Origin of the sequence: Acinetobacter sp. TY2, assembly GCF_046269225.1 — a bacterium.
GTDB lineage: Bacteria > Pseudomonadota > Gammaproteobacteria > Pseudomonadales > Moraxellaceae > Acinetobacter.
The window spans coordinates 57672-115342 of the sequence record NZ_JBJZOR010000010.1 but is presented as its reverse complement, the minus strand read 5'-3'; the positions used below and the strand labels follow the sequence as shown (position 1 = coordinate 115342).

52 protein-coding genes (2 of these 52 cut by a window edge) are annotated in these 57671 nt (G+C 37.2%); 25 read left to right on the top strand and 27 right to left on the bottom strand.

What is annotated here, in order from left to right; all coding sequences use genetic code 11:
* From ACK1JC_RS08550 to ACK1JC_RS08540, 3 genes are all read left to right on the top strand, one after another.
* Positions 1 to 652, top strand: the 3' portion of a protein-coding gene (locus ACK1JC_RS08550; protein WP_409511439.1) for a transglutaminase domain-containing protein. 128 nt of this gene lie to the left of the window's left edge; the window shows 652 of its 780 coding nt (coding positions 129–780); its start codon lies off the left edge, out of view; the stop codon is at positions 650 to 652.
* Between the two features lie 68 nt (positions 653 to 720).
* On the top strand, positions 721 to 1455 hold the full coding sequence (locus tag ACK1JC_RS08545; RefSeq protein WP_409511438.1) for a peptidase: 735 nt from the start codon (positions 721 to 723) through the stop codon (positions 1453 to 1455).
* 143 nt (positions 1456 to 1598) lie between these two features.
* The gene (locus tag ACK1JC_RS08540) at positions 1599 to 2021 is read left to right on the top strand and encodes a BLUF domain-containing protein (RefSeq protein ID WP_409511437.1); all 423 of its coding nucleotides are present in this window, start codon (positions 1599 to 1601) and stop codon (positions 2019 to 2021) included.
* A gap of 92 nt (positions 2022 to 2113) precedes the next feature.
* On the opposite strand, the gene alr is transcribed toward ACK1JC_RS08540, so the two are convergent.
* The 15 genes from alr to ppsA all read right to left on the bottom strand — a co-directional run bounded on the left by alr (position 2114) and on the right by ppsA (position 19322).
* The gene (alr, locus tag ACK1JC_RS08535) at positions 2114 to 3187 is read right to left on the bottom strand and encodes an alanine racemase (RefSeq protein ID WP_409511436.1); all 1074 of its coding nucleotides are present in this window, start codon (positions 3185 to 3187) and stop codon (positions 2114 to 2116) included.
* A gap of 842 nt (positions 3188 to 4029) precedes the next feature.
* Positions 4030 to 5475, bottom strand: a complete 1446-nt coding sequence (dnaB, locus tag ACK1JC_RS08530; RefSeq protein WP_409511435.1) for a replicative DNA helicase — start codon at positions 5473 to 5475, stop codon at positions 4030 to 4032.
* 187 nt (positions 5476 to 5662) lie between these two features.
* The gene (gene rplI, locus ACK1JC_RS08525; protein WP_409511434.1) at positions 5663 to 6109 is read right to left on the bottom strand and encodes a 50S ribosomal protein L9; all 447 of its coding nucleotides are present in this window, start codon (positions 6107 to 6109) and stop codon (positions 5663 to 5665) included.
* A gap of 9 nt (positions 6110 to 6118) precedes the next feature.
* Positions 6119 to 6346, bottom strand: coding sequence for a 30S ribosomal protein S18 (gene rpsR, locus ACK1JC_RS08520; RefSeq protein ID WP_086191057.1), 228 nt, complete (start codon positions 6344 to 6346; stop codon positions 6119 to 6121).
* Positions 6347 to 6358: 12 nt separating this feature from the next.
* Complete coding sequence (gene rpsF / locus ACK1JC_RS08515; RefSeq protein WP_409511433.1) at positions 6359 to 6745, bottom strand: 30S ribosomal protein S6; 387 nt, start codon at positions 6743 to 6745, stop codon at positions 6359 to 6361.
* A 169-nt stretch (positions 6746 to 6914) separates the two neighbouring features.
* The gene (locus ACK1JC_RS08510; RefSeq protein WP_409511432.1) at positions 6915 to 7646 is read right to left on the bottom strand and encodes a hypothetical protein; all 732 of its coding nucleotides are present in this window, start codon (positions 7644 to 7646) and stop codon (positions 6915 to 6917) included.
* A gap of 212 nt (positions 7647 to 7858) precedes the next feature.
* Positions 7859 to 8605, bottom strand: coding sequence for a DUF3142 domain-containing protein (locus tag ACK1JC_RS08505; RefSeq protein WP_409511431.1), 747 nt, complete (start codon positions 8603 to 8605; stop codon positions 7859 to 7861).
* 7 nt (positions 8606 to 8612) lie between these two features.
* On the bottom strand, positions 8613 to 10718 hold the full coding sequence (locus ACK1JC_RS08500; protein WP_409511430.1) for a hypothetical protein: 2106 nt from the start codon (positions 10716 to 10718) through the stop codon (positions 8613 to 8615).
* A gap of 167 nt (positions 10719 to 10885) precedes the next feature.
* Positions 10886 to 11764, bottom strand: coding sequence for a heme o synthase (gene cyoE / locus ACK1JC_RS08495; protein ID WP_409511429.1), 879 nt, complete (start codon positions 11762 to 11764; stop codon positions 10886 to 10888).
* A gap of 10 nt (positions 11765 to 11774) precedes the next feature.
* A complete protein-coding gene (cyoD, locus tag ACK1JC_RS08490) occupies positions 11775 to 12101 on the bottom strand; it encodes a cytochrome o ubiquinol oxidase subunit IV (RefSeq protein ID WP_409511469.1) in 327 nt (108 codons plus the stop codon).
* Positions 12098 to 12718: a cytochrome o ubiquinol oxidase subunit III gene (cyoC, locus tag ACK1JC_RS08485; RefSeq protein ID WP_409511428.1), complete on the bottom strand. Its 621-nt coding sequence runs from the start codon at positions 12716 to 12718 to the stop codon at positions 12098 to 12100. Before cyoC ends, cyoD begins: the two co-directional genes overlap by 4 nt.
* A 4-nt stretch (positions 12719 to 12722) precedes the next feature.
* The gene (gene cyoB, locus ACK1JC_RS08480; RefSeq protein ID WP_409511468.1) at positions 12723 to 14714 is read right to left on the bottom strand and encodes a cytochrome o ubiquinol oxidase subunit I; all 1992 of its coding nucleotides are present in this window, start codon (positions 14712 to 14714) and stop codon (positions 12723 to 12725) included.
* 9 nt (positions 14715 to 14723) lie between these two features.
* A complete protein-coding gene (gene cyoA, locus ACK1JC_RS08475) occupies positions 14724 to 15776 on the bottom strand; it encodes a ubiquinol oxidase subunit II (RefSeq protein WP_409511427.1) in 1053 nt (350 codons plus the stop codon).
* Positions 15777 to 16080: 304 nt separating this feature from the next.
* Positions 16081 to 16860 carry an RDD family protein gene (locus ACK1JC_RS08470; protein ID WP_409511426.1) on the bottom strand — a complete coding sequence of 260 codons (780 nt, stop codon included), beginning with the start codon at positions 16858 to 16860 and terminating at the stop codon, positions 16081 to 16083.
* A gap of 83 nt (positions 16861 to 16943) precedes the next feature.
* Positions 16944 to 19322, bottom strand: a complete 2379-nt coding sequence (ppsA, locus tag ACK1JC_RS08465) for a phosphoenolpyruvate synthase (protein WP_409511425.1) — start codon at positions 19320 to 19322, stop codon at positions 16944 to 16946.
* A gap of 151 nt (positions 19323 to 19473) precedes the next feature.
* On the opposite strand from ppsA, the gene ACK1JC_RS08460 reads away from it, so the two are divergent.
* On the top strand, positions 19474 to 20310 hold the full coding sequence (locus tag ACK1JC_RS08460) for a pyruvate, water dikinase regulatory protein (RefSeq protein WP_409511424.1): 837 nt from the start codon (positions 19474 to 19476) through the stop codon (positions 20308 to 20310).
* 612 nt (positions 20311 to 20922) lie between these two features.
* Here the strand turns inward: ACK1JC_RS08460 and ACK1JC_RS08455 are convergent.
* Together ACK1JC_RS08455 and ACK1JC_RS08450 are read right to left on the bottom strand one after the other, a co-directional pair.
* Positions 20923 to 21474, bottom strand: coding sequence for a flavoprotein (locus ACK1JC_RS08455; protein ID WP_409511423.1), 552 nt, complete (start codon positions 21472 to 21474; stop codon positions 20923 to 20925).
* A gap of 137 nt (positions 21475 to 21611) precedes the next feature.
* A complete protein-coding gene (locus ACK1JC_RS08450) occupies positions 21612 to 21845 on the bottom strand; it encodes a hypothetical protein (RefSeq protein ID WP_409511422.1) in 234 nt (77 codons plus the stop codon).
* A gap of 564 nt (positions 21846 to 22409) precedes the next feature.
* On the opposite strand from ACK1JC_RS08450, the gene ACK1JC_RS08445 reads away from it, so the two are divergent.
* Entirely contained in the window at positions 22410 to 22886 is a 477-nt protein-coding gene (locus ACK1JC_RS08445) for a hypothetical protein (RefSeq protein WP_409511421.1), read from the top strand.
* A gap of 82 nt (positions 22887 to 22968) precedes the next feature.
* Here the strand turns inward: ACK1JC_RS08445 and ACK1JC_RS08440 are convergent, their stop codons facing one another.
* The 3 genes from ACK1JC_RS08440 to ACK1JC_RS08430 form a co-directional block, all read right to left on the bottom strand.
* Positions 22969 to 23973: an LLM class flavin-dependent oxidoreductase gene (locus tag ACK1JC_RS08440; RefSeq protein WP_409511420.1), complete on the bottom strand. Its 1005-nt coding sequence runs from the start codon at positions 23971 to 23973 to the stop codon at positions 22969 to 22971.
* Positions 23974 to 24148: 175 nt separating this feature from the next.
* Complete coding sequence (locus ACK1JC_RS08435) at positions 24149 to 24682, bottom strand: hypothetical protein (protein WP_409511419.1); 534 nt, start codon at positions 24680 to 24682, stop codon at positions 24149 to 24151.
* Between the two features lie 281 nt (positions 24683 to 24963).
* The gene (locus tag ACK1JC_RS08430) at positions 24964 to 25401 is read right to left on the bottom strand and encodes a hypothetical protein (RefSeq protein ID WP_409511418.1); all 438 of its coding nucleotides are present in this window, start codon (positions 25399 to 25401) and stop codon (positions 24964 to 24966) included.
* Positions 25402 to 25845: 444 nt separating this feature from the next.
* Between ACK1JC_RS08430 and prfA the strand changes: the two genes are divergently transcribed.
* The gene (prfA, locus tag ACK1JC_RS08425) at positions 25846 to 26934 is read left to right on the top strand and encodes a peptide chain release factor 1 (RefSeq protein WP_409511417.1); all 1089 of its coding nucleotides are present in this window, start codon (positions 25846 to 25848) and stop codon (positions 26932 to 26934) included.
* Positions 26934 to 27752, top strand: a complete 819-nt coding sequence (gene prmC, locus ACK1JC_RS08420; protein ID WP_409511416.1) for a peptide chain release factor N(5)-glutamine methyltransferase — start codon at positions 26934 to 26936, stop codon at positions 27750 to 27752. The genes prfA and prmC overlap by 1 nt, the downstream gene beginning before the upstream one ends.
* 156 nt (positions 27753 to 27908) lie before the next feature.
* Here the strand turns inward: prmC and ACK1JC_RS08415 are convergent, their stop codons facing one another.
* Together ACK1JC_RS08415 and ACK1JC_RS08410 are read right to left on the bottom strand one after the other, a co-directional pair.
* Positions 27909 to 28259, bottom strand: coding sequence for a hypothetical protein (locus tag ACK1JC_RS08415; RefSeq protein ID WP_409511415.1), 351 nt, complete (start codon positions 28257 to 28259; stop codon positions 27909 to 27911).
* A gap of 171 nt (positions 28260 to 28430) precedes the next feature.
* Entirely contained in the window at positions 28431 to 29495 is a 1065-nt protein-coding gene (locus ACK1JC_RS08410) for an AraC family transcriptional regulator (protein WP_409511414.1), read from the bottom strand.
* 131 nt (positions 29496 to 29626) lie between these two features.
* Here ACK1JC_RS08410 and ACK1JC_RS08405 point away from each other — a divergent pair, with 131 nt between their 5' ends.
* A complete protein-coding gene (locus tag ACK1JC_RS08405; protein WP_409511413.1) occupies positions 29627 to 30400 on the top strand; it encodes an SDR family NAD(P)-dependent oxidoreductase in 774 nt (257 codons plus the stop codon).
* Positions 30401 to 30446: 46 nt separating this feature from the next.
* On the opposite strand, the gene ACK1JC_RS08400 is transcribed toward ACK1JC_RS08405, so the two are convergent.
* On the bottom strand, positions 30447 to 30668 hold the full coding sequence (locus tag ACK1JC_RS08400) for a hypothetical protein (RefSeq protein ID WP_409511412.1): 222 nt from the start codon (positions 30666 to 30668) through the stop codon (positions 30447 to 30449).
* Between the two features lie 29 nt (positions 30669 to 30697).
* On the opposite strand from ACK1JC_RS08400, the gene ACK1JC_RS08395 reads away from it, so the two are divergent.
* From ACK1JC_RS08395 to ACK1JC_RS08365, 7 genes are all read left to right on the top strand, one after another.
* On the top strand, positions 30698 to 31834 hold the full coding sequence (locus ACK1JC_RS08395) for an acyl-CoA dehydrogenase family protein (protein ID WP_409511411.1): 1137 nt from the start codon (positions 30698 to 30700) through the stop codon (positions 31832 to 31834).
* A 282-nt stretch (positions 31835 to 32116) separates the two neighbouring features.
* Positions 32117 to 33760 carry an AMP-binding protein gene (locus tag ACK1JC_RS08390; RefSeq protein ID WP_409511410.1) on the top strand — a complete coding sequence of 548 codons (1644 nt, stop codon included), beginning with the start codon at positions 32117 to 32119 and terminating at the stop codon, positions 33758 to 33760.
* Positions 33761 to 34012: 252 nt separating this feature from the next.
* Positions 34013 to 34801 carry a HesA/MoeB/ThiF family protein gene (locus ACK1JC_RS08385; protein WP_409511409.1) on the top strand — a complete coding sequence of 263 codons (789 nt, stop codon included), beginning with the start codon at positions 34013 to 34015 and terminating at the stop codon, positions 34799 to 34801.
* 39 nt (positions 34802 to 34840) lie between these two features.
* Positions 34841 to 36139, top strand: a complete 1299-nt coding sequence (locus ACK1JC_RS08380; RefSeq protein WP_409511408.1) for an ABC1 kinase family protein — start codon at positions 34841 to 34843, stop codon at positions 36137 to 36139.
* Between the two features lie 140 nt (positions 36140 to 36279).
* Entirely contained in the window at positions 36280 to 36660 is a 381-nt protein-coding gene (folB, locus tag ACK1JC_RS08375; RefSeq protein ID WP_409511407.1) for a dihydroneopterin aldolase, read from the top strand.
* Positions 36617 to 37048, top strand: a complete 432-nt coding sequence (locus ACK1JC_RS08370) for a 2-amino-4-hydroxy-6-hydroxymethyldihydropteridine diphosphokinase (protein WP_409511406.1) — start codon at positions 36617 to 36619, stop codon at positions 37046 to 37048. The genes folB and ACK1JC_RS08370 overlap by 44 nt, the downstream gene beginning before the upstream one ends.
* Before the next feature lie 27 nt (positions 37049 to 37075).
* Positions 37076 to 37597 carry a hypothetical protein gene (locus ACK1JC_RS08365; protein WP_409511405.1) on the top strand — a complete coding sequence of 174 codons (522 nt, stop codon included), beginning with the start codon at positions 37076 to 37078 and terminating at the stop codon, positions 37595 to 37597.
* A 912-nt stretch (positions 37598 to 38509) separates the two neighbouring features.
* Here ACK1JC_RS08365 and coq7 read toward each other — a convergent pair.
* Positions 38510 to 39145, bottom strand: coding sequence for a 2-polyprenyl-3-methyl-6-methoxy-1,4-benzoquinone monooxygenase (gene coq7 / locus ACK1JC_RS08360; protein WP_409511404.1), 636 nt, complete (start codon positions 39143 to 39145; stop codon positions 38510 to 38512).
* Position 39146: 1 nt separating this feature from the next.
* Positions 39147 to 40463: an MFS transporter gene (locus ACK1JC_RS08355; protein WP_409511403.1), complete on the bottom strand. Its 1317-nt coding sequence runs from the start codon at positions 40461 to 40463 to the stop codon at positions 39147 to 39149.
* Positions 40464 to 40698: 235 nt separating this feature from the next.
* Between ACK1JC_RS08355 and ACK1JC_RS08350 the strand changes: the two genes are divergently transcribed.
* The 10 genes from ACK1JC_RS08350 (at position 40699) to ACK1JC_RS08305 (ending at position 55681) form a co-directional block, all read left to right on the top strand.
* Positions 40699 to 43512: an autotransporter assembly complex protein TamA gene (locus ACK1JC_RS08350; RefSeq protein WP_409511402.1), complete on the top strand. Its 2814-nt coding sequence runs from the start codon at positions 40699 to 40701 to the stop codon at positions 43510 to 43512.
* A 39-nt stretch (positions 43513 to 43551) separates the two neighbouring features.
* Entirely contained in the window at positions 43552 to 48084 is a 4533-nt protein-coding gene (locus ACK1JC_RS08345; protein WP_409511401.1) for a translocation/assembly module TamB domain-containing protein, read from the top strand.
* A gap of 136 nt (positions 48085 to 48220) precedes the next feature.
* Complete coding sequence (locus ACK1JC_RS08340; protein WP_409511400.1) at positions 48221 to 48592, top strand: hypothetical protein; 372 nt, start codon at positions 48221 to 48223, stop codon at positions 48590 to 48592.
* Between the two features lie 126 nt (positions 48593 to 48718).
* Complete coding sequence (locus ACK1JC_RS08335) at positions 48719 to 48988, top strand: hypothetical protein (RefSeq protein ID WP_409511399.1); 270 nt, start codon at positions 48719 to 48721, stop codon at positions 48986 to 48988.
* 385 nt (positions 48989 to 49373) lie between these two features.
* Positions 49374 to 52013 (top strand): bifunctional aconitate hydratase 2/2-methylisocitrate dehydratase, encoded by a 2640-nt coding sequence (locus ACK1JC_RS08330; protein WP_409511398.1) that lies wholly within the window; start codon positions 49374 to 49376, stop codon positions 52011 to 52013.
* Positions 52014 to 52108: 95 nt separating this feature from the next.
* Positions 52109 to 52828, top strand: a complete 720-nt coding sequence (locus tag ACK1JC_RS08325) for a hypothetical protein (protein ID WP_409511397.1) — start codon at positions 52109 to 52111, stop codon at positions 52826 to 52828.
* Entirely contained in the window at positions 52825 to 53160 is a 336-nt protein-coding gene (locus tag ACK1JC_RS08320; RefSeq protein WP_409511396.1) for a hypothetical protein, read from the top strand. The genes ACK1JC_RS08325 and ACK1JC_RS08320 overlap by 4 nt, the downstream gene beginning before the upstream one ends.
* 70 nt (positions 53161 to 53230) lie before the next feature.
* Entirely contained in the window at positions 53231 to 53452 is a 222-nt protein-coding gene (locus ACK1JC_RS08315) for a hypothetical protein (protein ID WP_409511395.1), read from the top strand.
* A 292-nt stretch (positions 53453 to 53744) separates the two neighbouring features.
* On the top strand, positions 53745 to 54968 hold the full coding sequence (gene gltS / locus ACK1JC_RS08310) for a sodium/glutamate symporter (protein WP_409511394.1): 1224 nt from the start codon (positions 53745 to 53747) through the stop codon (positions 54966 to 54968).
* A gap of 500 nt (positions 54969 to 55468) precedes the next feature.
* Entirely contained in the window at positions 55469 to 55681 is a 213-nt protein-coding gene (locus tag ACK1JC_RS08305; protein WP_409511393.1) for a hypothetical protein, read from the top strand.
* 60 nt (positions 55682 to 55741) lie between these two features.
* On the opposite strand, the gene ACK1JC_RS08300 is transcribed toward ACK1JC_RS08305, so the two are convergent.
* Both ACK1JC_RS08300 and ACK1JC_RS08295 read right to left on the bottom strand, forming a co-directional pair.
* The gene (locus ACK1JC_RS08300; RefSeq protein WP_409511392.1) at positions 55742 to 56227 is read right to left on the bottom strand and encodes an Lrp/AsnC family transcriptional regulator; all 486 of its coding nucleotides are present in this window, start codon (positions 56225 to 56227) and stop codon (positions 55742 to 55744) included.
* 276 nt (positions 56228 to 56503) lie between these two features.
* Positions 56504 to 57671, bottom strand: partial view of an amino acid permease gene (locus ACK1JC_RS08295; RefSeq protein ID WP_409511391.1) — the 3' portion only. The gene runs 188 nt beyond the window's last position; only the last 1168 of its 1356 coding nucleotides appear in the window; the start codon falls outside the window, past its right edge; the stop codon is at positions 56504 to 56506.

Here is a 57671-nt window from a genome sequence, read left to right as displayed (position 1 = left end):
TCCCGGTGTTAATGCATCGAGTAAAGATGCTTTTGACAATGTATGGATGACAAGTACGCAAGTAGAAGATTATCAACAATTGCTTATTATGGCGCAGGGCGTGGTGGAGATTAATCCTGATAATCTTTTTGGAATTGCTTCACAAGTACCTCCAAGTATTTTTTTGCAAATGACAGAAACGACTTTATGTAATGCTGAAATGCTCAATTTTGCACAAAAATATGTGCCAAATGTTAGTCTTGAGCATTTAAAAAAGCTTGCGCAAGCGGTATTACACGTGATGCCTTATCTTTCGGAAAGTACTTCGGTGACCCACAGTGCTATTCAATCATTTAATGATCGACAGGGTGTTTGTCAAGATCACAGCCATGTTTTTATTGCGATGTGTAAGGCATTGGGTGTTCCTGCACGCTATGTATCGGGCTACTTATATGTGACCGATATGATTCATTTGGCGAGCCACGCATGGGCTGAAATTTGGCTTGATGGGCACTGGCATTGTTTTGATGTCAGTAATCAATTGTTTAAGCCATCAGCGCATATTTATGTTGCTGTGGGGCGTGATTATTGGGATGTTGCACCAGTACGTGGTGTACGCACACGGGGTGGAATTGAAACAATGCACTCGATTGTTCAGGTGCTTCCCTGTTAAGATAAGCGCGATAACTTACATGTATTTCAACTACTAGAGCCATCGGAATAAAAATAAAAGGTAACAAAATGACATATTGCTGTGCACTGCGATTACAAGATGGTTTCGTTTTTATCAGCGATACAAGAACCAATGCAGGAATTGATCATATTTCTGTCTATCGTAAACTTTATACTTTTGGGGTGGAGAACGAGCGTTTTATCTGTATACAAACATCGGGAAATTTAGCGACTACACAGGCAGTGATAGGGCATCTTGAAAATCATTTGGCTTTAAAACAAGAACCGCATTTGTATAGCGTGAATACTATGTTTGAAATGGCGGAACTTGTTGGACAAACATTGAAAAAAGTAATTGCTGATGTAACGACTGATCCTATAGAGCAGAGCAATTATTTTTGCAGTATTTTGGTCGCAGGGCAGATTTCGGGTACAGAGATGCAGTTATATAATATTTATCCGCAAGGTAATTTTATTTGTGCTACCCGTGATACGCCCTATTTTCAAATTGGTGAAAGTAAATATGGGAAACCAATTTTAGATCGTGCACTGCATTATGAAATGCCCTTAGACGAGGCATTACGCTGTAGTCTAATTTCCTTTGATTCAACATTGCGCTCAAATGTATCGGTTGGAATGCCACTCGATGCCCTGATTTATACTAAAGATAGTTTAAAACAGCCTACAGGTAAGCGAATTACTGAAGATGATCAGTATTTTCAGAGTATTAGTAAGCAATGGTCGGAGACTTTGCGTAGTGGATTGCAGGAAATGCCAAAGCCAACTCCAGATTACTTTGCTTAGATTAGGATGATATGAACAGTAGTTAGATAAAAATGTACATATGTAATCTAATGAAAAACATTGCTGCTATTTCATTGAGTTGTTTTTAATTGGTTCTTAGGTTATAAAACAATCATAAAAATAAAATTGAGTGATATTAAATCATGAAATTTCAACTCTGCTATGCAAGTGAGGCAACTGCTTCAGATAAACATATTTTAAATGATTTACGTAACATCTTGAATGAAGCACGTCATTTTAATATTAAGCATAATGTGCATGGAGCTTTATTTTTTGCGGATCGTTATTTCTTCCAGTGTATTGAAGGTGAGCAGTCGATTGTTGAAAATCTAGTGGTGAAGCTGTATCGAGATTCGCGTCATATGGATATTCGTATTTTGAGTCGTAATCCAATTGAGCAGATGCATTTTAGCCAGTGGTCAATGAAATATGTCAGTCGAAATAGTCAAGTACAGCAATTTTTTCGACAAAAAGGATTTGATTATTTTGAGCCGCTTAAGCTGAATGAACAGGATTTGCCTGAGTTTTTAACACTTTTATATGATGCAAAGGCTGTTGAAGTATAAATAGTTTAAACATATAAGCAGTCTAAAATTTGAGGTTTAAGTCTTTAAATAAGAAACCAAGCATGGCTTAGCTTCTTATTTAGGAGCGAAAATTAGAGTTTTTTACGCACAGGTCGATTACTCATACGACAAAGTAACTCATAGCCAATGGTTCCATTGGCTTCTGCAACATCATCAACTAAACGGTTTTTACCCCAAAGTTCAACAATTGTACCTAAAGGGGCATTTAAACCTGTAACATCAATAGCGATCATATCCATTGCGACACGACCAATTACACGAGTTGTTTGACCATTGATGGCGACGTAGTTTTGTTTTGGAAATGCACGAGGATAGCCATCGCCATAACCAATAGAAACAATTGCAATATTCATGGCTTGTTCAGCAACAAAAGTTGAACCATAACCAACTGATTCACCTGCTTGAATTTCATTGAGCGCAATGATTTCCGCGGTAAAGGTCATCACAGGCTTGATGTCTAGATCTTGTACCGATTTATCTGTAAATGGTGATGCACCATAGAGCATAATACCTGGACGAACAAAATCAAAATTCAATTCAGGCCATTTGAAAATTGCTGCAGAATTACAGCAAGATGCCATGATTGGATCACAAGCTTCTTTCACATCTAAAAATTGATTTTTTTGTTGTTCATTTAGTGGGTGATTTTCAGCATCGGCATTGGCAAAATGCATTGCGAGAACACACGTAAAGCCATCGGCTTTTAATGTATTAATAATATTAATGATCTCGGGAAATTTAAAACCAAGACGATTCATGCCACTATTGAGTTTGACCCAAACTTTTAAGCCTTTAGCGATATAGATATCTTTGTGTGCATTTAACCAATCGAGTTGAATTTGGTGATGTACGACAATTTCAATATTTTGCTCAATGGAAATTGCCATTTCATCGGCACTGAAAACCCCTTCAATGAGAGTAATCGGTTGTTGAAAACCTAATGCACGAATTTCAAGTGCTTCTTCAAGGTGGGCGACACCAAAAGCATCGGTTTCACTTAAGGCATCTAAGCAGTCTTTAACGCCGTGCCCATAGGCATTAGCTTTGATCATACTAACAATTTTAGCTGTAGGCGCAAGTTGTTTAACGCGATTTAAGTTATATTGCAACGCTTGACTATCAATATAAACTGTTGCTTGACGCACCCGTGTTACTCCTTGGGAATGGCAAATGTAGAACGACATTTCATACAATGTCGATCATGTTAGGGGACTAAATTTTGAAAATATAAGTTTTAAATGCGCTTATGTTTCAGGCGTATATTTTAAACCGACAATATTGTAGACCTATCAAGTCTAAATGGACATGAGCATTTAAGTTTTTAATCATCTATCAGCTTTGAATCGATAAAACATATCTATTGTTGTTTTGACATCATTTGTGAACCAATTAAATTTAAATTTTTCTGTAGAATCAGAGATTTTATCAATTATTTAATTGATTATAAAAGTTGGAATAATAAAATTTAGTGGCAAGTTTTTAAATCGAATGATGTATGAGAGTTCTGTAATGAATGGTTATTTGTAGAGTAAATGAAGTTTTTCTTACACGATTCAATACAAGTACAACAGGTTTCGTAGAAGTGAATGTTTCGAAATTTGTATTTTGATTATTTTGGACAAATTTTTGCTTTGAAAAACTTAAACTTTGGGGACTCAATTTCGATTTAAACAAGATTGAGAAAACTAAATTTCATTAAAATCAATTGGTGGTTGAACTTGCATATACTTGATTGTGATACGCCTAACGACTACACATTAATGACCTTAGTAGCATTAAATTATGATATTAATCAAATCAATACTGGGTCGAGTATGTGTAGCACTTATTTTTGAATAGATAAAAAAGAAGGTGTACATGTGGAAATGAACACCTTACAGGTCTTTGAAGTATATTTATTCGGCAGGATTAAGCGTACTATTTGGAGTAATTACATAAAAAATATGCAAAGCGTCAGAGGCTTGATCAGGCATTTTAAAAAGATGAATTATTCTTCATCATCATACTGCGCATAATACTCAGGTGATAAATTACTGAAACGTGTATATTGTCCTTCAAATGCTAAACGAACAGTGCCAATAGGGCCGTTACGCTGTTTACCAATGATAATTTCTGCAGTACCAGCTTCTTTCGATTCTTTGTTATAAACTTCATCACGGTAAATAAACATAATTAAATCGGCATCCTGCTCGATGGCACCCGATTCACGTAAGTCGGACATAACTGGGCGTTTATTTGGGCGGTTCTCTAACGATCGGTTGAGCTGTGATAATGCAATTACAGGACAGCTCATTTCTTTTGCTAAAGCTTTTAAACTTCGTGAAATTTCGCCAATTTCACCTACACGGTTATCGCCCATTCCTGGAACTTTCATTAACTGAAGATAATCGACCATAATACAACCGAGTTTTCCGCCATGTTGTTTTGCAATACGGCGAGCACGAGCACGTAATTCAGTGGGTGGAAGTGCAGAAGAATCATCAATATATAAGTGTTTTTCTTGTAGTTGTAAAATTGTCCCCGTAACTTTAGACCATTCGTCCCCATCCATTTTACCTGAACGTAAATGCCCTTGATGTACGCGCCCCCAAGATGAAATTAAACGCATTGCAATGGAGTCTGCGGGCATTTCCATAGAGAAAACTAAAGCAGGCAAGTTGTTATTAAATAGCACACTTTCTACAAGATTCATGGCAAGGGTGGTTTTACCCATCGATGGACGTGCTGCAACAATAATCATGTCACCCGCTTGCATACCAGAGGTTTTGTTATCAAGTTCAACAAAGCCAGTAGTTAAACCTGTAATACTGCCTTCCATTTGTGAAAGTTCATCAAGTTTAGTGATTAAATCTGCGGTTACACTTGCAATAGGTTTTGGACCTTGTGCTTTCGCATTATTATTGTGTTGTTCTGCGATCGAGAAAATATTGGTTTCTGCTAAGTCTAAAATTTCACTGACTTCACGACCTTTAGTGTCATAGGCATTTTGCAGCATTTCATTGCCGACTTTAATCATGCTACGTAAGGTTGCAAACTCTTTGATTTTAACTGCATAAGTTTCAAGGTTATAAAAACTTGAAGGTGAGTCTGACATGAGTTGCATCAGATATTCTTCACCACCGACAGTGTCAATTAAATTCTGTTTAATGAGCCAATCATTGACTAAAACAGCATCATAAGGTGAGCTTTCTTGTGCAAGTTTTTCAATGGCACGGAAAATGTATTTATGTCGTGTTGCATAAAAATCATTTTCATTCAGTACATCACTGACTTGTTCAAATGATTCGGCAACAGTCATTAATGCGGTCAGTACAGCCTGTTCAATCGCCAAGTTATGTGGTGGCGTACGAAATTCTTTTAATGGTGCTGTGTCAGGTGACTTGGCATCATTTTTAAAAGTATTTGTAGAAGCAGGGGCGGTTGCCTGAGACATATAAGACCTTGATTTTAAATAAAGCAAAATGGCTGATAGGGGACTGCTTTATCATAAAGCAAAACTCATCCTATTTCCCAATGAAAAAATTCAATAAGCTGAAAGAAGAGGTTTTGAGTAAATTTTATATTTTTCAATTAGACAAATAAAAAAGAGCATGCAAAAGCATGCTCTTTTTTTGCAAAAATTACTCAGCTACGATAGTAACGAGAACTTCAGCAGTAACATCATGATGCAATTGGATTGCGATGTTGAATTCACCAACGTTGCGTAAAGCACCAAGTGGTAAACGTACTTCTGCGCGGTCTACAACAAGACCAGCATTTGTCAACGCGTCAGCGATGTCACGAGTACCGATTGAACCAAATAGTTTACCTTCGTCACCAGCTTTAGCAGTGATAACGATGTTAACTTCGTTCAATTGATCAGCACGTGCTTGAGCAGCAGCTAAAATATCAGCTTCAGCTTTCTCAAGTTCTGCACGACGAGCTTCAAAAGCAGCAGTATTTGATTCAGTTGCAGCAACAGCCTTACCTTGTGGGATAAGGAAGTTACGGCCGTAACCAGCTTTAACTGAAACTTTATCGCCTAGTTTACCTAGGTTTTTAATGCGTTGTAATAAGATAATATCCACAGCTCAACCTCACTTATGATTGTCAGTGTAAGGGATCAAAGACAAATAGCGAGCTTGTTTAATAGCAAGCGCTAATTGACGTTGGTAACGAGCTTTAGTACCTGTAATACGGCTAGGAACAATTTTGCCGTTTTCAGTGATGTACTGTTTTAAAGTGTCAATATCTTTATAGTCGATATACGTTACTTTCTCTGCTGTAAAACGGCAGAACTTGCGACGACGGTAAAAACGTGCCATGTTATGTTCTCCTTAAGCTTCAGCAGAGTCTTGAGCGTGTTGTGCTTCTTCACGTTGAGCTTTACGCGCACGTTTTTCTTCAGCACTTTTCGCCAATAATGACTCTTCAGTAATTGCGTTTTCACGACGGATAATTACGTTACGAAGAATAGCATCGTTGTAACGGAATAATTCTTCCAATTCATTAAGCGTAGTTTGACCACATTCAATGTTCATTAGAATGTAGTGAGCTTTATGAATTTTGTTAATTGGGTAAGCCAATTGGCGACGGCCCCAATCTTCAAGACGGTGAATTTGACCTTCAGCTTCTTTGATGTGAGAAATGTAGCGTTCTACCATTCCCACAACTTGATCGCTTTGGTCTGGGTGTACCAGAATTACGATTTCGTAGTGACGCATTGTCAGCTCCTTACGGTTTATGCAGCCCCAATCTAATAAAGATTGAAGCAAGGAGTCACAATTAAATTAACTTGAAAAGTCAATCAAATTGAGCCGCAAAATATTGCGAGGTGGTATTATAGGCATAATGTTATTGGATTACAATCTAAATTAATTTTGTTTAAATATACTATTTTGTAGTTTCTAAAACTTTTTGAACCAAATCACAATTTAATTTAAGCGGGCTGATCTCATAATCAACAATTTTTTGGCGATCTTTATGGGAAATCTGATTATCTTTTAGTTGAAAATCACTATTATGGCTATACCAACGGAAATTAGGCAAGGATTGGTATGGGTCTTCAGAAAGAAAAGTGTACTTTTGATTGATTACAACATCACGTGCTAATGATTTATAAAAACCTAGTCGAATATTTCCTTTCCATTGAATTTGATTAGCTTGTTCTTGTTGATTAAGTGGGAGCGTATTGATTTCAACACGTGCTTGATAATTCATTACTTCATAGAATAAATAAAAGGGGGCACCAGAACTTGACGAAACATATTCTTTACCATTACACATAATCCAATTGTTTAAATAACTTGTTTCTAGAGCGGTATAAACTGTTTGTTCTTGATTGGTTAATTGTTCAAAAGTGACTTGTTGGTAGTTTACAGGTGGAAAATCCCATAAATCTTCATCTCGATTGATTGTTGATACTCGATAGATATTCGATCTCAAGGCATCTTTTAATTTAGTGTGTGAAAAATTTGAAGATAAAGCTTTGGTTTTAGAAGTGATAGAATAGTCTGTAGAAGATCGTAAAGATGGACTATTAGGATTTAACGCTTTTTGAGTGGGTTGAGGATTAGAAGTACATCCTTGTAATAAAAGGGTTAAGCAGACTACTTTTTTTAGCATATAAAATTCCAGTAAAAGTCAAAAACTACATCTAAATAATATAAATTCCGTATTGTTCAGATAATGTTGGATTGTGCCTAAATTTTTTCAAACTTTGTTTTAAAATATAAGAATAGCTTACGATTTCCAGCCTTGTTTTTTCAATTTTTGCCTGCAGCGCTAGTCATTTATGAAATGTTAATGAACCTTATATAAATAAAGAATTTAAAAACTTACTCCCTCAACAAAAACACCACATAACCTTTAAAATTTGGATCATTTTTAAAACTCAATGGTCTGTTCCAGTCACCATGCTGAACAAGTCCAATTTTATAAGGTAGGTTGAGTTTAGTTACTTTTTTTAAATAGTTTTGATAATTCGGAATTGTTTTTGAACCCTGATAGGTTTGAATTGCGAGCTCATCAATACTATTTCGAAGTAACCTAAGCGTTTCAGTATCTTGAATATTTGTCCAATCCAATAATCCTGTGACACTGAGTTGATACTGTTTAGGAAGTTGTAGTCTAATATTTTGCAAAAATAATGCATACTCTTTGAGGTTTTTAGTTTTTGCATCAAAGTCGATTTGAATCCCGATAATTTTATTATCCTTATTTTCCCATTGATGAACACGCTTTAAAATTTTATCCAATTCATGATCTTGCCAATTGAGATGATGATTACGGAAAACAAGCCAAACTTTTTGATGTGGCACTCTTAGAACAGCAACGCCTTGAGGAATTAAAATCGATTTTTTCGTGTTTCGTTCTATTTTGACTTCACCTTGTAGCACATAAATTTCTTTAGCTTTGGCTAAATAAGGGGCAGAAGAAATATCACCCCAAATCCAAAAAGCATCATAATGATTGGCGTCTATAATATTTGTTGATGTAGCATTCTCTGCTGCCGATTGACTTGGGTTACAAGCCATCAAACCGAAAGCAAACATAAAAATAAGTATTAAATAATGAAAGCGCATTGGAAAATTACCAATAATACTTCAATGACTTCGCCCAACTTGAGTTTGGGTAGTCTCGTTTCAGTTGATCAAACCATTGTTTTCGAGTGTTTTTAGGAACGTCTGCATCGCCACAATCATTCGTACCATTGGGTGAGTAACACATGACAGAACGATATAGAGCATAGGCTTTTAAGTCGCCATTGGGTTCATTTTGAATGATATTTTTATAGGCCGTTCCACGAGCAAAAGGCGTACCCTTAAAATTGGTTTGATTGTTTTCAGTCTGCCACGAATAATAATAGTCACCATAACGTGAATGACGCATATATTCACCTAAACATACATTCAACAATGCATTTTTCGGTGATTGTACAAGTTGTTTAGACAGTGTGATTAAATCGGGGCATTTAAGTTGCGGTGTAATATTTGAGCCTTGCCAAATAAAATCAGAAAATGGAGGTTGTTCTTTGAGTGCATCATTGGATTCATAAGATTTATATTGATTCGCATCTTTAGGTAAATACTTAATATTTTGATTAAATAGAGCAAAATTTTGCACATTTAAAGATTTAGATAATAAGGTATAAATCGCAGTATTCTTTTGATTTTGTGTACTTATGCTCGACTGAATAATTGTTTGTAACGACTTTTCATTGGCAAAGTCGTGGATAAAATTCTTTTGCAAAATTGCTTGGCTTATTTGTGGATTTTTACCAATAAATGCTTGAGTATTTTGGCTTTGATTGAAGTGATTCGCTAAAGCTGTTTCAAGTAGGGCTTTGGTATTACCATTATTCGCATGTTGGTAAAGTTGTAACCAATGCTGCTGGGCTTGCGCTTTATTTTGTTTTTCTAAAATTTGCCCAATTAAAAATTGTTGACTCAATTGCAAAGCGCTGTTGTTCTGTGTAGCAGCTTTCGGTAAATAAGATAAAGCGTCTTGGTTCTTTCCTTGAACATAAAATAAATGAGCAGCTTGTAGATATTGGAATAACTCAGGTTGTGTTTTAAAGAACGCTTTTTGGCTATTCAATTGTGTCCATGTAATCGGTTTATAGTTTTCATCACCTGTTTTACGCATTTGCATTAGGTTATAGGTAGTCAATAAAAAAGGTTCATTGAGTAATTTAGGATTAAAATTTTTTGAGCGAAAAACCCGTCGATCCAATTCTGCAGGTAGTTGATCCATTTCTAAATTATATAAAGGAGATTCAGGGTGATTGATTTGCCATACAATTTCATTGACTAATAAATCTTGTCGATCTGTTAACCATAAACCACGACGCATCAAACCACGGGCGCTTGCGACATATTGCCCTTTTGGATACAGCTTTGAATATTCGGTAATGTTGTTAAAAAAGTTTTTAACGGAAACATGATTAATTTTATCAGGGTTGATATCGCCATATTGATCTTGTGCAGAAGCAAAAGCAGTATTGAGTTCTGTTCGAATAAGCATATATTGCGCTGTTTCTTTAAGCCAAGGGTCTTCAACTTGGCTTAATGCTGTATAAATTTTAGAAGCTGCGGAAAAGTTAGTATTGTAAAACAAAATACTACCATTCAAGTACGAGGCATATTGGCGTGTTGTTACTGACCAATTTGGGTTTACTGAAATAAGCCCAATAGATTTTTCACAATCGATGAGTTTTGAGCGGGCATCAATTAGTAATTGTTTTTCAGCTATTGGAATATTTTTATTGGCTTTGACTTGATTAGTAAAACTTTGTTGTCCTTGTTGTAAGGAAATACAACGCTCCTCATAACTAACTTTATCTTGATCGGGTTTAAAGGGTTTACGTTTATTATTAACTTTATTCTCGGTAATAGTGGGGAATAAGCTCACATCAAAAGGTACGCTACCATATTGGGCTGACCAAAGGTTTAAATCGGGCTTTAATGTTTTAATTCGTGCCAAGCCTAGATCGCTCAGCAAAAGTGTCATATTGGTTTTATTGTCATTACCAGGTATTAAAACGGGTAAATTACTACAGGCATTATAATCTGATCCATCTAGACTAAAATCAGGTGAACAGTATTCATCTGAACCTGCATAGCTTTGTTGTGTGATAAAAAGTGTTGTGGGAATGAAAGCAATAAAAATAGATTGATATAGTGTTGTTATGTTCATGAATCGTTATTTATAAGTAAGGAATGCATTAAATCATAACAATTAATTCGAAGAATAAGGATGGCAAAAATAAAAAAATAATGTAATTTTAAGATGGATTCTTGAGAGCGATTTTAAAATTGCAGATTAAAGCTAGGGAAGAAAAGATAGAGAGAACTCTATCCTTTCTAAAACAGGGGTAAATGTGGTGCGGGAGAATTTGTGCTAAAACTAAAACTAAAACTTAAAACCGTAATTAAAATTACTGAATATAAGAAATAGCGTTTTGCCCAAATTTGATCATTTTCAGCTTTAAAACCAATGATCGATAGATACACCCAATATGCACACATAGCATTGAAGATGATCACGAAGAAAATATTGGTATAGCCAAAACAATACAAACCATTTAAAACCAATGCAAACAAAATCACGTAAATCAGGCTTTCGACCTTAGTACGAACAATTGAGCGTGCAACAGGTAAAATAGGAATTCCAGCATTTTTATAGTCATCAAAACGATAAATTGCGATACCCCATGAATGTGGCATTTGCCAAAATGCATATGCTAAAAAAATCAGCAATGCAGCAACGTCAAATTCATTTGATACAGCGGTGTATCCAATAACAGGAGGGCTTGCGCCAGAAATACTACCAATCACCGTTTGGTGAATGCTGGTACGTTTGCTCCATAAACTATAAAAAATTACATAAACCACAAAACCAAGTACAGCAAAACCAAAGGCATATGCGTTAACAAAAAACCATAATAGAGCAAAACCCGATAGACCTAAAACTGCTGAGAAAATTAAAGCAACAGTTGGACTGATGGTTTTTTTAACCAATGCACGGTTCATTGTCCGTTGCATTTTATGGTCAATGTCTTGATCGATGACGTTATTGACAACACAACCTGAGGCAACAACAAGTGTTGTACCAAGTAGGGTGATGAATAGGAGAAGGAAATCTACTGAGCCCTGAGCGGCTAAAAAGAAGCCGCCCAGAGTGGTAACAAAGTTACCAAAGAGAATTCCTGGCTTAGTCAGGAATAAATACTTTTTAAACATGCCGATCAGTTTAGATCATCATGTTTGAATGTAAGTAGTTCATAATCCACACAGAACCAATAAGCAATACAGCAATGGTTAAAATTGTGTAGACAAAAGCAATCACATTCCAACGTTGTTCAGATGACGAGTTCATGTGCAAGAAGAAAACCAACTGTACAAGAACCTGAGCAACCGCTGTAATTGCAATGGTTGCAACTACAGCGCCACCTGTCATACCGCTCATCACCATCCCAAACGGGATGATGGTAAGGATAACAGACAGGATGAACCCGATAGAGTATTGCTTAATATTGCCGTGCGAAGCATCTGCAGTATTATGGTCATGACTCATTATAGTGCTCCCAGTAAGTAAACTACGCTGAATACACAGATCCAAACGATGTCAAGGAAGTGCCAGAACAAGCTTAAACAAGCAAGGCGACGAGTATTTGGAAGTGTCAAACCATTTTTCTTGATTTGATACATCAATACAAGCATCCACACTAGACCAGAAGTTACGTGAATACCGTGTGTTCCTACAAGTGTAAAGAACGAAGATAAAAACGCACTATGACTAGGGCCGTGACCAGCGTGAACTAAATGATTGAATTCATAAAGTTCCATGCCGATGAATGTTGCACCGAATACCCATGTAATTGCCAACCACATTAAAACTTGGCTAACATTTTTCTTGTATGAAGCAAGTACCGCGAAACCAAAGGTCACAGAAGAAATAAGGAGAGCAAAAGTTTCGACAAGTACGAAACCTAAGGTATCACCAAATAATTCTTTAGGACTAGGGGTGCCCGGCGGAATATGACTGCTTAATACAGCGAACGCGATGAAGAGTGTACCGAATAAAATCAAGTCACTCATCAAGTAGGTCCAAAAACCAAAGACGGTGATGTCTGTATCATCGTGATGATGATGCTCGTCGTGTCCGTGGTTATCGTGATGAAGTACTTCAGTCATGTCCTTAGTCCTTCTTCAAGTGTTTTTCAAGTAAAGCGTAACGTTCGTTTTCGATACGTTCAACTTCAGCAGCAGGGACGTAGTAATCCACTTTTTTCGTGAATGAACTTACGATGAAGCTGATGATCGCACCAAGGAAGCAAACAGCAGCTAACCACCAAATGTGCCAAATCAATGCAAAGCCCATAGCCGTAATGAACATTGCAATCACGAAACCTGCAGCACGGTCAGTCGGCATATGAATATCTTCATATGAATCAGGACGTGCATATGCTACACCATTTTCTTTGTCAGTCCAGAAAGTATCAATACCATTGATTTTTGGAAGATGAGCAAAGTTATAGAATGGAGCAGGTGACGAAGTCGCCCATTCAAGTACACGACCATCCCATGGATCGCCAGTGTGGTCCATGTTGTCGTGACGTTGTAAGAAACCAACGATGACTTGCATTAGGAAACATGCGATACCAATAGCAACTAGTACAGCACCAAACAATGCAATCGCGATATACGGATCCCATTCAGGGTTATCATATGTATTCAAGCGACGAGTCATACCCATGAAACCAAGGATATAAAGTGGCATGAATGCAAAATAGAAACCGAAGAACCAGAACCAGAATGATGCTTTGCCCCAAGTTTCATTTAACTTCCAACCAAACATTTTTGGCCAGTAGAAAGTGATACCTGCGAACATACCAAATACCACACCACCAATAATTACGTTATGGAAATGGGCAATAAGGAACAATGAGTTATGTACCAAGAAGTCCGCTGGTGGAACTGCCATCAATACACCTGTTAAACCACCGATACCAAAAGTCACAAGGAAGCCAAGTGTCCAGTACATTGGTGATGTAAAGGTAATACGACCCTTATACATAGTGAATAACCAAGAGAAGATTTTCACACCAGTTGGGATCGCGATGATCATAGTCATGATACCGAAGAACGCGTTAACGTTGGCACCAGAACCCATTGTAAAGAAGTGATGTAGCCATACTACGAACGCAAGTACTGTGATCGCAATAGTCGCATATACCATTGATTTGTAACCAAACAATGTTTTGCGAGAGAAAGTAGAAACGATTTCCGAATACAAACCAAAAGCTGGAAGAATCAGAATATATACTTCTGGGTGACCCCAAGTCCAAATCAAGTTCACATACAGCATTGGGCTACCGCCAAGCTCGTTTGTGAAGAAGTGGAAACCGAAGTAACGGTCAAGCGTTAACATTGCAATAGTTGCAGTTAATACTGGGAATGATGCGATGATCAATACAGCTGTACAAAGTGCAGTCCATGTAAAGATCGGCATATCCATAAGACCCATGCCAGGCGCACGCATTTTAATGATGGTAACAAAGAAGTTAACACCAGTAAGAAGTGTACCTAGACCTGAAACTTGGAGTGCCCAAATATAGTAGTCAACACCAACACCAGGAGAATACTGAATACCAGATAGAGGCGGGTAAGCCATCCAACCTGTTGCAGCGAATTCACCTAATACAAGTGAAACCATCATCAAACCTGCAGCACCAGCAAATAACCAGAAGCTTAAAGAGTTTAATAATGGGAATGCTACGTCACGTGCACCAATTTGAAGAGGTACAGTGATGTTCATCATACCTACAACAAGACCCATTGCTACGAAGAAGATCATAATTACGCCATGCGCAGTAAAGATCTGGTCGTAATGGTCAGGATGTAAGTAACCTTCACCACCACCTTTTGCAAGGAAGAGTTGAAGACGCATCATGATCGCATCTGCGAAACCACGCAACAGCATGACTACAGATACAACGATATACATAATACCAATTTTTTTATGGTCTACAGATTTAAACCATACATTCCAAAGGTAGCCCCATTTTTTGAAATAGGTAATACCACCGAGTAAAGCAATTGCACCTAAAGCCATGATTACCATGGTAACAAGTACAAGAGGCTCTTTAGGGATTGAATCCCAATTGAGTTTACCCAATAACAGAGTCATGCTCATATCTTATTCCCCTACAGAAGCAGATGCATGTTCAGCACTTGCATGTTCAGCACTTGCATGATTTGCACCATGGTAGTTGCTCATGTAAGTCTTAATAATGTCGTTGAACAAGTTAGGCTCAACTGAAGAATAATAAGTCACAGGATGAGGCTTAGTAGGGAATGGACCTTTACGTTCAGCTTCGTGTGCAGCTTTAATTTCTTCTGGTGTATGAGCATTGTTGACCATTGCTTCAATTTGGTGCTTAGAACGATCACCATCTTTCAGAGATGCGAATTCTGCTTTATCCAACATAGGTTTTTGGATTGCATCAGCATTTACTGAAGTACCATTGCCAGCTTTAACAGCATCAACCCAAGTATTGAATTCAGCGTCAGTTACCGCATGCGCACGGAAACGCATTTGTGTAAAGCCATAACCACTATAGTTTGAAGAGAAACCACGGTAACCTTCAGCTGGGCTATGTTCATCAGCAATAATATGAAGCTGAGTTTGCATGCCTGCCATTGCATAAATCTGACCAGCTAACTGTGGAATGAAGAATGAGTTCATTGTGAAGTTAGATGTGATTTTGAAATTAACAGGTGTAGCAACTGGGAAGCGTACTTCGTTTACTGTCGCAATTTCTTGTTCAGGATAAACGAAAATCCATTTGAACTGTTCAGCAATAACCTGAATAGTTAATGGTGCTTTTTCTGATTCTAGCGGACGATATGGGTCATATTTGTGCGAACCATACCATGTGATATAAGCAAGAATACCAATAATAATACATGGAATGCCCCATACTACAATTTCAATTGCAGTTGAGTGCGCCCAAGTAGGTTTATAGTCTGCATCTTTATTTGACGCGCGATATTTCCAACCAAACCACAATGCCATAATGATCGAAGGAATTACGACCAATAACATTAAGTAAATTGCAGTCATCATTAGGTCACTTTGACCTGCTGCAACTGAACCTTTAGAGTTTAGAAGTACCATATCACCACCACACCCTGTTAAAAGTGCAGTCAGCGTTGATAAAGACAATACAGCTAAAATTGTTTGTCTCATTTTACAACCTCGGTGAAGAGTCCCATTCCCTATATAAATATGGGATAGCGATTAAAGTGTCGCATGATTAAAAATGCCCATTATTAACAAATAGTAATCATTCTCAATAATGTGACACCGCTACGTTGTAGGGCATTATGCCTCATATCGTCAAACTTAGCTATAGATAAGGGGGGAATATGTTGTGTGAAAAATACCTGATATGTTTAGTCGGAAATGTAGCTAAAACAAAAAGATAAACTATTATTTTTTCATTGCTTAGAGTTAAAAAATGGCGGAAATCCGCCATTTTATTATTTAGAAGTTATTTGGAAATTTCTATGACTCGGGTTTTTGCAATTCGATCGTGTAGCGCAATATTTCCTTTACTAAAGAACATCACTAAGTCAACGATAAAGATAATTGCGAGTAATGGCATAAATGCAACCATTTGTGAAAGCACAATAAATAAGAATGAGCGAACAAAAAAACCACGTAATGAGCCAGGTGGAAGAAGCGTTGTATTATCTACAATTTGAAGATTAAACAACTTCTTACCGATACTTTGCCCTGATTTTTTAATCATGGTGCTTTGAACTAGAAGTAAAATGAATACAAAAGCGAGCATCGCCATATGTGCTGAAACAGGAATGCTCTCATTGAGTATTTCCACAACTTTCATCTGATTTTCCATAGATGCACCAGATTCAGCAATTTTTTTGGCTTCATCAGGCATGTAATACATCATGACCATCAGTTGCGGTAAGAAAAATAATGCAAGGTCAGTCACTTTTGCAGAAATGCGCTTACCTACAGGTGCAGCTTGAACATTGTTTGGTGTAATTGGTGTTTTTTGAGTCGTTATGTTTTGATCAAGATTATTTTCAAAAGGTGTATTATTGAACGTTGGATTTACTATTTGTTGTCCGACAGGTTCATATTTCAATTGACCTTGCGTCAATTCACCTAAAGCTTTCCATTCAGTCATGCCTTGATGCCAAACCAAATCAGTCAATAAAACTTGTTGGCTGCTGAGCATCTGATTGAGTTGCTCTAGTGAATATGGACCGGCTTGTTGATTATTGCGTGCCAAGTAAATTTGCATAAAACTTAAATCTCAAAAAAAACAAAAAACAATATTGAAAAAAAAAAAGACCCACAAGTGTGGGTCTTTTTTAACACAGTTTATTAAGCTTGTTGAGCTTTTTCTTCAGAAAGGAAGAACCAAGTGTCTAAAACAGAATCTGGATTAAGTGAAACAGACTCGATACCTTGTTCCATTAACCAAAATGCAAGATCAGGATGATCCGAAGGTCCTTGACCACAAATACCGATATATTTACCAGCTTTACGACAAGCATGAATCGCCATAGAAAGAAGCACTTTCACCGCTGCATCACGTTCGTCAAAAAGGTGAGATACAATACCAGAGTCACGATCTAGACCAAGTGTTAACTGAGTTAAGTCGTTAGAACCGATAGAGAAACCGTCAAAGTGTTCAAGGAATTGTTCAGCCAATAATGCATTGGTTGGTAATTCACACATCATGATCACTTTAAGACCATTTTCACCACGTTTTAAACCATTTGCGGCAAGAAGCTCAATTACACGCTTCGCTTCATTTACTGTACGAACAAATGGAATCATGATCTGGATGTTTGTAAGACCCATTTCATCACGTGCTTTTTTCAATGCACGGCATTCAAGCTCAAAACAGTCGCGGAAGTTGTCAGATACATAACGACTTGCACCACGGAAGCCCAACATTGGGTTTTCTTCTTCAGGCTCGTATAGCTTACCACCGATCAAGTTTGCATATTCGTTTGACTTAAAGTCAGACATACGAACGATTACAGGCTTGTCTGCAAATGCTGAAGCAAGTGTGGAAATACCTTCAACCAATTTCTCAACATAGAATTCGATTGGAGAAGAGTAGCCTGCAGTACGTGCCATAACAGCTGCACGTGTTTCACGTGGTAAGCTTTCAATGTTCAATAATGCTTTTGGATGCACACCAATCATACGGTTGATGATAAATTCTAAACGTGCAAGACCAATACCTTCATTTGGAATTTGCGCGAAGTCAAATGCACGGTCAGGGTTACCCACGTTCATCATGATTTTGAACGGAAGAGCTGGCATAGATTCAATTGAGTTACGTTGAATTTCGAAATCCAAAGCACCTTCATAAATAAAGCCAGTGTCGCCTTCAGCACAAGATACAGTCACTTCTTGACCATCTACAAGAACTTCAGTTGCATTACCACAACCGACAATTGCAGGTACACCAAGCTCACGTGCAATAATTGCTGCGTGACAAGTACGACCACCGCGGTTTGTGACGATTGCTGCAGCACGTTTCATTACTGGTTCCCAGTCTGGGTCAGTCATGTCAGATACAAGAACATCACCTGGTTGTACTTTGTCCATTTCTTTGATTGAAGAAACGATACGAACTTTACCAGAACCAATGCGTTGACCGATTGAACGACCTTCACACAGAACAGTACCTTTTTGTTTAAGCAGGTAACGTTCCATTGTGCCGACATTTTCACGGCTTTTTACAGTTTCAGGACGTGCCTGAACGATGTAAATTTGACCGTCATCACCGTCTTTTGCCCATTCAATATCCATAGGCGCTTGGTAATGTTCTTCAATGATTAACGCTTGTTTAGCTAATTCTTGAAGTTCTAAGTCATTTAAAGCAAATTGTTGGCGTTCAGCTTTTTCAACATCTACGACAACAACTGATTTACCTGTAGTGCCTTCTTCACCATAAATCATTTTTTGGTGTTTAGAGCCAAGGTTACGACGAATAACTGCATGTTTACCATTGCGAAGAAGTGGTTTAGAAACATAGAATTCGTCAGGGTTAACCGCACCTTGAACAACCATTTCACCCAAACCGTAAGATGCAGTAATGAATACCGCTTCACGGAAACCAGATTCTGTATCAAGTGTAAACATTACACCAGCAGCGCCAGTTTCTGAGCGAACCATACGCTGAATACCCGCAGATAATGCAACGATGTCATGGTCAAAATTTTGGTGTACGCGGTAAGCAATTGCACGGTCATTATAAAGTGAAGCAAATACTTCTTTAATCGCAATTAAAATATTGTCGATACCGCGAATGTTTAGGAAAGTTTCTTGTTGACCCGCAAATGAAGCATCTGGCAAGTCTTCAGCAGTTGCAGAAGAACGTACAGCAACAGCAACGTCAGGGTTGCCTTTTGAAAGTTCAGCGAACGCATCACGAACTTCTTTTTCTAAGCTTGCTGTAAGTGGGGTATCAACAATCCATTGACGAATTTTAGCGCCAGTTTCTGCAAGAGCGTTAACATCATCAACATTCAATTGTTTTAATTCAGCTGAAATTTTAGCATTTAAACCGCTTTGCTCAAGGAATTCACGATAGGCAGCAGCAGTGGTTGCAAAACCACCTGGTACTGATACGCCAGCATTTGCTAAATGGCTGATCATTTCACCAAGTGATGAGTTTTTACCACCCACGAGTTCTACGTCGTGTTTCCCGAGTTTTTCCAGACCGATTACGCGTGCTTCCAAAGTTGTTACTCCACTTTTGCAGTATTCACTATCTTGGTATCAAATTATAACAAAAAAAACCGCTTTTTGATTCAACCAAGCGATAGTCATGTAAGATGACGTTACTATAAAGATTATACAGTGCGATGACAAATGTTTGAGGAGAATTTTAATGTCGGGAAGTAACCAAATAAAGAGAAGCGTTTTTTTTATTTCTGATGGTACAGCTATTACCGCTGAAACACTGGGTCACTCTTTGTTGGCACAGTTTCCACATGTGAAATTTGACATTCATATTATCCCTTATATTACGAGTGAAGAGGCGGCCATGAATGTGGTCGAAGAGATCAACAAACGGGCGGAAATAGATGGTGAACAACCCTTAGTTTTCGATACTTTAGTTGACCCTTACGCACGAGATATTATAAATACTGCAAATGCTGTAAATCTTGATGTATTTGAAGGGCTTATCAGTAAACTATCAGATGTTCTAGGAACTGCGCCTACAACTTTAGTCGGACAGACCCATGCTGTGACCGATTCTGAGTCGTATAAAGCACGTATTGATGCTGTACATTTTGCTTTAGATAATGATGATGGTGCACGTACACGACACTACGATAAAGCTGATTTAATCCTGATTGGCGTGTCACGTTCAGGTAAAACACCGACCTCTATTTATCTATCATTACAGTTTGGAATTCGTGTAGCGAACTATCCACTTACAGAAGAAGATTTGGATGATAATCGTTTACCTGCGGTCTTAAAAGAGCATAAACACAAGCTTTTTGGTTTGATGATTGATGCAGAACGCTTGGTTGCAATTCGCTCTGAACGAAAGGCAAATAGTCGTTATGCGAGCTTTAGTCAGTGCCAAATGGAGTTGCGTGCGGTAGAGGGAATTTATATTTCGGAAGGAATAAAACATCTCAATGTTTCTGAAATGTCTATTGAAGAAATCTCAACTCGTGTGTTGCAAATGACAGGTTTAAAACGTCGAATTGGATAATATTTGTACACTTTTAAGGGTTTTGTAAGATCCTAGTTTGAGCGTTAATAATTCTTCGTATTTTTATATATTTCGAAAAAAAGCTGAACATCTGTTCGGCTTTTTTTGTGTGAAGTTGTGATTATTTAAGGTGACTAAAATAACAATAATAAATGCTTTAGTAACCTGTTTGAATGATGAATTTATTGCTAAAAAAAGCGTTATTTTGAACATAAAATAATCACATTGGGGGTGGGTTTTGTTGTTAACTTTGCATGGTATCACTAAAAAAAATGGCCTTTATAGTTGTGAAAATGATACTAATATTGTTTTACGTGATATGAGGTATCACAAGTATTTAGAATATAAATAGTTGAGAGATGCTATTTTGCCTATTTTTTGTTCTGAATTTTGAATTGAACATCAAAGAAATGATTTTTGGGTTCATGCGCTTCAGCAATAATTGATTTTTTTGATGATGTTTGGCATCAATACAAAAGTAATCAGAGATATTATATAGATATGATTTATATTTTAATGATATGAAAAGGTGGTTTTTTTGAGTTTTGACTGATCAAGTTAGTGCTGTATAAAAGAGAAGCTCTTATTAGCTTCTCTTTTTATTGGCAGAATCTAATATGTGGTAATAATAACATCAACTAAATGTTCAATGCCTTCCATACTTTGTACAGCATTTTTAGTAATTTTTAAGATAGGCCATGTAATTAGTTTGCAGTTGCCTTTTTGCAAAGCTGAATAATAGGTATCCGATTTAAAAAATACTTTCTTCTCTGTGGCAGAGTTTGGCATGAGTTGACGTTTCATCCAAGTATTACTGACTTGTGATTCTAAATAGCGAATCGCCAATAAAGATTTTACACGGTTGTTAAATAAGTGGCGATTTTTACTAATGAGAGGGTGGGCAATAATTTTTTGAATCGCATTTTCGGTTTGAGGTAAAACAAAATGAGGTTTAATTTGAAAAACTTTTACAAATTGCGCTTGTTTGATCAATAGTGCAAGATGAGAAATAGTCAGTTGATTTGCGCCAATCACAGCAACGTTTAATCCTGAAAAATTGGCGATTTTGATTTGGTCAGCCGCAATGATTTTTCCCTGAAATTCTTGAAAATACTCAGCGCTATTGTGGAAAAAACTATCTTGTTGCTGCTTTTGTTTTGACATCCGATGTAATCCTTTTTGTTTTAATTGTTTGCAGTGAGTTCTGCTGTTAATTCATATATCCAACTTGGAGCCTTTGGTAAAGATTTTTCTAGTATCTGGTCAGTCATTTTCACCATAAAATCAATGGGCATGTGAAATCATTTTAGATTGCGATCAACGGTTTTTTTGCCATGAAATTGGATCAGTTGGAACCAAAGGTTACGGCGATCTTCTACTATACCTCCACCAATACGAGAGAATCTTCTTATTGCGACATACAGTTTTTTTTCGGGTAAACCTAACTTAATGTCGTTGACCCACATTTTATTGATCAGTGATAAATAAGCTAAAGTTCCAAGCAATAAATGTAAATCAACAATACGAGCAGCCATTTTCCCGAGTTCAATCGTACTTTTATTGATGCCTTATGTCTTCATGACGCTTAAAGCCAATACCTAAGTGTCGTGCCTCATCGTCATTAATGAGTTAAAAAGCTTAGTGACAGACAGGATCATCAACTGTTTCAAGGACAAATGTAAAAAATTACACCATCGAGAGTGACTTTAAGCATAGGAATGACTGCGCCTAATATATAAAAAGGCATATCATCAGCATAGGTGTCGAGCCATTCAATAATCGGGCGTAATTTTTATTGGGCTTTGGAGTGCCATCCTCTAACATATTCAAACGTTTCATCTGTTCTATTTCAGCATTGGCATGGCATTGTTCTTCAGCGTGAAAAATGGCATATATTTCACGCAGTGTTTCGGTTGTAGCTTTATTGCTTTTCTTCTGATGTGTATATGAATGAATAAGTGTATATAAAATGAGTTGGCAATTTATTTTAAATTGAAGTATTTAATCAAAAAATATAACAGATTTTGTGCACTAGCTTGATCGTTAACTATATTATTACGCGTGAATATTAAGAAATATATTAAACAGAGTGATTGATTATGCAGATTAAAATAATTTTCATTGGGGTAATGGTTCTTTCTCTAAGTTCAATCAGTAGTGCTGTAGATACTAATGCTCAACAGAAAATTCAAATTGTTAAGAAGCTTTATAATAGTCTACTGGATGGTTCAGCCTTAGGCGAGGATGAAGCCATTCGTCGTTATGGTAGTCATGAATTACGTCAAATTTTAAAGAAATTAGAAGTCATTTCAGATCATAACGAAGGTGATCAGTGTGAATGGCAGGCGGCAGGTGTGCTTATTCCTGGTCAAGACACTGATTTAACAGCAAACAAAATTCAATATTCAGTGTTACAAAATGGTCGAGTACGTGTGCAGGCGAAAAATTTTGGTCAAAGTTTTAAAGTTGATTTTGATGTGAAATGTACAAATTTGGGCTGTAGTATTACTGATTTTTATACACCACAAAGTTATAAAAATATGATGGCAAGTTATGCTCGTAAAGGTCAATGTTGATTAATTGACCCACTATATAAAAATAGCCACTTTTAGCGTGGCTATTTTTATATATAAAGATTCTAAGTACGAAAAATAGTATTTAATTTGACTGTTTCAAATCTATTAATAAACTAAAGTTATTTAAACGTTTGTCTGTGTCGAAAATATCACAAGTAAAAATGAACTCATCGACGTCATATTGCATGAGTAATTTTTCTAAACCTTGTTTCACTGTTTCAGGTGAACCAATTTGTGCCATCGCTAAGAAATTCTGTACCGCTATTTTCTCTGACACAGACCATCGACCTTCCATGGTTTGAACAGGTGGTTGAAGTTTTAGACTACGTCCGGTCAATAAAGCTAATATTCTTTGATAGACACTTGTTGCTAAAAATTCTGCTTCTTCATCAGTGTCAGCAACAACAGTTGGTACGCCCATAGATACATAAGGTTTGTCTAAATATGGGGAAGGTTGGAAATTTTCACGATAGAGCTGAATCGCTTGACCGAGCATACGAGGAGCAAAATGTGAAGCAAAGGAGTAGGGAAGTCCCAACTGTGCGGCAAGTTGTGCGCTAAATAAACTTGATCCAAGTAACCATACAGGGACATGCGTATTTTGTCCTGGTGTTGCTGTAATGCGTTGTCCTTGTTTAGCTTCACCAAAGTAGCTCAAAATTTCTAGGACATCTTGTGGAAATTGCTCTTCAGTTTCTTGGCGACCACGTCTTAATGCTCGCATTGTGACTTGATCTGTTCCCGGTGCACGACCTAAGCCAAGTTCAACTCGTCCTGGGTACAGTGTTTCTAATGTACCAAATTGTTCAGCCACAACAAGTGGAGCATGGTTAGGTAACATAATGCCACCTGAGCCAACTTTAAGTGTCGATGTATTGGCAAGTAAATAGCCCAGAAGTACAGCTGTAGCAGAACTTGCAATACCATCCATATTATGATGTTCGGCTAGCCATAAGCGTGAAAAACCAAGTTTTTCAGCATGCTGTGCCAATTCAAGGGCATGTTGTAAAGAAAATTGTACCGATTTATCTTCACGGACGGGAGCAAGCTCAAGAATGGAGAATTGCGTATTGTGCAATGAGCGCATATTTAAACTCTTTTATAATCATATATCGAAATAATACGATATATGGGGGTGGAAGTATATCGCTTATTTTCGATATTTGTGTGTGTATTAAATATTGATCATTGCAAAATAGATTTTGTAATTTTTATCAGGCGTAAAAAAACACCCGAAGGTGCTTTTGAGTTGAGTGAGTAAGTTAATCACGCCAATTTTTATTTTTGTACTGACCGTAGTGATGACCATTGTCATGGCGATAATTACGATCATTATAACGATAATTTGAGTTACGATAGCCTGATGATCTGCGATCATAACGATCATTGTAGTTGCCATTATAGTTACGGTCATAACGGTCATCATAACGACGATCTTCAGAGACTTTTTTACCTAAAGAAGCCCCACCTGCCGCACCAAGCGCAGAGCCAATATAGCCACCTGTCGATCCAGATACATTCCGACCTACAGTATAGCCACCAGCGCCACCGAGTGCTGCGCCAATTGCGGCACCTGTACGATCTTTGCGGTTTGCGGAAGCTGCTGCACCACCTGCACCACCAATCGCTGAACCGATCATTGCACCTGTTGAGCCACCCATTTGCTGACCAATTGCCGCACCAACCACACCACCTAAGGCTGAAGTTAATGCAGTATTTGTACTATTACCTGCATGTGCAGTGGTTATTAAGCTTGTAGCGATTACAGTTGCGCCGATCATTGCTGTAATTTTCATGGTCAACTCCTTGAGAAGCTTCTCTAATATTTTGTCTTGAGTTTAATGTAACGAAATACTTCGCTTTGATTGTGAATGCTCATGTATGCAACATGATGTGAATAGTAAATGCTTTGTATCCACTCTTATTAATTTCTCCATAATTATGTTCGTATTCTTGTTTTAATCTGTGCAATATTGAAACTAAAGAAAGTGGTTCAAAGGATAAATTAAAGGGTAGGAATACATAAAAAAGCCCTCAATCGATATCGATTGAGGGCTTTTTCTCACCGCACATTAAATTAATGACGGTGCTTTTTATAATACTTTTTGTTGTGCTTTTTACTATATTTGCGGTCATCGTAGTGGCGATCTTCAGATACTTTTTTTCCTAAAACTGAGCCACCCGCTGCACCTAATGCAGAACCAATATAACCACCTGTTGAACCGCCCATATTTTTCCCGACAGTATAACCACCGACACCGCCTAAACCACCACCGACTGCGGCTGCTGTACGGTCACGTTTATTGGTTGCAACAGCAGCACCACCAGCACCGCCAAGCGCAGAACCGATCATTGCACCTGTGTTGCCGCCCATTTGTTTACCAATTGCTGTTCCAGCAACGCTGCCCAATGCAGAAGTTGCTGCAATACGTGTCGAATTATCTGCATGCGCACTAACCGTAAATACTGAAGAAACTGCAAGTGCAGTACCAAGTAACATTGCATTAAGATTCATCATTCACTCCATGTCCTGTTAGGGACTAATGTCTTTCATTTAATATTTGATGTAAGCAATGTACCAAAGACAAGGGCTTTGAATGTGGAGATGAAATACTAGAGTTATAGCGTTTGGTATCGGAGTGTATGCTTTGTATTAATATTGTCTATTTAGAAAACAAATGATTGAAAATTTTGTGAAATATATCACAAAAATATAAAAGCTTAATTTTTATAAAAATACATATAGATGAAAAGATCAGGTGTGGTAGTAGAAGTCAGCGAATAGATATGTCAATTAAGAGGCAGAATCGTTAAACTAAGCGCAATTTTAGAATTCTTTACTTAATTTGAGTATGCTGCATCAAATGTGATGTATCACCCGATAATATTGATAGAAGCTTTATTTTATTGATTTTATATTGGCTCTAAAAAGTAAAGACGAGCTTGAGAATAGATTTAAATGAAAGAATCGTTACGTTTACGATTAGATCAACTGTGTGATCGACATGAAGAATTAGAAGCCTTATTGGCAGATATCGAAGTCATTTCTGATAATAAGCGTTTTCGCAATTTATCTCGTGAACATAAAGATTTAACAGAAATTACAGATGTTTGGAAAAAGTATAAACAGGCAGAAGAAGATATCGTCACGGCTGAAGCGATGCTTTCTGATCCTGACTTTAAGGAAATGGCGATTGAGGAAATTAAAGAGAATAAAGCTTTAATTGAAAGCCTTGAAGCCGATCTGAATGTCTTGATGATTCCAAAAGATCCAAATGATGCCAACTCTGCATATTTGGAAATCCGTGCAGGAACAGGCGGTGATGAAGCTGCTATTTTCTCGGGTGATTTATACCGTATGTACAGCAAATATGCCGAATCACAAGGTTGGCGTATTGAAGTACTGTCTGAAAATGAAGGCGAACATGGTGGTTATAAAGAAATTATTTGCCTAATTAATGGCGATGGTGTGTACGGTCGTTTGAAGTTTGAAAGTGGTGCGCATCGTGTACAACGTGTGCCTGCGACAGAATCACAAGGTCGTGTGCATACTTCTGCATGTACGGTAGCAATTTTACCTGAAATTGATGTCGATACCACGGTTGAAATTAATTCATCAGAATTACGTATTGATACTTACCGCGCATCAGGTGCGGGCGGTCAGCACATTAACAAAACCGATTCAGCGGTACGTATTACCCACCTTCCAACAGGAACAGTAGTAGAGTGTCAGGACGAGCGTTCACAGCATAAGAATAAAGCCAAAGCGATGGCATTACTTGTGTCACGTTTGGAAAATGCAAAACGTGCTGCTGCTGATGCCGCAACATCGGAAATGCGCCGTGATTTAGTCGGTTCAGGTGATCGCTCAGAACGTATTCGTACTTATAACTACCCACAAGGTCGTATGACAGATCATCGTATCAATTTAACGTTATATAAGTTGGATGCCGTAATGGAAGGCGATTTAACTGAACTTTTAGACAGTTTACACCGTGAATATCAAGCAGATCAGTTGGCGATGCTTGCACAGCAGAATGGTGGCTAATGAACATTGCACAGGCTTTAGCCTTACGTGGTGAACCTGAAAGCTACGAACGCCAAGAAAATGCATGGTTGCTCGAACATATCACTAAAATTGATTCATTTGATTTGGTGATGAAAAAAGAGCAAGTATTGACTGCTGAACAAGAGCAAAGCTATGTTGATGCTTTGAAACGTATTGAAGCAGGTGAACCTTTAGCCTATGTCACAGGTTCACAGCCATTTTGGACACTTGATTTAAAAGTCACTAAAGATACGCTCGTGCCTCGTCCAGATACGGAAGTTTTGGTTGAAACGGTGTTGCATTTAGATTTGCCTGAAGATGCCCGCATTGTTGACTTAGGTACAGGGACGGGTGCAATTGCATTGTCTTTGGCAAGTGAACGTCCTGATTGGGATATTACTGCAACTGATATTTATGAGCCAACGCTCGAAGTTGCACAGTTTAATGCTGAGCAACATGATTTAAATCATGTCAAATTTGCCTGTGGCAGTTGGTTGAATGCTTTAAATCGTAATCAATATTTCGATGTGATCGTGTCTAATCCACCATATATTGATGCTGATGATGTGCACATGAAAGGTTTGGCGACTGAACCAAGACGTGCTTTAGTAGCTGAAAATCATGGTTTGGCTGATATTGAGTTGATTATTCAGCAAGGTCAAAAGCACTTAACAGTAAATGGTTGGATTGCGCTTGAACATGGTTATGATCAGGCGGATGCCGTACAACAGTTATTTAAAAAATATGGCTTTAAAGACATTCGTACTGTGAAAGATTACGGTGGTAATGATCGAGTAACCTTGGCATGTCATCCATAAATGACCTATTACAGATCATTTAAGCGTTAAATGTTAAATGTAAGAATAAAAAACCGAGCAAATTGATTTGCTCGGTTTTTTGCTTATTAATATCATGTTTAAACAGTAAAATACTGAATTTTATAGAGTTCAGCAAATAATTAACTTTTAGAGCTTTTAAAGATAGGTATCCGCGATGCTATCTGCAATATTTAGTTGATTTAGACCATCTGTTTCAAGGGCTAAACAGAGTGCAACAATTTTAGCTGTTTCTGCAATATTCTGTTTTTTTAATGCCAAGCCTGTTTGAATTTCTTCGAGGCATTGTTGATTGATATCTAAAGCATCGGCTAAATCGGTTGGATTATTTTGATCCATAAAATTGGCGATGACTTTTTTAAGTTCGATATCTGAACTGCTGAGAATCCCTTGGCGCATTTGCTCATCAAGATCTTCAACGTGGTTGGAAAATGAATGAGTAAAATTTTGCACAAGACTTGCGTCAAGTACATTAATCATTTTAAGCATGGCAATAACCTAGCTGTTTAACAGGGTGGGAGAGTAGAGTTTAAAAATAACTCAAAATATGAGTGAAAAATAAACGACAAATCACTCTACTGCAAGTAGAAATAGATGAGTGGTATGCAATTTTTTCAAGCAGAGTTTTACATTGTTTTTTTCATATTGAATTGAGACTAGTTACTCCTGCCCATCTAATGTAATATTTTCATGGCGATAACTGCCAGGACTTACACCTGTCCACTTTTTAAATGCACGGTGAAATGCACTCGGGTCTTGAAAATATAAATCATCACTAATCTGTTGCAAGGTTTTATCACTGCGACTGAGCAATTCAATAGCGGTATCTCTGCGAATTTCATTTTTAAGTTGTTGATAACTGAAGCCTTCACTTTTTAAACGTCTTTGAATTGTTGCTTCCGAAATATTTAAAAATTGAGTTAATTCATTGAGTTCAAGCCATTCTGAAGGATGTTTTTGCATTAAATGCTTACGAATGATTGAGCTTAATGCATGCGGGTTTTTAAAGCGAACTAATAAATTTTGTGGTGTATTTTGAATGAATTTTTGCCATGCAGAATGGTCTTGTTTAATTGGTGTTTTGAGCCAACTCGCATCAAATTGAATATAATTTTCATCTGCTAAATAGCCAATATTTTCACAAAAACGGACTTTATAGTCTTGATCATCTTGAGGTGCATTGCATTTAAGTTCGATACGATTGAGCGTAATACGTTGTCCTGTCAGCCAACACATCAGTCCGTGAATGAGCATTAAATATGTCGCATAGCTAAACATTCGCTTGGGCTGATCTGTGTCATAAATCACGATATAAGCGTAGTTTTCTTCGGTAAAGAGCGTGCTTTGAAAATCATCTAAAATTGCATTTAAAAATTGTAAAATTTGTCGTAAAGCCGTGTGTAACTGATCGGCATGCATGACCATTTCTGAGAGTAATTTATAACTTCCTCTACGCATATGATGACGGTCCATACCAAAAAACTCATCATTCATGGCATTGGCAAGTTCAGTCCAAAGTTGCGCATAGGCTTCGACTGAAACACGAGCAAGGGGAGAATGAAGAATCTCAGATGCAATGCCTGCTTGATCGAGTATAGGATCAAGAGTGATGCCCTGATTTTTTGCTTCCTGCAATGCTTCATGCACCAAGCTGACGGAAATCGTTCCTTTGCTGTACTGTAACGGTTGATTCTTCAGCGTGTTATCCATTATTTTGTTGGGCATCCATTGTCCAAAAACATCATACATGATGCAACTTTTGGAAATTGTACTCAATTAGACTTACGATTACTCTGCGTGATATGCAAATTTTGTATCGTTAATGCGATACCTGAAAAAAATGAAAAGGATAGAATATGAAAATTGAAGGGAAAGTCGTTGTTGTGACAGGTGGTGCATCAGGTTTAGGTGCAGCAACTGCAAGTTTCTTGGTTGAACGCGGCGCAAAAAAAGTCATCATGGTCGATATGAATCAAGAGCTTGGTCAAGCCTTAGAACAAGAATTGGGTGCAGCATCAAAATTTGTAAAACTAGATGTTACCGATGAAACTGCAGTACAACAATTTTTTCAACAGCTCGAAAAAGATGAAGGTCAACTCAACGGCTTAGTCAATTGTGCAGGTATTGGCCCTTCGGCTAAAGTTTTGGGTAAAAATGGTATTCATGCTCTAGATGCATTTCAAAAAGTTTTGAATATTAATGTATCAGGGACATTTAACATGCTACGTTTTGCGGCAGATGTGATGTCACGTTATGAGTTGAAAAATGGCGAAGAAGATCGGGGTGTTATTGTCAATACTGCATCTGTTGCAGCATTTGATGGTCAAATTGGTCAAACGGCGTATTCAGCATCGAAAGGTGCGGTAGTTGCAATGACTTTACCTTTGGCACGAGAGCTTTCTCAGCATGCAATTCGTGTGATGACTATTGCACCAGGAATTATGGAAACACCGATGTTAAAAGCACTACCGCAAAATGTACAAGATGCTCTGGGTGCTATGGTGCCATTTCCACCGCGTTTAGCAAAGCCAACTGAATTTGCACAGTTGGTCGGTCAGATTTTTGAAAATGGCTATTTAAATGGTGAAGTGATCCGTTTAGATGGTGCAATTCGTATGCAACCACGTTAATCAAACTTATCCGTACTATTTAATCGTTTAGTCTTATTCAAAATTATTAAAGATGAGCGAATTTTGAAGTTCGCTCATTTACCTCAAATATTTTTAATAAATCATTTTGCATAAAAAACACCCTTAAATTGAATTTGATTAGTTTAAGGCTAGGCTTTTCATTGCCTAAAATTTGTGAATATTGAAAATATAAATTTAAAAACTGAGCATTATTGTGACTAAAAGCAAAGCACAGTGAAATATCGATAGGGTCAGCTTGAATAGACATGATCCTAGCAGTCAGAGAAGGGAATCAACATGATTTTAAATGAAGAACAAAAAATGATTCAGGACATGGTGCGTAATTATTCGCAAAATCAGCTTAAGCCTACAGCAGCAGAGCGTGATAAAACCCATCGTTTTCCTACTGAAGAATTAAAGGCTTTAGGTGAATTAGGTGCATTAGGGATGACTGTTGCACCTGAATGGGGTGGAGCAGGGCTTGATTATATTTCGTTAGTTTTGGCGATTGAAGAAATTGCTGCGGGTGATGGTGCAATTTCAACCATTGTCAGTGTACAAAATTCATTGCCATGCGGCATTACGCAAAAATATGGTACGCAAGCACAGAAAGAACAGTATTTGAGCAAATTGGCGACAGGTGAGTGGCTTGGTTGCTTCTGTTTAACTGAGCCTCAAGCGGGTTCAGATGCAGGGGCATTGCAGTGTAAAGCTGAACGTGTAGGCGATGAATGGGTATTGAATGGCACGAAACAATTCATTACATCAGGAAAATATGCCCAAATTGCCATTGTATTTGCAGTCACAGATAAAGCCGCAGGTAAAAAAGGTATTTCTTGTTTCCTTGTGCCGACGCAAACTGAAGGTTTTATTGTTTCTCGTATTGAAGAGAAAATGGGGCAACATTGTTCAGATACGGCTACCATTGTTTTAGAAAATTGTCGTATTCCTGCGGATCACTTACTAGGAAAAGAAGGCGAAGGTTATAAAATTGCATTGTCAAATTTAGAATCAGGACGAATTGGGATTGCATCACAATGTGTAGGAATGGCACGTGCCGCTTTAGAAGCAGCGGTTGAATATGCCAATGATCGTAAAGCTTTTGGTGTCGAACTTGTACAGCATCAAGCTGTAGCATTTCGTTTAGCCGATATGGCAACACAAATTGAAGCTGCACGCCAATTGATTTTTCATGCGGCAAGCTTAAAAGATGCAGGTTTGCCATGTTTAAAAGAAGCCTCAATGGCGAAATTATTTGCTTCTGAAATTGCAGAAAAAGTCTGTTCAGATGCGATTCAAATTCATGGCGGTTATGGCTATGTTTCAGATTTTCCTGTAGAGCGTATTTACCGTGATGTACGTGTTAGCCAAATTTATGAAGGTGCATCAGATATTCAGCGTTTGGTGATTGCACGTGAAGTCATTGCAGGATAAATTACTTTAATGTGAAATTTTTATCGATTGGAAAAAGTCAGTGTTAAATACACTGACTTTTTTATTTTTTTAAATATTTAATATAAAACAAAATGATAGATCTTATCCAAAAACTGCATATCGTTTGAGGTGTTTGGAAATTGTGCGCATATTCTAATCGTGGTTATCTATAGATATACATAGAAATAAACAGTTTCAAAATGAAACAGTTTTAAAAGAATATTTATCGATACATGGATCTACAAATCATGAAGATTTGTATACACGAATAAAGGAAGCGTGATGAAAACATTAGAACAGGCGTATCAAACTTTTAATTATGAGCAATTGGTTCAAGAGCAATTGGTTGGCAATCCTCAATCAATCAATGCTTATGAAGAGTGTTGCGGTCGCTATGTGGGGCAAAATAAAGTAGCGCTGATTTGGGAAGGGAAACAAGGTGAGTCGGCACGATGGACTTTTGATCAACTTGCCGAAGCATCAGCTCAACTTGCACATTATTTTCAATCGATTGGCATTACAACAGGAGATTGTATTGCAGGTTTATTACCACGTACGCCTGAATTGCTGATTACAATTTTAGCAACATGGCGTATTGGTGCGATTTATCAGCCTTTATTTACTGCTTTTGAATCGAAAGCCATTGAGCATCGGATTGAAACTGCGGGAACACGTCTGATTGTGACCAATAGCGAACAACGCACAAAAATCAATGAAATTGAAAATACAGAAATTTTAACCATTCATGCGCAAGGAAAAGTATCTAAAGATGCTGATTTTTGGACGGAAATTGCTAAATATTCTTCTCATTTCTCAGCTGAAATGCTGAGTTTTGAAGATGACTTTCTGATGATGTTTACTTCAGGTACAACAGGTTTGGCTAAATCGGTGCCTGTACCTTTAAAAGCAGTGTTGGCGTTTAAGGAATATATGCGTCATGCAGTAGATTTACGTGAAGAAGATTCTTTTTGGAATCTAGCCGATCCTGGTTGGGCATATGGTTTGTACTACGGTATTGCAGGACCATTGGCTTTAGGTCATAGCATTATTATGGATGAACGTGCATTTAGCGTAGATAATGCCGTGCAAGTAATCAAAAAATATAAAGTCAGTAATTTGACTGGTTCACCGACTGCATTTCGTATGTTTTTTGGATTTAAAGAGCAATTTGATCAAGCGATTCAATCACATTTACGTGTAGTAAGTAGTGCCGGCGAGCCTTTAACTCCTGAAGTTATCCATTGGTTCAAGCATGATTTAGAGGTCAATATCTATGATCAATATGGACAAACTGAACTTGGCATGGTGATTGGAAATCATCACGCACTCGAACATCCCATTAAAGTGGGCTCAGCAGGCTTTGCCAATCCGGGACATCGTTTTGCAGTGCTTGATCAACATCATCAAGAAGTTGAGAGTGGGGGTATTGGTACTTTAGCCATCGACTTTGCACAGTCACCTTTAACTTGGTTTAAGGGCTATGGTGGTAACAATCGTAAATCTTTTGTGGGTGACTACTATTTAACAGGTGATACTGTTCGTTTAAATGAATTTGGCGGTGTCGATTTTATTGGTCGTGCTGATGATGTAATTACAACTTCGGGTTATCGTGTTGGTCCTTTTGATGTTGAAAGCACATTACTTGAATGCACTGAAGTTCTTGAATCTGCAGTAATTGGTAAACCAGATCCTGAACGAACAGAATTGGTCAAAGCCTTTGTAGTACTTAAACCTCATTATGAGGGTAATGAAGCATTGGGCTTAAAACTACAAGAATATGTACGTTCACGGTTGTCGAAACATTCATATCCAAGAGAAATTGAATTTGTGCAAAGTTTACCTAAAACATCAAGTGGCAAAATTCAACGTAATTTACTCAAACAACAAGAGGTTGAATTGATGCAAAAACTACAAAAAGTTAGTTAGTGCTGATTTTATGACTGATTGAAAGAATTATTTTACTCACCCAACACGATTTTAAATCATGTTGGGCTTTTCATTAAAATGTATTGTAATTACAATGAAATTATATTGTAATTTTTTTCGATGTTTTAATACAGAATAAGTTGCTATTCTTTAAACATTATTCGAAATGATTTTTATAGCTATCACATTTCAGCAAATTTTTAGATAAGCTATGTACCTTACATCTTCTACCCGATATAGGCTCGAAACGTAATGTACTCATTTGATCAAGTATTGGAACTCAGTGAAGCTGAAATGCACCTTTATGCACGTCAGATTTTATTGGAGGGTTGGGATCTTGAAGCACAAGAACGGTTAAAACTTGCTAATGTTTTGATTGTGGGTTGTGGAGGCATTGGTTGTACGACTGCGGAGCTTTTAGCACGTGCAGGTGTAGGTAAAATTACCTTAATTGATTCAGATACGGTGGAAATTAGTAATTTACAGCGACAGATTGCTTTTACCAGCCAAGATATTGGTTTTTATAAAGCCGAAGTTTTGGCGAAGCGTTTAAAACAGATCAATGCTTATATGGAAATAGACAGTCATGTTGCACAGTTCAATGCTGAAAATGCAGATGCACTCATTGCACAGCAAGATTTAGTCCTTGATGGTTGTGATAATTTTAGTACCCGTTATTTGGTCAATAGTGTGTGTACGCAACGTAATGTAGCCTTAATTAGTGCATCTGCAATTGGTTTTGGAGGTCAATTGTTTATGGTGGAAGGTGATTCAGCATGTTATGAATGTCTATTTCCCAAAGAGCAACATGCAAATGAAGCTTTGCGTTGTGCAGATTCGGGTGTACTTGCAACCACGCCAAATGTAATGGCAAGTTTACAAGCGCATCATGCGCTGTTGTATTTAGGGCTCGGTACAACGCCATTGAAGCAAAAATTGTTACTTTGGGAAGGTTTAAGCATGAAACAACGTATTTTAGCCTTTGAAAAAGATGTGGAATGTACAAACTGTCAGGCAAGACAATCCGCAAAAGCATTTTAATTTGTTACACTCGAAGCAATTTATTTAAAGTCAGATCTTATGAAAAATAATATTTTCCTAGATGGACTCCGTTCAGTTGCCCGTGTGGGTGAAACTGCGGTGATTGCTGCAAAGGCAGGTATTCGCTACGCCACAGAAAAACCAAGCAATGCCAAGTTGATGCGTGAAACATTTGAATCACTTGGTTCAACATATATTAAACTTGGACAATTTATTGCGAGTACGCCGTCACTCTTTCCTCGTGAATATGTTGAGGAATTTCAAGGCTGTTTAGATCAAACGCCATCATTGCCATTTAGTTATGTTGAAGAGGTTCTAGCTTCAGAATTTGCTGGACGCAATTTGTCAGAAATTTTTGCATCGATTGATGAAAAACCATTGGCATCTGCATCTATCGCACAGGTGCATGCGGCAAAATTGGTATCGGGTGAAGATGTTGTCATTAAGGTACAGAAGCCTGGCGTGGAAACGATTTTATATACCGATTTGAATGTTTTACATTGGGCGACCAAAGTGCTTGAACGTGCTGTGCCAAAAGTAAAATTTGCATCTTTGGCGGATATTGTCGATGAAATTAAAACACGTATGGTACGTGAAGTAGATTTTATTGAAGAAGCTAATAATCTCGATGATTTTGTTGAGTATTTACAAGTTTCTAAAAATACTGCGGCAACTGCTCCGAAAGTTTATCATCAATATTCAACGCGTCGTATTTTGACTATGCAACGTTTGTATGGCGTGCCATTAACCGATTTTGAAGTCGTAAAAAAAGTAGCAAAAGATCCTTCACAAGTCTTGGTTACAGCTATGAATACATGGTTCGGTAGCCTAATGTTGTGTAAATCTTTTCATGCCGATTTACATGCTGGTAATCTAATGTTACTTGATGATGGTCGTATTGGCTTTATCGATTTCGGTATTGTCGGTCAGCTCAAACCTGAAGTTTGGCAAGCCTGTATGGCATTTATGGATGCTTTACAAAAGACTGATTATCCATTGATGGCTGAAAATATGCTGAAAATGGGCATGACCAGTACTAAAATTGATACTGCTGTACTTGCTGCTGATTTAGAACGCTTGTTTAGTGGTGTTTTAATGGCAGATCCACAACAGATTTTATCGTCTAATCCTGCCGATTTGAATGATATTATGATGGATATGGTCGGCGTTGGTGAACGTCACGGTATTCGATTCCCACGAGATTTTGCATTACTTTTCAAACAAATGTTGTATTTTGATCGATTTATGCGAGTGCTTGCACCGTATACCGATATCTATGCAGATCAACGTATTCAAATGGTTCAATCACTTGATCCTGCATCATTATTGAAACATTGATATCGTATTTTTTGATTAAATAAATAATCCCCCTCAACCTCCTTTTAATAAAGGAGGAGCTTTTCAATATATATGTAAAAGTGGGGAACTCCCCCATTATCAAAAGGGGGGATTTATTAGGGGGATTCAAAGGAATGTTTATGGACGCAATTATCATTGAAGGTTTAAAAGTTGAAACTGTAGTGGGTTGTTTTAATTGGGAACGCCAAATTATTCAACCACTAATGCTTGATCTGACCATCAATACATCACTTGAAAATGCATCAAATTCAGATGAACTTGACGATACGCTAAATTATGCAGAAATATGTGAAATTTCAGCAAAAGTGATTGTTGATGCCGCCCCAAAATTGATCGAACATGCGGCAAAGCTAGTACTTGATGCGCTTTTTTCTACCTTTCCAAGCATTGAATCGATTATGATTACAATCCGGAAGCCTGCCATTATCGCGCAAGCAAATTCTGTAGGAATTCGTCTTGAACGCCACCGAAACGATTTTCGCCCTAGCATTGGCGAGTAATTTAAATCCTCAATATCATTTTCAGCATGTTTTCAGCCAAATCCAAAATTTGGGTTCTGTGCAATTTTCTCCAATTTATTTAATTCCGTGTCGTGATGGTGTGGGTGAGGATTATTGGAATGCTGCCTGTTTACTAAAAAGTACCTTGTCAGTTGATGCTTTAACGGTCTTGTTAAAACAGCTTGAAATAGAATCGGGGCGTGTACGTCCATCGCATCAAATTGCTTTAGATATTGATCTTATTGCGTGGGGTGGTGATCTTAATCATATGCAATTTAATCCCAAAAAATTACCTTTGGCGTTGGATGTAAAAATTCCGATGTTAGATTTATGGTCAATAGATTTTTTCAAACATGAAAAACATCAATTTCCAATCATTGTTTTATAAATAAAAAAAAATAGAGGGTTGCTTGCTATGTATTTAAAGTCATTTGCGGTATTTAGCTGTGTACTTGCTTTGAGTGCATGTCATCATTTGCCTAAAAAACCAGTACAGCAACCAAGTGTGACAGTTGAAAATCAGACATTGCAGCAACGAGATCAGCAGTTAAAACAAAAAATATATAATTACACGCAAGATCAAGCTTTATTTGATGTGGCATTTGATGATTTGAATAATGATGGAAAAGAGGATGCAATTGTTCTTTTGAAAGGGCAAGATTGGTGTGGTTCAGGTGGTTGTACCATGTTGATTTTTAAAGGGCTGCCAAATCAACAATTTGAATTTATCAGTAAAACGACATTGGTCGATACACCTGTTTATTCCACAACATATTTACACAATGAATGGAAGCAATTGTTGGTGTATAGCCGAAAGCATGGACAGGTTATGTTAAAGTTTGACGGAATGAAATATCCATTAAATCCATCTTTACTCCCAGTTCAAAATGCTAAGTTTGCACCGAATAGTGCCCATTTATTATTAGGACAGCCTTAGCTATTTAAAAAGCAAAAAATCTTCTTTCATTATTCTAAATTTAAAATTAATATTTATTTAAATAACGAAAGAAGATTTTACTAAGTAAAAGCTAATGATTGTTTTAAGTGTTGTTTTAAATTATTTTTAGCTCATCCATAAAATAAGAAAAGGTAATGAAATATTCATTAATAATGTTTTTAGAAATTCCTCTCTTAATCTGATAAACATATAGTTAAAAATTAATTTTGATTCTCAATCATTGTATGACCTATTTCGTGACTTAAATGAAGTTGTCTATAAAATTTTAAGGGTGGATTGAAGGTAATAGAATCTGTAATATTTTTTAAAACTGTAAAAATGACATTTCCAGTCGCTTTAATGATTTCAATAATAATATATTTTATTATTTCAGGTTGATTACTCAATAATGAAATTAATTTATAACTTAGTCTTTTATTTAGTGCTCATTTTTCTGATCAGAGAAATTCTAATGTTTGAGTAATTTTTTGAGTTTGGTCTAAGTTTAAAGCCTTTAGTTTATGAATAAATCAAGACCGATAATGTGCATCTTTATGAGCATGAATATTATTAATTTTTATATAGATATTTAGGAGAGTTTAAGAGGATTACATATTTATTAATATCCCCGAAAATGATAAGGAAATGTGTTAGGGAAGGAAGGAACTCGCACTTTTTGTTTAACTCAATTTGAGGATCACATAATGTCTGAAAAAATGATATTAGCTGAATAATGATTTTTTACATTTAATGTAATATTCTGAATTATACATATTAATTTTTATATTCTAAAATCTTTTAATTTTAAGTTGAATTATCTTTAAATTTAGAGGGGACTAAATGTAGATTTTTTTAGATTAAATAAAAAGCTCACATTTGTGAGCTTTTTATGAGTCCAGATAAGAAAAATTTTTAAATAAAATAACTCGTCTTTGTCATTAATTTAGAAATAGCCGTCATCGTAATTTTTACTGGTGCTGGTAAATCGACACCGCCTGCATTTAAAGCCGTATCGCGATGATGCAATTCATCTTCATTCATTTGTACTAAAATTTTACGAGAACGTTCATCTTGTGCAGGAAGTTCACTAATATGTTGTTGTAGGTGGAGGCTTACTTGGCGTTCAGTTTCTGCGACAAAACCTAGACTATATTTATCACCAGCAATACCTGCTAAAGCACCCATACCAAAAGATAGGCCATACCAAACAGGATTAAATAAACTGGTATGACTGTCCAATTCTTTTAAGCGGTCTTCACACCAAGCCAAATGATCTTGTTCTTCAATGGCTGCAAATTCCATTTCCTGACGTACTTTAGGTAGTTTCGCCGTGAGTGCTTGACCGTGATATAAAGCTTGTGCGCAAACTTCACCACTATGATTGACACGCATTAGCCCTGCAACATGGCGAGCTTCACTGACTGCAAGTTGTGTAGTCGTACCTTCAGATGGATTGCTACGCTGTGCAGAGGTTGCACCAGGAACAAGACTGCGTAATGCTTGATCAAAGGAGTTGATGAGTTTGTCGATGCCTGTATATTGACGCATATTAGTCCTCCAAGGAAACTTGAGTGGTGGCTGCAAGCGGTTTTAAACGAGCCAATAACCAAAAACTGAAAATGGCACTGAGAATTGCCGTAATACAAAATAGAATTTTAATATCAATTTTCAGAATACTTAAGATAATAATTGAAAAAATTGCTGAACTGACCATGAAAATCGCATTAAAGATGTTATTGGCAGCAACGACACGTGCACGGTGGCTACGTGGTGCATAGGCTTGCATCATCGCATATAGAGGAACAATATAAAAACCGCCACTGATTCCGAGTAAAGTCACAGCAATCATCACATGATAATAAGCGAAACCTGATGTGAACATTTGAGCAATATTCATTAGCTCACCTGTACGTTCAGGAACAAAGGCTAAACTTGCTGCTAAATACAAAGCAAATACAGTTAAACCTATTGCACCAAAAGGCACCATGCGAATATTGACTTCATTACCACCAACTTTTCGACATAATAATGATCCGACTCCAATGCCGACTGAAAACAGAGTAAGGAGTAGACTTACGACATTTTCGGATGCATGTAAATTTTGTTGTGTCAGTTGTGGAATTTGGGTTAAGTAGGTTGCACCATAAAACCAATACCAAGAGTTGCCGAGTAAAACCAAAAAAACCAAAGGAAGGCTTTTCGCATAACGAATAGTTTGAATGCTCGTGCGGAAAAAGTTCCAATCAATTTCTATATCATTTTCAGTAACATTTTGTTTTAAAACGAAGGTACTACAGATGTAACCAATCACCGCAATCATGGTGACTGTTAGACTGATCCACCATAAATTGCCTTGTGATGAGGAAATCACAGCCCCACCTAAAATCATCCCAATTAGAATAGCGATAGATGTACCCGATTGGAACAATGCATTACCCGACATCAACTCTTGTGGTTTTAATATATCGGGTAAAATAGCGTATTTAATGGGACCGAAAAAAGTACTATGTGTACCCATTAAAAATAATGCAAACAATAAGATAAAAATATTACCCAATAAAAAACCAACTGTTGCAATCAACATAATGATGATTTCAAGCACTTTAATTTTACGAACTAAAGATGAACGCTCATATTTATCGGCAATTTGTCCTGCGGTTGCTGAAAAAATAAAATAGGGCAAAATAAACAATAAAGCAGCCAAATTATTCATGGTGCTCACGTTGCCACTGTGCTGAATCCATCCGTAGGTAATGACCAACAATAATGACTGTTTAAAGACATTATCATTCAAAGCACCGAAAAACTGAGTAAGGAACATCGGAAGAAAGCGCCGTGTACTCAGAATGTGTTGATTTTTATCCATGGTCAATTGACTTCGATTAGTTTTATTAAGAAATGTGATGAAATAGTAACTCTAAAGAAAAATCATGTATCATACTTTTTGTGTTCAACTATACTGTTAAATCAGTAAAAACTTGAACTTACAGTGCATAACACAGGGGATCGAACCTAGCATCCATGAATATAGTGTGTATGCTTTCGATATTTTCTGATATATGTTTCTTCATAGATTAAATTTCTCTGCTATAGAGCCTGGTATGCCAGCAAAAATTAAATTTAAAAAATCCGTTCTTGCGCATTGCATGTATAGCATCTTTAGCACAAATGATATCAATAAACTCTTATTGAACAGTATTTTTTTAAGTGCATTTGTTGTACCTAATGTTTATGCACAAGATTTATCTGTAGATGTAAAACAGGATACGACTGTTGATGTTGCATCAACGAGTGGTGCGACTGTAGAAAAAATCATTCCACTGCCAAATTTAAATGATTCAAGTTTAGGGCTAAAAAATTCTCAATTTTCGCAACAACTTGAAGATGCCGCTCAACAACAAGGATTGCCTGCAAGCAAAATTGCGTTAATTGATGAGAAATTAACGCAAGCTCAAGATCAGACACAGCAAGCTGCGGAAATTGATAGTTTACTAATGTTGCAGCAGCAACAAAAAAATCCAAATAGTGATCAGGGTTTTAAGCCAATTACATTTGATGATTTAGAAGAATTACCTGCTAGTCAGATTGATCCTGCATTTGCTGCCGAAATCAATCAAGTTGCAGAAGAAGCTAAAACGGAAGCATTGAATTTCCGTCATGGTATGAGCAAGCAGCCAGAGATGATTATTGCTGATCCGACTCAACAAGAGCTGATTGATATTGGACAAGCGCCAATTAATGTTGATTCATTGATTCAAGATATTCGTGCAGATAGTCAAATTCAAGTGTCTGAAAATGAATCGGGACGAACTTTTATAGACTATAATCAAGAGGTAGTTGAAGAAGACACACAAAAGCTCAATGTATTTCAACGTATTGTAAAGAAGATTGGGCCTAAAAAAGATAACACAGTTGTGATGGAAAAAATTCATGTCGAGGTTGAGGGAGCAACCGTTCCTTTGGCTGCCAACATTAAAGCTAAATTATCCGTTTTTACGGTAGAGGCATTTTCAGACTTTAATTCATCTGTACCACAGTTGCGTACGCTTGCTAATCAGGCAGCACAAGCTGTTGGCTATTATAATGCTCAATTTAAGTTTAAAAAACAAAGTGATAATAAGTTAAAAGTCACTGTTACTCGTAATGATCCTGTGCTTATTGGCGAGCAGAATATTGAATTTAGTGGAGCAGGTGAAAATTTACCACAATTACAAGTAATCCGTGTTTTACCTGATCAAGAGCCTGGTGATATTCTCAATCACGGTTTATATGAAAATACTAAGGCACGAATTGTTGAAGCTGCAACCAACAATGGTTTCTTTGACAGTTATTGGCGTTTACATGATCTTAAAGTTTTACAGCCACAAAATAAAGCCGATATAAATTTGAAATATGAAACAGGCAATCGTTATAAAATTGGTGAAGTTGAGTTTCGCATGAGCGATCCAAGCAAGCCATTGCCCGTAGATTTGGATATTTTAGAAAAACTTGCCCCTTGGAAAGATGGTGCAGATTATACGGCTTGGCGTGTCAATACTTTGTCAAATAACTTGACCAATACGCGTTATTTTAACTATACCTTGGTTGATGCTGTTAGACCTGATCCAATTCAAAAACCATTAGAATTACCTCCTGATTTACAAGCGCTTGTTGATGAGCGAAAAATCAGTGAAGGTGCGTTGATGGCAGATAGTGGTAAGAAAGTAGCTACTACATCTAGCGAAGAAGTAACACAAAATCTAGTTGATGAGCAAACTTTTGCAGGAACGACGCCTGAAGAGCAATTGCCTGCTGCGCGTATGCAACAAACACAACAACAAGATAAGGAAGCTGAAACTGAACGCTTACAACAACAAGCACGTATCGATCAAAAGATTCCTGTCATCGTCACGCTAAATGCAGATAAGTTGAATAACCTAGAGGCAGGTGTAGGTTATGGAACGGATACGGGTGTCCGTTTACGTAGTCAGTATAGACGTGCAATTGTGAACAATCGTGGACATTCATTTGATGCCAATATGGAGCTTTCACAAATTCGACAGGCATTTGATGGGAAATACAACATTCCTTATAACCATCCACTCAATGACTACGTTAGCATTGTTGGTGGTTATGAACGAGAAGAACGAGATGAAGTCGGGAATAATTTAAACCTTCTCATTGAGTCAGCCGTTTTTGGTGCAGACCGTATTATTAAAGGTTCAAGAAAAGAGTGGCAACATATTTTTGGAATGCGCTATCGTTTAGATCGTATCACGCAAGAAGGTGATATTACGAATGAAGCAGATTTACCCGATGCGTTTGTCATTCCTGGCGCAAAGCCTGAGCAACAATCTTTGTTGGTTGGTTATCAAGTCAGTAAAACCAATAGTGACAATCGTCTAAACCCAACGCAGGGTTTTAAACAGACTTATAAAGTTCAGTTGGGTAGTGACAAATTACTGACCGATACTAATATGGCGATTGTCGATGCGACATGGAAAGCACTTTATAGCTTTGGTCAAAACGATGTACATCAACTGATTGGTGGAACACAGTTAGGCTACATCTTTGCCGATGATTTTGAAAAAGTACCGTATAATTTACGTTACTTTGCTGGTGGAGATCAAAGTCTACGTGGTTTTGATTATAAGAGTTTATCACCTGAAGAGTTTGGCTATAAAGTCGGTGGACAAGGTCTAGCTGTAGGCTCATTGGAATATAACTATCAGTTTAAAGACGGATGGCGTGCAGCTATCTTTACTGACTTTGGTAATGCTTTTGACCAAAAATTTAATAATGATGTTGAATATAGTTTAGGTTTAGGAATTCGTTGGAAATCCCCGATTGGACCAATACGTTTAGATGTGGCATCAGGTCTTTCAGATGAAGGGCATCCAATACGTTTACACTTCTTTATTGGTCCGCAACTTTAATTTTAAAACTTAACAATAAGACAGGATTACTGAAATATTATGGCTGAAATTGAACAGCAAGAACCTAACACACCACAGGAAGAACCTAAAATGACGCCTAAGCAGAAGCGTAGTATGTTACGCCGTTCTTTGGTGTGGATTGGTGTTTTGTTGTTGATTTTAGTCGGGACTTTGACGCTGATGTTTTCAACGGACAAGGGAAGTCGTTTTTTACTTGATCGTGTTTTATCAAAACAAAGTATTATTCAGTATCAATATGAAAGTGGGAATTTACTCAAGGGAATTATTTTAAAAAATATTATTGTGAGTTTAAAACCTGTCGATATCAAAATTGATCGGGCTGACGTATCACTTGGTTGGCGTGCTATTGTGAATAAAGAAATTCATTTAAGCCACGGTGATGTCAATAATCTCCGAATTATTATGAAATCGCCACCATCGGATGAACCCTTCAAATTTACTCCAATTAAATTACCTTTTGTATTACGTATTGATGATGCAACGGTTGATCATTTGCAGATTGCAACATCATCAGGTGTTAAAGTCGATTTTAATGATATTGAATTGCATGAAGCATTGTGGGCAGGAACCCAATTAACCTTTGAAAATGCAAAAACAGATATGGGTTATTTATCTGTACGAAATGCAACAGGTTCAATGGATTTTTCAGGTAAATATCCAATTAATGCGAGAGCAATTGTAAAATTACCATCACTGAAAAGCCTAAATGTTGAAGATATTTATGTCGATGCTCGCGGTACTTTAGATACGATTAAAGCGGGTATTGCGACAAAAACACCCGATATGCTGACAGGTTGGGCAGTGGTTCATCCCATGCGTACACATGTGCCAATGAAAGGTGGATTGATTTTCAAAGACTATCACTGGCCATTGTTATTAGATCAAGAATTAATGTCTAAAAAAGGCACAGCGACATTTAATGGTAATATTGAACAGCTCAATTTAGATGTGCAAACGGATATTAGTGGAAAAAATGTTCCACAAGGTCAATATACGGCTTCAATGAGTACCGATTTATTAAATCAATTGAATATTACCAATCTAAATGGTCAATTGATGGGTGGTGCGATTAATTTAGCAGGTATGGTGAGTTGGGAAGATCATGTGCATTGGGATCTTAAAGGGCGTTTAGATCGTATTAGTCCGAAAGATAAAATTATTCCACAAGCGATTCGAGACTTTTTACCACCATCATTAGATGCCAATATTGCCTCGAAAGGTGCATTAAAAGAAGGTATGCAAATAGGTGCAAATGTTGATTTTGACAAGTTTGAAACTTGGAATTTAAACCTTACACAGGCTGAAGAAAAAGCGAAAAAAGCACAGCCAATATTGATGGATGTTCAGTGGAAAAATATTGATCGGGCGATGCCTTATATTGGATGGCTAAGTAGTGACTCGGGCAATGTAAAATTGGCATTGGTTGAAGGACAGCAGAACATTCAAGTTGCAACAACCATTGGTAAGCATGAGCAAGCGACATTGCCTGCGGGACAATATCAAGCGAAGTTAGATTTAAAAGATAATAATCTACACATTCCTGAGTTTAGCTATCAGGCAGATCAAGGTCGTTTAACGGGTAATGCCGTGATTGAGCTACCTGATGAAAAACGTCAACTAAAATGGAATGCATTATTAAACGCACAAAACTTTAATCCGCAAAGTATTGCAAGTGCAGCACCAATCAATTCATTGAATGGTCAAGTTAAAGCCAATGGTTATGCTGTGCCAAATCAGCAAATTATTCAATTTCAGTCGATTGATTTAACAGGCAAAATGGTCAATCAAGCCAAAGCTGAAACATTGAAACTGACAGGAACAAGTACAGCTGCCCTTATCTTTAATAACGAGAAAGCAGGCGGTGGTTTTAAAAGTTTTGCAGTGAAATACGATGGTGCATTAAATACGAGTCAATTCCCACAGGGCAATGGCGTATTGAAATTTAAGGTTTCAGGTACACCTGAGTTACTCAATATTGAAAACCTGCAACACGATGGTGCCGCAGGTAAAGTGGTTGCGAGTGGAATGGTGCAAATTGCCAATGGTTTTGGCTGGAATATTAATGCCTCATTGATACACTTTAAACCGCAATATTTTGTTTCATCCGTTCGTGGTGAAGTTTCTGGTAATGTAAAAACGCAAGGTATATGGAGTGATCAAATCAAGAAAATCAACATTGAACAGCTCAATGTTGCAGGTATGATCAATAATAAGCCTTTGCGTGGACGTGGTAATTTGGCTGTCATTTTAAATAGTGATCAAAATGGTTTTGTTCCGACACAATTTGAAGCCAATAACTTATTACTTGCTTATGCTAATAATCAGCTTCAAGCGACTGGGAATTCCCAAAACTTACGCTTAAATATCAATGCACCAGCTCTATATGAGTTATATCCAGGTTTACGTGGTACAGCACATGGTTATTTAAATATAAAAGCCAAACCAGGTTTGAGTGCAACGGCAAATCTTGCCATAGATAATTTTGGTTATCAAAATAGTTTGAGTATCAAAAAACTGAGTTTAAAAGGTGAATTACCAACATCAATGACGACGCCAGCAAAAATGGTTGCGCAAATGGATACTTTACGAAGTGGTGGTCGTGAAATTCAATATGCCGCATTGACGTTATCGGGAACACGAAAAGCACATTTAATCCAATTACAAGGTTGGAACTACTATTCAAAATTTTATGTGCAAATGGCGGGTGGTTTTAATGCACAAAATGATTGGCTCGGGCAAGTTCAAAAAGGTGAGTTTGACTCTGTGCGTGTACATCTTATACAAGATCAAAATGCACCAATCATTTATACCACTGCAAATAAAGAACTATATGTTGGACAGCACTGTTGGTCGAGTCAACAAAGCCAATTGTGTTTTGATCAACCCATTCGTGCGAGCCAAACTAAAGGCAATGTGTCATTCTTAACCAAAAATCTCGATTTGAAAGACTTTGGTGCATTTATGCCAGAAGGCTTAGCTATGACAGGCAAGCTCAATGGTTATGCTAAAGCCTCTTGGGCACAAGGTACGCGTCCTAAAATTGATGTCAAAATGGTCACGAAAAGTGGCGTCATTGGTGTTGCTGCTGACGATCCTGATGATGCTGCTTCAACACTTAGCTATGATGAGGCAAGTATTATTGCGAAAAGTATACCGAGTGGCTTGCAAATGCGTGTGGATTTGAAAGCACCCAATATTGGTACAGGCTATGCCAATGTCATTATTGATCCTTATACCGATGCAAAACCAATGCGTGGTGAAGTGGCATTTAATGATGTGCAGTTGAAAATATTAAAACCGTTTATTGCTGATGTCCGTAAAATGGACGGGACGTTGGCACTTGCGGGTAAAATTTCAGGCACATTAAGCAAACCATTATTTGATGGGGAAATGCGTCTGAAAAATGGCAGTATCAGCATGATTTCACTGCCTGTAAACTTAACCAATATTCAAGTCTATTCTTCGATTCGCCAAGATGTTGCAACAATTAATGGTGCATTTAACAGTGGTCGTGGTGTAGGGACATTAACGGGCGGTATCAATTGGAAAAATGATCCACATATTCAATTGACATTAAAAGGCGATAAGTTAGTGATTCAACAGGCTTCATTAGTGACCGCTTTGGTTGATACTGAGTTGTCTGTAGATGTATTGCCATTAAGTAAACGCTTAACTGTCAAAGGAAATGTAACAATTCCTGCTGCGCTCATTTCAATGCCTGAGGCGAGTGCAACAGTGATTAATGTGAGTCCAGATGCTCGTATTGTTCGTGAAGGTCAAGATCAACTTGCCTTACTCAAAGCAGCACAGCCTTGGGATATTCGTGCTGATGTCGATGTGAAATTAGGTGATAAGGTTACTTTTCAGGGCTTTAATAGTCGTATTCCACTACTTGGGCGTGTGTATTTGACCCAACGAGGGCTTGAAACAGCAATGCGTGCCAATGGGGCGATTGGTGTAGGACGTAAAGTGACCATTGAAGCTTATGGTCAGCGACTAGATTTGAATCGTGCAATTGCGCGTTTTAATGGAGCATTGTCCAATCCAACGCTCGATGTAGATGCAACCAAAGTGATTCAGGGTAGTACTGTAGGAGTTCGTGTTACAGGCACAGCGGTGAGCCCAAATATTCAAGTTTATAATGATGCAGGCTTATCGGATCAAGAAGCAATGAATGCCTTGATTACAGGGCGAATTAATGAAGGATCGAGTGGTTTAAGCAATGCCGATGGCTTTAAGTCCGATGTTAATAATACCATTGCAGCGGCAGGAATTAGTTTAGGTTTAGGAGGTACACGCGCCTTTACCAATCAAATTGGTCAGACTTTTGGTTTAAGTGGCTTGGCACTTGACGCACAAGGTACAGGAGATGACACACAAGTTAGTTTGACGGGCTATATTACACCTGACTTATATATTCGTTATGGTGTTGGGGTATTTACTCCTGTTAATAAATTAACCTTACGTTATCAAATGAATCAACGTTTGTATCTTGAAGCAAGTCAATCACTCGAAAAAGCCATAGACGTGTTCTATCATTGGCGTTTCTAAATTTGATAAAAGCTCGATAACCTTAAGTGCTTCGAGCTTTTTCATGCGTATGAAAAAGCAATCAATCGATGAAAATTTGGAAAATATCCCTTTTAGAAAGTTTTTTCAGTATGATATGTCGCAACAGGAGAATGTAATGAAAAGTTTAGTGATCTTGAGCATAAGTGCTGCACTATTGATGTCAGGTTGTGCCGAAAAAAAACCTGCAACCCCTGAAGAAATTTGGCAAGGTTACTGCACAAGTATTGGAAATGCTGCACGAACGATTGCGCTCGATCGTCAAAATGGCATTACCAAACAACAAGCAATAGACTATGCAAACAAAGTGACAGATGCTACGACTAAAGGTTTTGTTTTGGAATACCTTGAAAAGATCTATGCTTTACCTGATGCTGAGTTAAAAGCAGATAAAGATGCAGTTCAGGCACGATTTAAAAAAGAAGCTTATGAGCAATGTGTCAACACACCACATGATCCGAAAAAGATGCCCGATTACAAACCGTTCTAAGGAACGGTTTTTTTATATCTTATAAGTGTGAATTATAAACAAGTATTGTCAGAAAAAGTGATTAGCATAAAAATAGAAAAGCATATATAAAATATTAAAATAGACGTTTGCAAAGGAGTGGTGGAGATGAAAGTAGTCGCATACTTACACAATGCAGATTTATTGCTAGAAGACGAACAGGGTGTTGCGATCGTTGGTGGCAGTCATTATGTACTTAGCCTTGGTGATCAAGTCGTATTTCAAAATGTTATTGATGAGCAAGCCAAATTATTTCAAGTTAATATCACATTTTCCTGTGCTGATCATGCCATGCAACATCAAGATGAAATTCAAATCAAATTTGAAGGATGTCGTGATCAACTTAAAAGCTATTTAGCGAAAACCACTGTACACTAAGGTGTAATGTACTTTTACAGATAAAAAAGGCAACATTGAGTTGCTTTTTTTGTTGCTCAATCAAGTCAAAAGTAATGTAAAAATAAATCTATTTTTTATAAATAGAAAACTTTTGACAAAATAAGGCGAATTAAACATCTATTTTTCAAAAATGCTGAAAAATAGTGAATTTCGGCATCAAATGAAAAGTTATTTCAATGAATATGTTGTTTAATATGACAATCAGATGAATATTTATTTATAAAATAATGGTCATCACGAATTAACACGATCTTTGCATTAACTTTTGGCTTGATTTTTAGTAAAATTTGACTGTCCATATTGCCTGTGAAGCTTTTGACAAGCTGGAATTCAGAGGCAATTTTTTAAAAAAGAGGAATAAACCGTGCTAGAAGCTTACCGCCAACACGTTGCTGAACGTGCCGCACTCGGAGTCCCACCGAAGCCACTTGACGATGCTCAAACTGCTGACTTGGTAGAGTTGTTAAAAAATCCACCAGCAGGCGAAGAAGCATTCTTAGTCGATTTACTTGAAAATCGTATTCCAGCAGGTGTTGACCAAGCTGCATACGTAAAAGCTGCTTTCTTAACAGCCGTTGCTAAAGGCGAAGCAACTTCACCATTAGTTTCTAAAGAACGTGCGGTTTACTTACTAGGTACTATGCTTGGTGGTTATAACGTTGCACCTTTAGTTGAATTACTTGATGATGCAGAGCTTTCTGGTTTAGCTGCAGAAGCATTGAAAAAAACGCTTCTAGTATTTGATGCATTCCATGACGTTGCAGATAAAGCAAAAGCGGGCAATGCCAATGCACAAGCTGTTATGCAGTCTTGGGCAGATGCTGAATGGTTCACGACTCGTAAAGATGTTCCAGAAGAAATTAAACTTACAGTTTTCAAAGTAACTGGCGAAACAAACACAGACGACTTGTCACCTGCACAAGACGCTTGGAGCCGTCCAGATATTCCATTGCACGCAAATGCAATGTTGAAAAATGAACGTGATGGTATTAATCCAGAAGTTCCTGGTGAAGTTGGTCCACTTAACCAAATTAAAGCACTTATTGCACAAGGCAACCAAGTTGCTTATGTTGGTGATGTTGTTGGTACAGGTTCAAGCCGTAAATCTGCAACGAACTCAGTTCTTTGGTTCTTTGGTGATGACATTGCGCACATCCCGAACAAAAAAGACGGTGGTTATTGCTTAGGTTCTAAAATCGCTCCGATTTTCTTCAACACAATGGAAGATGCTGGCGCATTGCCAATCGAAATTGATGTTGCAAACATGAACATGGGCGACGAAATCGTTCTAAATATTGATCATGCTGCTGCTAAAGTAACTGCATCTAAAAACGGTGCTGTGATTGCTGAAGCTGAATTGAAAACGCCAGTTCTTCTTGATGAAGTTCGTGCTGGTGGCCGTATCAACTTGATCGTTGGTCGTGGCTTAACGACTAAAGCGCGTGAAGCTTTAGGTCTTCCAGTTTCTACTTTGTTCCGTGCGCCAGTTCAACCTGCTGCAACAGGCAAAGGCTTTACTCAAGCACAGAAAATGGTTGGTCGCGCTTGTGGTCTTCCAGAAGGTCAAGGTGTACTTCCAGGTACTTACTGTGAACCTAAGATGACGACTGTTGGCTCGCAAGATACAACTGGTCCAATGACACGTGACGAATTGAAAGACTTAGCTTGCCTAGGTTTCTCTGCTGATCTAGTTATGCAATCTTTCTGTCACACAGCTGCTTATCCAAAACCAGTTGACGTTCAAATGCAACACACGCTTCCTGATTTCATCATGAACCGTGGTGGTGTATCTTTACGCCCAGGCGACGGTATTATCCACTCTTGGTTAAACCGTATGTTAATGCCGGATACAGTTGGTACAGGCGGTGACTCACATACTCGTTTCCCAATTGGTATTTCATTCCCAGCGGGTTCTGGTCTTGTAGCATTTGCTGCAGCAACTGGTGTTATGCCACTTGATATGCCTGAATCTATTCTTGTGAAATTCAAAGGTAAAATGCAGCCTGGTATCACACTACGTGACCTTGTACATGCAATTCCTTATGTTGCGATTCAACAAGGTGATTTAACTGTAGAGAAGAAAGGTAAGAAAAACATCTTCTCTGGTCGTATCCTTGAGATCGACTTAACAGAAATGGAAAATGACCTGACTGTTGAGCAAGCATTCGAACTTTCTGATGCTTCTGCTGAACGTTCAGCTGCTGGTTGTTCAATCACGCTTTCTGAAGAGAAAGTTGCTGAATACTTGAAATCTAACATCACAATGTTGAAGTGGATGATTTCTCAAGGTTATGGCGATGCTCGTACGATGGCGCGCCGTGTTGAAAACATGGAAAAATGGTTGGCTAATCCATCACTTCTTAAAGCTGATGCTGACGCTGAATATACGAAAGTATATGAAATTGACCTTGCGACAATTACTGAACCAGTTCTTTGCTGTCCAAACGATCCAGATGATGCAAAATTGTTATCTGACGTTCAAGGCGTGAAAATTGACGAAGTATTCGTTGGTTCATGTATGACAAACATTGGTCACTTCCGTGCTACTGGTAAGTTGTTAGAGAAAGTTCCTGGCGGCGTGTTGAACACTCGTCTTTGGATTGCTCCTCCAACTCGTATGGATGAACACCAATTGATGGAAGAAGGTTTCTATAACATTTATGGTAAAGCTGGCGCGCGTACTGAAATGCCAGGTTGTTCATTATGTATGGGTAACCAAGCACGTGTAGCACCGAACACAACTTGTGTTTCGACTTCTACGCGTAACTTCCCGAACCGTTTAGGTCAAGGTGCGAACGTTTATTTAGCGTCTGCTGAACTTGCTTCTGTTGCTGCGGTACTTGGTAAATTACCAACACCTGCAGAATATCAAGAATATGCTGCTCAAATTGACAGCATGTCTGCTGACATCTACCAATACTTAAGCTTCGACAAGATGGGCGAGTATACAGATGCTGCTAAAGATATTGATACCAAGAAAATTGCTGCTGCTCAGTTGACTTAATCGTTAATTGATTCAAAAGTAGTTAAGATAAGGGCTGAGAAATCAGCCCTTATCTTTTGGAATAATAAAAATCATTTTATAAATTTTGGTGCATTATGAATATAAAACAAAACCTATTTAACTTGTACACTAATAAGTGGGATAAATTTGCAGATCAGTTAGAAAAGAATAATTATCAATGTAACTTTGCAATGCCATTTTTGTTAGATGTGCCTGATTCATTAGAAAATAAATTTAAAATTATGATTTATGGTCAAGAAACTTGGGGATGGCATGATGGGTCAAGTTTAAATAATTGGATTGAAAAAGGAATGCTTGGTTATAAAAAATTTTTTCTGGAAAAAAAATTTTATAGCGGTTATCAAAAAAGCTCCTTTTGGCAAGCATTTAGGTTTTATGAAAAACATATTCCTGAAATTTTAAAACTGAAAGGAATTACTCAAGAGCCAGTTTTTATATGGAATAATATTTGTAAACTAGGGTTAGGTAATGAAAAAACAGGAATTAATGAGTTAAGTCGAACTTTAGAGCAGAAATACTTTGATGTTATTAGGGGGGAGTTTGAAATAATTAAACCTGATCTAATTATTTTTTTAACAGGACCTACTAGAGATTGTGATATTAAATTTAACTTTCAAGAAGCTCAATTCACACAAGCCGTAGATTCTTTATCGCAACGAAAAATGGCATTGATTGATATAAATGGAATAGGTGGATTACGTTTGTATCATCCTGCTTATTTTAGTGGGTTTAATAAAGTATATAAAAAAGAATCATTATTGGTCCTTGAAAAATTGCTTAATAATCGACTATGAAAATAGGCATTTTTTGGCATTATCAAAACCAAATCATAGGCATTGCACATGATTTTAACTTATCAGATCAAGATTCACTTGGTCTGATTGATAGTGCTTATGTTCATGTTAAATATTGGGAAGAGCTTAGAAATCAAATAGCAGCGTTACGACATATAGAATATGAGGAAATTCCACGAGGTCGTGTCATTTATAATAGCCTAAGCAAAAAAACCATTGTTTATATGGATGCCAAACTCCTTAAAAAGAGTATTGCTCAACAAATTGCAACGTTTTTTGAACTTTATTTTGATGATGTGATTTGGCAAAAAGACCTACATTATAAAACCTAACCTTTACACTTTATTCAAATCATCGTTTAATCACGCTATGTTTTAGTGATTGAAAAAGTTGATGTAACAAATGGCAAAACAAGCACGATTTTTATGTATTGGTGGCTTTCTGAATGGTTCAGCTTTGAAAGATCAAGGTGAGAAATTTGAATGTGTAGAAAGCTCAAAGCAAGTGACGTATCGAAAATCGGAAATTTTTCATCCTGATTTAAGAGACGATAATTATTATGTTTGTGAAACCACCACCGACCAGCAAGCTAAAAACTGGGTGTATGATATAGATTCTAAGTAATTTTTTATTCGGACTCTATATCGTTAATTTTTAAATTAAATACTCAAAGGTTTTTACTTTATCGCAATATCTAACTATAGAATTTTTAATGCATAAAGCTAAATTATAGACATTGCCCATGATTTTAATAAATTAGATCAAGATTTTGGTCTAATTTTCGATATTTTTCCTTTGTGTAGTTTTTATAAATAATTATATTAGTATAAGTAAAATATCAAAGTGGAAAATAAAGTCCTGTCCATAACGTACTAATCCGTTTAAAATTAGATAAATAAGACTTATTGGATATCGTATGAATTATCAATTCGATGCCTTCATGACCATAGTTGCTGCCGTTGCAGTACTCCTTGTTGGTTATATATTTGTCAACAAAGTTAGCATCCTGAAGAAATACAATATTCCTGAACCTGTTGCAGGTGGCTTAGTTGCGGCTTTAATTACCTACTTATTATTCAAAAGTTTTAATGTTACGGTTAATTTTGACACTAAAATTCAGCAAATATTTATGCTGATGTTTTTTACCTCTGTAGGTTTAAGTGCAAGCTTGGTTAAACTCAAAGAAGGAGGTAAATCACTACTTATATTTTTGGTTTGCGTGGTGATTTTTGTCTTGCTGCAAAATGTAGTCGGTATAAGTCTTGCTAAAGCTTTAGGTTTGGATCCTTTGATGGGTTTAATTACAGGTTCTATTACTTTAACAGGTGGGCACGGCACAGCGGGAGCATGGGGAACGGTTTTTGAGCAGGAACATGGCGTACAAGGGGCTATTGCCTTAGGTATGGCGAGTGCTACATTTGGTTTAGTCATTGGCGGTATGATGGGTGGGCCAGTGGCAAAATTCCTAATACGTCGCTACAAATTGGCGGAAGAGCTTTCCCCTGAAATAGGTCGAAAAGAAGCTCCACCTGCATCACAAACAGCGCCGTTCGAGTATCCAGAAAAGACCCGCTTAATTACAGCCGATGATGCGGTAAAAACTATGGGGATGTTCGCCATCTGTATCAGCTTTGCTTACTTCATGACAGCACTGGCTAAAGGACAGTGGTTTGAATTACCCACGTTTGTTTGGGCGCTAATGTGTGGTGTAATTTTACGTAATATTTTAGAACATGGTTTGAAGGTTCAGGTCTTTGAGCGCTGTATTGATGTCTTTGGTAATGCCTCACTAGCACTGTTTTTAGCCATGGCATTAATGTCATTACAATTATGGCTCTTGGCAGATTTAGCAGGGCCTTTAGTCATTATCTTAATTGTTCAGACGATATTTTTGGCACTCTATTTGTACTTTGTGACTTTTCGCATTATGGGCAAAAATTACGATGCAGCTGTACTTTGTGCAGGGCAATGTGGCGTTAACTTAGGGGCGACACCAACTGCGATTGCTAATATTCAAGCAGTAACCAATACTTATGGCGCATCACATAAGGCCTTTTTGATTATTCCACTGACTGGGGCATTTTTCGTAGATATTGTGAATGCTTTTGTCATTCAATTTTCAATTGGTATTTTGAGCTAATAGTTCTAATTTTATCCTAAAAATTAAAAAGCACCTCAAGGTGCTTTTTTTAATCTTATTTTTGGAATGATGATGTAAATAATCTAAAGATAGACATTAAAAAGCCCCATTTTCAGGGGCTAGTCGTATGTGCATCTAGGGCACATACTGTAGAGGCTCATCTCATACTAAGAGTATTAAAGCATAAATTGGAGTATTTATCACGGAATATTTTCTTTTAATATTGGTTATAAATATGAATAGTAAAAATAAATTTATGAAATAATTAACATTAATAATATAGAAGTTTAAATATAAAAGAATATAAGTAATTATTTATCAAGAAAGTATTCTTTGCTTATTGTTATTAGGTTCTTGAAAAGTTGATTCAATAAAATTTACAATTTTTTTAAATTAAAATGCTACCGAAGACTGGGAAATAAAGACTATGGAAAAGATATCCTACATCTATTCATTTTTTGGAAACACGAAGCTTATATTGTAATTTTAGAGCGAAATAAGTGGAATACGGTATCTTTAGTGCATTAAATATTTTAATTTATGGGCGTTGTTTTTCGATTGCACAATTATTGTTTAAATTACTCAGTGTGGAAGTTTTTGCTAAGCTTACTTTAACAGCGGGAATACTTGTAGTTATTATTGTGATTACAACATTGGTTATTCGTGAATATTTTTCTGAGAAAAAACTTAAAAAATATGGGTTTATTGATTAGCCGTTTATGGTAGATCAAGACCATATTGATAAGTATATGGTCTTGATCTACATTATAGAATTACTCAATCATCATTAAGTCAGCACTATTGGCTATTTTAAGTGGTCTTAATGCAAAGATAGTCCGAGTATGGCGAATTCCTTTCATTGAATATAAATTTTTACGTAAGAATCGCTCATAATGCTCTGCATTTTTCACAGCAACTTTAACCAAATAATCATAATCACCTGTGACTAGGTGTGCTTCTACGACTTCGGGCATATTGGCTAAAGCATCACTAAAATCTTCTAAAATTTCATCATCATGACGTTCAAGCGTAATTTCAATGAAAAATAACTCATCGATACCAATCGCTTTGGGATTAATATTTGCTGAATAACCTTCAATAATTTTTAAATTTTCAAGGCGTTTAACTCGTGTCCAACACGGTGAGGATGATAAACCTACCAAATCTGCAAGTTGTGCAATGGTCAAACGACCATCTTTGTGAAGTGCCGATAAAATTTTTCGGTCAATTTTGTCTAGAGAGTATCGGTTGTCATTCATATCGATTGTCACAAAAAATATTTTCAAAAATGATTGAAAAAATGAAATTTTATTCTGAAAAATAGAAAGATAAAACCTAAATTCGGGAAACATTCTATAGTGCAGCGTATTAAAATAATCCTATTCAATCAAAGGCATTTGGGAGATTGGCTTTGATTGTATGCAATGCATCTTTAGCGGAAGGGTGCCACTCAAGATGCATTGTGTACCTCAATTTTATTTTCAAGACTTTGCCGATTAGCATGCAATATAGTATTGCAATTCAATCATTTAATATTAAGATTTCACTCTTTTTTGTTTTAACCAATAGGCTAAACTTAAACATGAAATCCAGAGTGGAATCAGCAAAACTGCAATACGCATATCGGGCGTCATCCACATAATACAAAGAATACCGAGCATAAAAATAACGCAGATATAATTACTCAGAGGGTACATGAGGCTTGGAAAAAGCGTCATTTTTTGTAATTGAATCATGCGCTTTTTAAATTTCAAATGAGTCAGTGATAACACCATCCAATTGATCACAATGGCAGAAACAACAAGGCTCATGAGCAATTTGAAAGCTTTGTCTGGAAATAAATAATTTAATAATACACAAATTGCAGTAACCAGTGCTGAGACTAAAATAGCAGTATAAGGAATACCACGCTTATTGATTTTACTTAAAAATTTTGGCGCATTGCCTTGTTCTGAAAGTCCGAGCAACATGCGACTTGTGCCATAACTCGTACCGTTATAAACAGAAATTGCTGCAGTGAGTACTACAAAATTGAGTACAGTTGCTACGCCTTGGCTGCCCAAAGAATCAAAAATTAAGACAAAGGGGCTACCGCCTTCAGCAATTTGGTTCCATGGAAACAGTGACAATAATATAAAAATAGTCAAAATATAAAATAGCAAAACACGGTAAACAATTTGATTAACAGCTTTAGGAATGGTTTGCGTTGGATTTTTGGTTTCTGCTGCAGCAATACCAACCAATTCAATGCCACCAAAAGAGAACATGATAATTGCCATTGCCATGACTAAGCCTGATAAGCCATGAGGGAAAAAGCCACCCAAAGCCCACAAATTACTCACAGAAGCTGTTTCTCCTGCATGACCACTTGCGAGTAAGTATGCGCCAAAACCAATCATACCGATAATGGCTAAAATTTTGATGATGGAAAAGGCAAATTCCATTTCCCCAAAGACTTTTACATGCATCAAGTTAATGATATTGATAAAAATAAAAAAGCCTAAGGCAGAAACCCATGTTGGAATTTCAGGCCACCAATACTGTACATATAAACCAATTGCACTCAGTTCAGCCATACACACCAAAACATTGAGTACCCAATAATTCCAACCTGACATAAAGCCTGCAAATGGGCTCCAAAATTTATAGGCGAAATAACTAAAAGAACCACTCACAGGTTCTTCTACGACCATTTCACCTAAT

What these genes read in the sequence shown, in the direction of transcription:
- ACK1JC_RS08545 (WP_409511438.1), top strand. Translation starts at nt 721, where the DNA reads ATGACATATTGCTGTGCACTGCGATTACAAGATGGTTTCGTTTTTATC.
- ACK1JC_RS08540 (WP_409511437.1), top strand. Translation starts at nt 1,599, where the DNA reads ATGAAATTTCAACTCTGCTATGCAAGTGAGGCAACTGCTTCAGATAAA.
- dnaB (WP_409511435.1), bottom strand. Translation starts at nt 5,475, where the DNA reads ATGTCTCAGGCAACCGCCCCTGCTTCTACAAATACTTTTAAAAATGAT.
- rpsR (WP_086191057.1), bottom strand. Translation starts at nt 6,346, where the DNA reads ATGGCACGTTTTTACCGTCGTCGCAAGTTCTGCCGTTTTACAGCAGAG.
- rpsF (WP_409511433.1), bottom strand. Translation starts at nt 6,745, where the DNA reads ATGCGTCACTACGAAATCGTAATTCTGGTACACCCAGACCAAAGCGAT.
- ACK1JC_RS08510 (WP_409511432.1), bottom strand. Translation starts at nt 7,646, where the DNA reads ATGCTAAAAAAAGTAGTCTGCTTAACCCTTTTATTACAAGGATGTACT.
- ACK1JC_RS08505 (WP_409511431.1), bottom strand. Translation starts at nt 8,605, where the DNA reads ATGCGCTTTCATTATTTAATACTTATTTTTATGTTTGCTTTCGGTTTG.
- ACK1JC_RS08500 (WP_409511430.1), bottom strand. Translation starts at nt 10,718, where the DNA reads ATGAACATAACAACACTATATCAATCTATTTTTATTGCTTTCATTCCC.
- cyoE (WP_409511429.1), bottom strand. Translation starts at nt 11,764, where the DNA reads ATGTTTAAAAAGTATTTATTCCTGACTAAGCCAGGAATTCTCTTTGGT.
- cyoC (WP_409511428.1), bottom strand. Translation starts at nt 12,718, where the DNA reads ATGACTGAAGTACTTCATCACGATAACCACGGACACGACGAGCATCAT.
- cyoB (WP_409511468.1), bottom strand. Translation starts at nt 14,714, where the DNA reads ATGACTCTGTTATTGGGTAAACTCAATTGGGATTCAATCCCTAAAGAG.
- cyoA (WP_409511427.1), bottom strand. Translation starts at nt 15,776, where the DNA reads ATGAGACAAACAATTTTAGCTGTATTGTCTTTATCAACGCTGACTGCA.
- ACK1JC_RS08470 (WP_409511426.1), bottom strand. Translation starts at nt 16,860, where the DNA reads ATGCAAATTTACTTGGCACGCAATAATCAACAAGCCGGTCCATATTCA.
- ACK1JC_RS08460 (WP_409511424.1), top strand. Translation starts at nt 19,474, where the DNA reads ATGTCGGGAAGTAACCAAATAAAGAGAAGCGTTTTTTTTATTTCTGAT.
- ACK1JC_RS08455 (WP_409511423.1), bottom strand. Translation starts at nt 21,474, where the DNA reads ATGTCAAAACAAAAGCAGCAACAAGATAGTTTTTTCCACAATAGCGCT.
- ACK1JC_RS08450 (WP_409511422.1), bottom strand. Translation starts at nt 21,845, where the DNA reads ATGGCTGCTCGTATTGTTGATTTACATTTATTGCTTGGAACTTTAGCT.
- ACK1JC_RS08445 (WP_409511421.1), top strand. Translation starts at nt 22,410, where the DNA reads ATGCAGATTAAAATAATTTTCATTGGGGTAATGGTTCTTTCTCTAAGT.
- ACK1JC_RS08440 (WP_409511420.1), bottom strand. Translation starts at nt 23,973, where the DNA reads ATGCGCTCATTGCACAATACGCAATTCTCCATTCTTGAGCTTGCTCCC.
- ACK1JC_RS08435 (WP_409511419.1), bottom strand. Translation starts at nt 24,682, where the DNA reads ATGAAAATTACAGCAATGATCGGCGCAACTGTAATCGCTACAAGCTTA.
- ACK1JC_RS08430 (WP_409511418.1), bottom strand. Translation starts at nt 25,401, where the DNA reads ATGAATCTTAATGCAATGTTACTTGGTACTGCACTTGCAGTTTCTTCA.
- prfA (WP_409511417.1), top strand. Translation starts at nt 25,846, where the DNA reads ATGAAAGAATCGTTACGTTTACGATTAGATCAACTGTGTGATCGACAT.
- prmC (WP_409511416.1), top strand. Translation starts at nt 26,934, where the DNA reads ATGAACATTGCACAGGCTTTAGCCTTACGTGGTGAACCTGAAAGCTAC.
- ACK1JC_RS08415 (WP_409511415.1), bottom strand. Translation starts at nt 28,259, where the DNA reads ATGCTTAAAATGATTAATGTACTTGACGCAAGTCTTGTGCAAAATTTT.
- ACK1JC_RS08410 (WP_409511414.1), bottom strand. Translation starts at nt 29,495, where the DNA reads ATGCCCAACAAAATAATGGATAACACGCTGAAGAATCAACCGTTACAG.
- ACK1JC_RS08405 (WP_409511413.1), top strand. Translation starts at nt 29,627, where the DNA reads ATGAAAATTGAAGGGAAAGTCGTTGTTGTGACAGGTGGTGCATCAGGT.
- ACK1JC_RS08400 (WP_409511412.1), bottom strand. Translation starts at nt 30,668, where the DNA reads ATGTCTATTCAAGCTGACCCTATCGATATTTCACTGTGCTTTGCTTTT.
- ACK1JC_RS08395 (WP_409511411.1), top strand. Translation starts at nt 30,698, where the DNA reads ATGATTTTAAATGAAGAACAAAAAATGATTCAGGACATGGTGCGTAAT.
- ACK1JC_RS08390 (WP_409511410.1), top strand. Translation starts at nt 32,117, where the DNA reads ATGAAAACATTAGAACAGGCGTATCAAACTTTTAATTATGAGCAATTG.
- ACK1JC_RS08385 (WP_409511409.1), top strand. Translation starts at nt 34,013, where the DNA reads ATGTACTCATTTGATCAAGTATTGGAACTCAGTGAAGCTGAAATGCAC.
- ACK1JC_RS08380 (WP_409511408.1), top strand. Translation starts at nt 34,841, where the DNA reads ATGAAAAATAATATTTTCCTAGATGGACTCCGTTCAGTTGCCCGTGTG.
- folB (WP_409511407.1), top strand. Translation starts at nt 36,280, where the DNA reads ATGGACGCAATTATCATTGAAGGTTTAAAAGTTGAAACTGTAGTGGGT.
- ACK1JC_RS08365 (WP_409511405.1), top strand. Translation starts at nt 37,076, where the DNA reads ATGTATTTAAAGTCATTTGCGGTATTTAGCTGTGTACTTGCTTTGAGT.
- coq7 (WP_409511404.1), bottom strand. Translation starts at nt 39,145, where the DNA reads ATGCGTCAATATACAGGCATCGACAAACTCATCAACTCCTTTGATCAA.
- ACK1JC_RS08355 (WP_409511403.1), bottom strand. Translation starts at nt 40,463, where the DNA reads ATGGATAAAAATCAACACATTCTGAGTACACGGCGCTTTCTTCCGATG.
- ACK1JC_RS08350 (WP_409511402.1), top strand. Translation starts at nt 40,699, where the DNA reads ATGCCAGCAAAAATTAAATTTAAAAAATCCGTTCTTGCGCATTGCATG.
- ACK1JC_RS08345 (WP_409511401.1), top strand. Translation starts at nt 43,552, where the DNA reads ATGGCTGAAATTGAACAGCAAGAACCTAACACACCACAGGAAGAACCT.
- ACK1JC_RS08340 (WP_409511400.1), top strand. Translation starts at nt 48,221, where the DNA reads ATGAAAAGTTTAGTGATCTTGAGCATAAGTGCTGCACTATTGATGTCA.
- ACK1JC_RS08335 (WP_409511399.1), top strand. Translation starts at nt 48,719, where the DNA reads ATGAAAGTAGTCGCATACTTACACAATGCAGATTTATTGCTAGAAGAC.
- ACK1JC_RS08325 (WP_409511397.1), top strand. Translation starts at nt 52,109, where the DNA reads ATGAATATAAAACAAAACCTATTTAACTTGTACACTAATAAGTGGGAT.
- ACK1JC_RS08320 (WP_409511396.1), top strand. Translation starts at nt 52,825, where the DNA reads ATGAAAATAGGCATTTTTTGGCATTATCAAAACCAAATCATAGGCATT.
- ACK1JC_RS08315 (WP_409511395.1), top strand. Translation starts at nt 53,231, where the DNA reads ATGGCAAAACAAGCACGATTTTTATGTATTGGTGGCTTTCTGAATGGT.
- gltS (WP_409511394.1), top strand. Translation starts at nt 53,745, where the DNA reads ATGAATTATCAATTCGATGCCTTCATGACCATAGTTGCTGCCGTTGCA.
- ACK1JC_RS08300 (WP_409511392.1), bottom strand. Translation starts at nt 56,227, where the DNA reads ATGAATGACAACCGATACTCTCTAGACAAAATTGACCGAAAAATTTTA.